At 51.6% G+C, this 47,896-nt stretch carries 51 protein-coding genes, 3 pseudogenes and 1 riboswitch; of the genes and pseudogenes, 30 read left to right on the top strand and 24 right to left on the bottom strand.

From position 1 onward, the window contains the following. Positions 1 to 79 precede the first annotated feature (79 nt). Positions 80 to 1,321 (bottom strand): glycosyltransferase family 2 protein, encoded by a 1,242-nt coding sequence (locus PBA01S_RS14660; RefSeq protein ID WP_127576257.1) that lies wholly within the window; start codon positions 1,319 to 1,321, stop codon positions 80 to 82. 620 nt (positions 1,322 to 1,941) lie between these two features. Between PBA01S_RS14660 and PBA01S_RS14665 the strand changes: the two genes are divergently transcribed. Together PBA01S_RS14665 and PBA01S_RS14670 are read left to right on the top strand one after the other, a co-directional pair. Continuing rightward, entirely contained in the window at positions 1,942 to 2,469 is a 528-nt protein-coding gene (locus PBA01S_RS14665; protein WP_016312994.1) for a phosphatase PAP2 family protein, read from the top strand. A 50-nt stretch (positions 2,470 to 2,519) separates the two neighbouring features. Further along, entirely contained in the window at positions 2,520 to 3,659 is a 1,140-nt protein-coding gene (locus tag PBA01S_RS14670) for an MGDG synthase family glycosyltransferase (protein WP_127576258.1), read from the top strand. A 347-nt stretch (positions 3,660 to 4,006) separates the two neighbouring features. Here PBA01S_RS14670 and trmB read toward each other — a convergent pair whose 3' ends face one another. Then, a complete protein-coding gene (gene trmB / locus PBA01S_RS14675) occupies positions 4,007 to 4,717 on the bottom strand; it encodes a tRNA (guanosine(46)-N7)-methyltransferase TrmB (RefSeq protein ID WP_028538510.1) in 711 nt (236 codons plus the stop codon). 334 nt (positions 4,718 to 5,051) lie between these two features. Between trmB and mnmL the strand changes: the two genes are divergently transcribed. Genes mnmL through PBA01S_RS14695 form a run of 4 tightly spaced genes read left to right on the top strand, consistent with a single transcriptional unit; the run spans position 5,052 to position 8,007 of the window. Further along, positions 5,052 to 6,005: a tRNA modification radical SAM protein MnmL/YtqA gene (gene mnmL / locus PBA01S_RS14680; protein ID WP_028538511.1), complete on the top strand. Its 954-nt coding sequence runs from the start codon at positions 5,052 to 5,054 to the stop codon at positions 6,003 to 6,005. Between the two features lie 6 nt (positions 6,006 to 6,011). Further along, positions 6,012 to 6,608: a tRNA 5-(aminomethyl)-2-thiouridylate-methyltransferase MnmM gene (mnmM, locus tag PBA01S_RS14685; protein ID WP_028538512.1), complete on the top strand. Its 597-nt coding sequence runs from the start codon at positions 6,012 to 6,014 to the stop codon at positions 6,606 to 6,608. Positions 6,609 to 6,624: 16 nt separating this feature from the next. Further along, positions 6,625 to 7,023 carry a VOC family protein gene (locus tag PBA01S_RS14690; protein WP_009226111.1) on the top strand — a complete coding sequence of 133 codons (399 nt, stop codon included), beginning with the start codon at positions 6,625 to 6,627 and terminating at the stop codon, positions 7,021 to 7,023. Positions 7,024 to 7,059: 36 nt separating this feature from the next. Beyond that, positions 7,060 to 8,007, top strand: coding sequence for an alpha/beta hydrolase (locus PBA01S_RS14695; RefSeq protein ID WP_127576259.1), 948 nt, complete (start codon positions 7,060 to 7,062; stop codon positions 8,005 to 8,007). A 269-nt stretch (positions 8,008 to 8,276) separates the two neighbouring features. On the opposite strand, the gene PBA01S_RS14700 is transcribed toward PBA01S_RS14695, so the two are convergent. Together PBA01S_RS14700 and recQ are read right to left on the bottom strand one after the other, a co-directional pair. Continuing rightward, positions 8,277 to 10,088 (bottom strand): B12-binding domain-containing radical SAM protein, encoded by a 1,812-nt coding sequence (locus PBA01S_RS14700; protein WP_127576260.1) that lies wholly within the window; start codon positions 10,086 to 10,088, stop codon positions 8,277 to 8,279. 12 nt (positions 10,089 to 10,100) lie between these two features. Further along, positions 10,101 to 11,933: a DNA helicase RecQ gene (gene recQ, locus PBA01S_RS14705; protein WP_127576261.1), complete on the bottom strand. Its 1,833-nt coding sequence runs from the start codon at positions 11,931 to 11,933 to the stop codon at positions 10,101 to 10,103. A 185-nt stretch (positions 11,934 to 12,118) separates the two neighbouring features. On the opposite strand from recQ, the gene PBA01S_RS14710 reads away from it, so the two are divergent. The 9 genes from PBA01S_RS14710 to PBA01S_RS22810 all read left to right on the top strand — a co-directional run bounded on the left by PBA01S_RS14710 (position 12,119) and on the right by PBA01S_RS22810 (position 21,007). Beyond that, entirely contained in the window at positions 12,119 to 13,801 is a 1,683-nt protein-coding gene (locus PBA01S_RS14710; RefSeq protein ID WP_255315366.1) for a spore germination protein, read from the top strand. Further along, positions 13,749 to 14,846 carry a GerAB/ArcD/ProY family transporter gene (locus tag PBA01S_RS14715; RefSeq protein ID WP_164744166.1) on the top strand — a complete coding sequence of 366 codons (1,098 nt, stop codon included), beginning with the start codon at positions 13,749 to 13,751 and terminating at the stop codon, positions 14,844 to 14,846. Before PBA01S_RS14710 ends, PBA01S_RS14715 begins: the two co-directional genes overlap by 53 nt. Further along, positions 14,839 to 16,065 carry a Ger(x)C family spore germination protein gene (locus tag PBA01S_RS14720; protein WP_255315367.1) on the top strand — a complete coding sequence of 409 codons (1,227 nt, stop codon included), beginning with the start codon at positions 14,839 to 14,841 and terminating at the stop codon, positions 16,063 to 16,065. The genes PBA01S_RS14715 and PBA01S_RS14720 overlap by 8 nt, the downstream gene beginning before the upstream one ends. A 12-nt stretch (positions 16,066 to 16,077) precedes the next feature. After that, positions 16,078 to 16,287 (top strand): CLC_0170 family protein, encoded by a 210-nt coding sequence (locus PBA01S_RS14725; RefSeq protein WP_016313012.1) that lies wholly within the window; start codon positions 16,078 to 16,080, stop codon positions 16,285 to 16,287. Positions 16,288 to 16,376: 89 nt separating this feature from the next. Then, positions 16,377 to 17,828 carry a 23S rRNA (uracil(1939)-C(5))-methyltransferase RlmD gene (gene rlmD, locus PBA01S_RS14730; protein ID WP_127576263.1) on the top strand — a complete coding sequence of 484 codons (1,452 nt, stop codon included), beginning with the start codon at positions 16,377 to 16,379 and terminating at the stop codon, positions 17,826 to 17,828. Between the two features lie 238 nt (positions 17,829 to 18,066). After that, on the top strand, positions 18,067 to 18,951 hold the full coding sequence (locus PBA01S_RS14735; protein WP_127576264.1) for a fructosamine kinase family protein: 885 nt from the start codon (positions 18,067 to 18,069) through the stop codon (positions 18,949 to 18,951). Positions 18,952 to 19,193: 242 nt separating this feature from the next. Next, positions 19,194 to 19,973: an arginase family protein gene (locus PBA01S_RS14740; protein ID WP_016313015.1), complete on the top strand. Its 780-nt coding sequence runs from the start codon at positions 19,194 to 19,196 to the stop codon at positions 19,971 to 19,973. Positions 19,974 to 20,198: 225 nt separating this feature from the next. Then, on the top strand, positions 20,199 to 20,819 hold the full coding sequence (locus PBA01S_RS14745; RefSeq protein ID WP_127576265.1) for a DUF6273 domain-containing protein: 621 nt from the start codon (positions 20,199 to 20,201) through the stop codon (positions 20,817 to 20,819). 26 nt (positions 20,820 to 20,845) lie between these two features. Next, positions 20,846 to 21,007, top strand: a complete 162-nt coding sequence (locus tag PBA01S_RS22810; RefSeq protein WP_164744167.1) for a hypothetical protein — start codon at positions 20,846 to 20,848, stop codon at positions 21,005 to 21,007. A gap of 370 nt (positions 21,008 to 21,377) precedes the next feature. On the opposite strand, the gene PBA01S_RS14755 is transcribed toward PBA01S_RS22810, so the two are convergent. From PBA01S_RS14755 to PBA01S_RS14770, 4 genes and pseudogenes are all read right to left on the bottom strand, one after another. Beyond that, on the bottom strand, positions 21,378 to 21,878 hold the full coding sequence (locus PBA01S_RS14755) for a sensor histidine kinase (protein WP_255315368.1): 501 nt from the start codon (positions 21,876 to 21,878) through the stop codon (positions 21,378 to 21,380). A 16-nt stretch (positions 21,879 to 21,894) separates the two neighbouring features. Continuing rightward, a pseudogene (locus tag PBA01S_RS23350) lies at positions 21,895 to 22,038 on the bottom strand (histidine kinase dimerization/phospho-acceptor domain-containing protein); the annotation flags it as partial. Positions 22,039 to 22,067: 29 nt separating this feature from the next. Then, complete coding sequence (locus tag PBA01S_RS14765; RefSeq protein WP_127576268.1) at positions 22,068 to 22,412, bottom strand: HAMP domain-containing protein; 345 nt, start codon at positions 22,410 to 22,412, stop codon at positions 22,068 to 22,070. Further along, entirely contained in the window at positions 22,409 to 23,128 is a 720-nt protein-coding gene (locus PBA01S_RS14770; protein WP_127576269.1) for a response regulator transcription factor, read from the bottom strand. Before PBA01S_RS14770 ends, PBA01S_RS14765 begins: the two co-directional genes overlap by 4 nt. 185 nt (positions 23,129 to 23,313) lie before the next feature. Here PBA01S_RS14770 and PBA01S_RS14775 point away from each other — a divergent pair, with 185 nt between their 5' ends. The 5 genes from PBA01S_RS14775 to PBA01S_RS14795 all read left to right on the top strand — a co-directional run bounded on the left by PBA01S_RS14775 (position 23,314) and on the right by PBA01S_RS14795 (position 27,067). Then, positions 23,314 to 23,598 (top strand): thioredoxin family protein, encoded by a 285-nt coding sequence (locus PBA01S_RS14775; protein ID WP_085279254.1) that lies wholly within the window; start codon positions 23,314 to 23,316, stop codon positions 23,596 to 23,598. Beyond that, a complete protein-coding gene (locus tag PBA01S_RS14780) occupies positions 23,598 to 24,290 on the top strand; it encodes a cytochrome c biogenesis CcdA family protein (protein WP_127576270.1) in 693 nt (230 codons plus the stop codon). Before PBA01S_RS14775 ends, PBA01S_RS14780 begins: the two co-directional genes overlap by 1 nt. 135 nt (positions 24,291 to 24,425) lie before the next feature. After that, a complete protein-coding gene (locus tag PBA01S_RS14785; RefSeq protein ID WP_016313017.1) occupies positions 24,426 to 25,595 on the top strand; it encodes a DUF4317 domain-containing protein in 1,170 nt (389 codons plus the stop codon). Positions 25,596 to 25,631: 36 nt separating this feature from the next. Further along, the gene (locus PBA01S_RS14790; RefSeq protein WP_127576271.1) at positions 25,632 to 26,198 is read left to right on the top strand and encodes a DUF4256 domain-containing protein; all 567 of its coding nucleotides are present in this window, start codon (positions 25,632 to 25,634) and stop codon (positions 26,196 to 26,198) included. Between the two features lie 2 nt (positions 26,199 to 26,200). Beyond that, entirely contained in the window at positions 26,201 to 27,067 is an 867-nt protein-coding gene (locus PBA01S_RS14795; protein ID WP_127576272.1) for a polyamine aminopropyltransferase, read from the top strand. Between the two features lie 67 nt (positions 27,068 to 27,134). On the opposite strand, the gene PBA01S_RS14800 is transcribed toward PBA01S_RS14795, so the two are convergent. Next, positions 27,135 to 27,635 carry a CarD family transcriptional regulator gene (locus PBA01S_RS14800; protein WP_127576273.1) on the bottom strand — a complete coding sequence of 167 codons (501 nt, stop codon included), beginning with the start codon at positions 27,633 to 27,635 and terminating at the stop codon, positions 27,135 to 27,137. A 151-nt stretch (positions 27,636 to 27,786) separates the two neighbouring features. Between PBA01S_RS14800 and PBA01S_RS14805 the strand changes: the two genes are divergently transcribed. Further along, positions 27,787 to 28,257 (top strand): MarR family winged helix-turn-helix transcriptional regulator, encoded by a 471-nt coding sequence (locus PBA01S_RS14805; RefSeq protein WP_016313021.1) that lies wholly within the window; start codon positions 27,787 to 27,789, stop codon positions 28,255 to 28,257. 122 nt (positions 28,258 to 28,379) lie between these two features. Here the strand turns inward: PBA01S_RS14805 and PBA01S_RS14810 are convergent, their stop codons facing one another. Beyond that, complete coding sequence (locus PBA01S_RS14810) at positions 28,380 to 29,261, bottom strand: LysR family transcriptional regulator (RefSeq protein WP_127576274.1); 882 nt, start codon at positions 29,259 to 29,261, stop codon at positions 28,380 to 28,382. 190 nt (positions 29,262 to 29,451) lie between these two features. On the opposite strand from PBA01S_RS14810, the gene zwf reads away from it, so the two are divergent. From zwf to PBA01S_RS14830, 4 genes are all read left to right on the top strand, one after another. Continuing rightward, complete coding sequence (gene zwf / locus PBA01S_RS14815; RefSeq protein WP_085279892.1) at positions 29,452 to 30,984, top strand: glucose-6-phosphate dehydrogenase; 1,533 nt, start codon at positions 29,452 to 29,454, stop codon at positions 30,982 to 30,984. A gap of 67 nt (positions 30,985 to 31,051) precedes the next feature. Continuing rightward, positions 31,052 to 31,717 carry a fructose-6-phosphate aldolase gene (gene fsa / locus PBA01S_RS14820; protein WP_028538526.1) on the top strand — a complete coding sequence of 222 codons (666 nt, stop codon included), beginning with the start codon at positions 31,052 to 31,054 and terminating at the stop codon, positions 31,715 to 31,717. A 48-nt stretch (positions 31,718 to 31,765) separates the two neighbouring features. Further along, positions 31,766 to 33,178 carry an NADP-dependent phosphogluconate dehydrogenase gene (gene gnd / locus PBA01S_RS14825; RefSeq protein ID WP_085279562.1) on the top strand — a complete coding sequence of 471 codons (1,413 nt, stop codon included), beginning with the start codon at positions 31,766 to 31,768 and terminating at the stop codon, positions 33,176 to 33,178. A 174-nt stretch (positions 33,179 to 33,352) separates the two neighbouring features. Then, positions 33,353 to 34,027, top strand: coding sequence for a uracil-DNA glycosylase (locus tag PBA01S_RS14830; protein ID WP_016313026.1), 675 nt, complete (start codon positions 33,353 to 33,355; stop codon positions 34,025 to 34,027). Between the two features lie 6 nt (positions 34,028 to 34,033). On the opposite strand, the pseudogene PBA01S_RS23155 reads toward PBA01S_RS14830, so the two are convergent. Next, positions 34,034 to 34,111: pseudogene (locus PBA01S_RS23155) on the bottom strand (hypothetical protein); the annotation flags it as partial. A gap of 109 nt (positions 34,112 to 34,220) precedes the next feature. Here PBA01S_RS23155 and PBA01S_RS14835 point away from each other — a divergent pair. Then, positions 34,221 to 34,898, top strand: a complete 678-nt coding sequence (locus tag PBA01S_RS14835; protein ID WP_127576275.1) for a LysM peptidoglycan-binding domain-containing protein — start codon at positions 34,221 to 34,223, stop codon at positions 34,896 to 34,898. Between the two features lie 79 nt (positions 34,899 to 34,977). Here PBA01S_RS14835 and PBA01S_RS14840 read toward each other — a convergent pair whose 3' ends face one another. From PBA01S_RS14840 to PBA01S_RS14850, 3 genes are all read right to left on the bottom strand, one after another. Further along, positions 34,978 to 35,721: an amino acid ABC transporter ATP-binding protein gene (locus PBA01S_RS14840; protein ID WP_009226089.1), complete on the bottom strand. Its 744-nt coding sequence runs from the start codon at positions 35,719 to 35,721 to the stop codon at positions 34,978 to 34,980. An 18-nt stretch (positions 35,722 to 35,739) separates the two neighbouring features. Continuing rightward, positions 35,740 to 36,453, bottom strand: coding sequence for an amino acid ABC transporter permease (locus PBA01S_RS14845; RefSeq protein ID WP_028538529.1), 714 nt, complete (start codon positions 36,451 to 36,453; stop codon positions 35,740 to 35,742). A gap of 70 nt (positions 36,454 to 36,523) precedes the next feature. Beyond that, complete coding sequence (locus PBA01S_RS14850) at positions 36,524 to 37,345, bottom strand: transporter substrate-binding domain-containing protein (protein WP_028538530.1); 822 nt, start codon at positions 37,343 to 37,345, stop codon at positions 36,524 to 36,526. A 120-nt stretch (positions 37,346 to 37,465) separates the two neighbouring features. Further along, positions 37,466 to 37,649: riboswitch (Lysine riboswitch) on the bottom strand. 238 nt (positions 37,650 to 37,887) lie between these two features. On the opposite strand from PBA01S_RS14850, the gene speD reads away from it, so the two are divergent. Then, complete coding sequence (gene speD, locus PBA01S_RS14855) at positions 37,888 to 38,694, top strand: adenosylmethionine decarboxylase (RefSeq protein WP_016313030.1); 807 nt, start codon at positions 37,888 to 37,890, stop codon at positions 38,692 to 38,694. A 69-nt stretch (positions 38,695 to 38,763) separates the two neighbouring features. Here speD and PBA01S_RS14860 read toward each other — a convergent pair whose 3' ends face one another. The 5 genes from PBA01S_RS14860 to PBA01S_RS14880 form a co-directional block, all read right to left on the bottom strand. Further along, the gene (locus PBA01S_RS14860; protein ID WP_127576276.1) at positions 38,764 to 39,894 is read right to left on the bottom strand and encodes a metal ABC transporter substrate-binding protein; all 1,131 of its coding nucleotides are present in this window, start codon (positions 39,892 to 39,894) and stop codon (positions 38,764 to 38,766) included. A gap of 13 nt (positions 39,895 to 39,907) precedes the next feature. Then, positions 39,908 to 40,810, bottom strand: a complete 903-nt coding sequence (locus PBA01S_RS14865) for a metal ABC transporter permease (protein ID WP_127576277.1) — start codon at positions 40,808 to 40,810, stop codon at positions 39,908 to 39,910. Further along, positions 40,756 to 41,463: a metal ABC transporter ATP-binding protein gene (locus PBA01S_RS14870; RefSeq protein WP_127576278.1), complete on the bottom strand. Its 708-nt coding sequence runs from the start codon at positions 41,461 to 41,463 to the stop codon at positions 40,756 to 40,758. Before PBA01S_RS14870 ends, PBA01S_RS14865 begins: the two co-directional genes overlap by 55 nt. 86 nt (positions 41,464 to 41,549) lie before the next feature. Continuing rightward, positions 41,550 to 41,699 (bottom strand): 50S ribosomal protein L33, encoded by a 150-nt coding sequence (gene rpmG, locus PBA01S_RS14875; RefSeq protein WP_085170495.1) that lies wholly within the window; start codon positions 41,697 to 41,699, stop codon positions 41,550 to 41,552. Positions 41,700 to 41,724: 25 nt separating this feature from the next. Continuing rightward, entirely contained in the window at positions 41,725 to 42,945 is a 1,221-nt protein-coding gene (locus tag PBA01S_RS14880; RefSeq protein WP_127576279.1) for a GTP-binding protein, read from the bottom strand. A 216-nt stretch (positions 42,946 to 43,161) separates the two neighbouring features. On the opposite strand from PBA01S_RS14880, the gene PBA01S_RS14885 reads away from it, so the two are divergent. Further along, positions 43,162 to 43,389, top strand: a complete 228-nt coding sequence (locus tag PBA01S_RS14885; protein ID WP_009226080.1) for a hypothetical protein — start codon at positions 43,162 to 43,164, stop codon at positions 43,387 to 43,389. A gap of 176 nt (positions 43,390 to 43,565) precedes the next feature. On the opposite strand, the gene PBA01S_RS14890 is transcribed toward PBA01S_RS14885, so the two are convergent. The 4 genes from PBA01S_RS14890 to PBA01S_RS23165 all read right to left on the bottom strand — a co-directional run bounded on the left by PBA01S_RS14890 (position 43,566) and on the right by PBA01S_RS23165 (position 46,519). Next, entirely contained in the window at positions 43,566 to 43,973 is a 408-nt protein-coding gene (locus PBA01S_RS14890; protein WP_009226078.1) for a NusG domain II-containing protein, read from the bottom strand. A 262-nt stretch (positions 43,974 to 44,235) separates the two neighbouring features. Next, positions 44,236 to 45,267, bottom strand: a complete 1,032-nt coding sequence (locus tag PBA01S_RS14895) for an ABC transporter substrate-binding protein (RefSeq protein WP_009226077.1) — start codon at positions 45,265 to 45,267, stop codon at positions 44,236 to 44,238. 153 nt (positions 45,268 to 45,420) lie between these two features. Continuing rightward, a complete protein-coding gene (locus tag PBA01S_RS23160) occupies positions 45,421 to 45,774 on the bottom strand; it encodes a copper amine oxidase N-terminal domain-containing protein (protein ID WP_050769795.1) in 354 nt (117 codons plus the stop codon). 1 nt (position 45,775) lies between these two features. Beyond that, positions 45,776 to 46,519 carry a hypothetical protein gene (locus PBA01S_RS23165; protein WP_255315369.1) on the bottom strand — a complete coding sequence of 248 codons (744 nt, stop codon included), beginning with the start codon at positions 46,517 to 46,519 and terminating at the stop codon, positions 45,776 to 45,778. A 59-nt stretch (positions 46,520 to 46,578) separates the two neighbouring features. On the opposite strand from PBA01S_RS23165, the gene PBA01S_RS14905 reads away from it, so the two are divergent. Together PBA01S_RS14905 and PBA01S_RS14910 are read left to right on the top strand one after the other, a co-directional pair. Further along, positions 46,579 to 46,863 (top strand): hypothetical protein, encoded by a 285-nt coding sequence (locus PBA01S_RS14905; protein WP_174844490.1) that lies wholly within the window; start codon positions 46,579 to 46,581, stop codon positions 46,861 to 46,863. 238 nt (positions 46,864 to 47,101) lie between these two features. After that, on the top strand, positions 47,102 to 47,575 hold the full coding sequence (locus tag PBA01S_RS14910; protein WP_009226073.1) for a DinB family protein: 474 nt from the start codon (positions 47,102 to 47,104) through the stop codon (positions 47,573 to 47,575). Positions 47,576 to 47,698: 123 nt separating this feature from the next. Here PBA01S_RS14910 and PBA01S_RS22965 read toward each other — a convergent pair. Then, positions 47,699 to 47,896 (bottom strand): annotated as a pseudogene (locus PBA01S_RS22965) (hypothetical protein); the annotation flags it as partial.

Raw genomic sequence — 47,896 nt, forward strand, 5'->3', positions numbered from 1 at the left:
CTGGGTAACAAAATTACGTGAGTGAACCATTATCCTTCGGTAACATTTTTATATGAGTTGACACGGATCCGTTCGCAAATTAACTCACCTTGTTGCTTTGGACTTCTTCGAGGCGAACCACCCGCGTATGCTGCGTATGGCTCCATTGCTTGTTGTTCTGGGTGAAGAACGCATAGAACGTGATTGGCCACCAGGAAATCAGGTAAATCGGGAACAGAACCAAGTAAGCGTAGACCTTCTTCGATTTAACCTTCTCCAGGAACATCGCCATCAAGAAAATAAACACGTTCGCGACAATCGCCACATACGACACCCACATCGGCAGGTAGCCATACAACGTTTTAACATGCGGTTCTTGCATTAACGATTGGTCAACCCAAATAAACGCCGTAAGCAGGAACGTCAATAACACGATGTACACGTTGGCCCCGTAAAGCGCCATGTCCAGCTTCACCATGTTCCGCTCCTTGATACTCTTCCACAACAGCGGGAAGAAATAGCGGCGAGCGACAGTGAAGTGACCTTGCATCCAACGCAGACGTTGGCGTGCCGACGCTTTGAACGTCAATGGCTTCTCATCGAACAGCTTCGCGTCGTAGTTAAACACCGGATACACTCCGCGTTCAACGCAACGCATCGTAAATTCAAGGTCTTCTACCAAGCTTGTAGCGCCCCAGCCGATTTCTTTCAACAGCTCGGTTTCAAAGCACATTCCTGTGCCGCCAAGGAAGTTCGCCATCTTCAGGTTCGTCCGGGACAACTGCCACAGGCGGTTACAATACCAGTACGAAATCCCGTAAGAAGCGGTAATCCAGGAATCCTCCGGATTCTTCGTATCGATATAGCCTTGGATGACCCGCGCGCCGGCGCATAGATCGTTGTTCATTTCCCGCAGGAAATCCGGATGCACCAAATTGTCGGCATCGAACATCACAACGGCGTCGTATTGACGCGGCATCTTCCACAGCTGTTTCAGCATCCATTCGATCGCATAACCTTTCCCTCGCAAGTTCGGGTTGGTCCGAACGCAAGCGTTCATCCCGTGGCTGCGAACGATATTTGCGGTATTATCGCTGCAGTTATCACAAATGACAAACACGTCGTATAATTCTTTCGGATAGTTGAGCTGCTTCAAATTCTCCATCAAAGCCCCAACGACTTTTTCCTCGTTATGCGCTGCGACCAGCACCGCAAAGGATTTGTTCGGTTCGTATTGCACTTTGTTCTTCTTTCTGTACATGCCAAATAAAGCCAAACCAAATTGATACACCCCAACCACTGCCAGGACGACCTGCAGTGAAATCAAGATGACATCCAACATGATTTCTTGCCCCCTTTTTACCCCGATGTCTTTTTTTATCTTTCGGAGCTTTTGATTGTAATGACCCTTTCTTTCTTGTCTTGCTCTTTCTTTCTAGATCTTTCTTTGAATTTGTCGCCGGCTCTTTTTTCAAACCAAATACGATTTTCCACAACTTGACGTCGTTTGTCAAAGTAACTGTAGCCCCCATGCTGCGCAAAAAACTGGAAGACTGGTGGATTTTGGCATACAGGGGCCCCCGCAACCTGCTTTCAGGTACGGTTACATCCTATTTTCATCACTTTTGGCAATTTTTATTTCTTTTTTTATTTTTTTTATTGCACGGCTGGACAACTTATTGGCGTTACATTTACATAAACGAACTTGCTTGGCAAAAAGTTAACAAATCTGCACCCTTTTTTTAAACAGATCTGTTATGATTTGAATCATTGTAAAAGTGCGAAGAACGAAATGTCAAAAAAAGAGCACGGCTACAGCGCAAAAAAACGTCCTTGAAAAGGCCATGGATTAAAAATATGATAAGTCTAACTTCAAAATGCCATGCTATTTGAAAAGAGCAGCCACGGGACAGGCAGTTTCCGAGGGCTAGAACGCGGCCAACCATCATGCGGAGGGATATTATGACTCGTTTATTCCATAAGCTTCAACAACTCGACCGACAGCTCTTTGTAGGAATCAACGGCCGCCTGCACCGCAGTTTTCTGAATTTTTGGCTGTATCATTTAACTCATTTAGGGGGAGCTTGGTTCACCATCCTTTCGTCCTTGTTCATCTGGCTTGCGGCTCCGCAGCCATGGAGCAAAATCGGCTTGCAATCCTGCGTCGCGCTCGCGATCAGTCATCTTCCCGTCGCACTCGTCAAAAAAACCTACCCGCGTCTTCGGCCCTACTTAACGCTGCCGGGAACCAATACGTTCCGGAATCCGCTGACGGACCACTCGTTTCCGTCCGGGCATACGACGGCCATTTTTTCCATTACGGTTCCGTTTATGGCCGCGGTTCCAAGCTTGATTCTGGTGCTGCTCCCCATCGCGTTGATCGTGGCAGTTTCGCGTATTTATTTAGGCCTGCATTACCCTTCAGACACTCTTGCCGGAGCGGTCATCGGCTCCTCAGTAGCGCTTGGAACGGTTGCATTATGGGCTTAAAGGGGATATTGTAGACAATAGGAAAACCTTGCAGGAATAAGGTGAAACCAGTGCAAAAACAGAGAGTCTTACTTTTATCCGAGGGGTTTGGAGCCGGTCACACGCAAGCGGCCTACGCGCTCTCCAGCAGTTTACGAAAGATTGCGCCAAACATACAGACGAAAGTCCTAGAGCTGGGCAGTTTTTTGAACCCTAGGGTGGCGCCGATCATCATCACCGCTTACAAGAAAACGGTGTCCTCGCAGCCTCGGCTTGTCCGTATGATGTATCGCAGCAACTACAAGAAATCTTTAAACCGATTGACGACGATGGCTCTTCATCGGATTTTTTATACGCGTACAATTCAAATTATCCGTCAGCTTCATCCCGACGTGATCGTCTGCACCCATCCGATCCCCAGCGCGGTGATTTCCCGCCTGAAACGGCTGGGTATGTTGGACGTGCCGCTCTGTACCGTCATTACCGATTATGATGTGCACGGAGCTTGGGTGAGCCGGGAAGTGAATTGTTATCTCGTGTCCACCGACCAGGTGCAGAAGAAACTGATGGAACGGGGCGTAGACAAAAGCAAAATCCTGATTACCGGCATCCCGATCCATCCGAATTTCTGGGAGCGCCATCGGAAGGAAGATATCCGCCTGCAATTCCATCTGAAGGATATGCCTACCGTACTGGTCATGGGCGGAGGTTGGGGCTTCATGAAGGACGAGGCGGTCAATGCCCTGCTCGCCTCTTATCGCGAGAAAATTCAAGTCATTTTCTGTCTGGGCAGCAACGAGAAGTCGTTGGAGAAAATGCAAAAGGATCCCCGATTCATTCATCCCAACATCCATCTGCTCGGGTTCACGAAGGAAATTGACAAGCTGATGGAAGTGTCCGATTTGCTGATCACCAAGCCGGGCGGCATGACCTGCTCGGAGGGGCTGGCCAAAGGCATCCCGATGCTGTTCCACCAGCCGCTTCCCGGCCAGGAGGAGGAAAATTCGCATTATTTTGCCCAGCAAGGTTGGGGAACCCCGATGAAATCGCTGGACGATATTACCGATTGGATCAAACGGTTGACCGAGCAATACGACGAAGTCGTGCGGAAACGGGAAGAGGTCTTGAACCATATCGCCAAATTCCGGCCGATGCAAAGTGCTCAAGCTATCATTGATTTACTTGGGAATACGAATTTCATCCGAAAATAAACCGAAACCTAGGTGGCTCGACAACAAGATCCCCCTAGGTTTCTTTTTGATTTTTTGTTTTTACTTATTTTTCCTTGTGTGTTAATATTAACTCGTTCAACTCATTTCCCCCACCGGATGGGTTTGGATAAAGACTACTATCCCCCCCTGGCAGTGCTTTTATTTCTGATCATGCCTTTGGTCCCCAGTTAGAAGGGAAATGGTCCCTTAAATTTGATACGGATGACGGGTCACCCGCTTCCTTGGAGATTAGCGTACTGGTCAAGCCGTAAAGAAACGTCTATCCATCTAAAAAAACAGCCAACTCTCGATTCGAGCTGGCTGTTTTTGAACTTCATAAGCAACGGTTATTTAAACATATCCATCTTCCGCTCATGATAACGCTGCAAGGCCGCTTCGCCAACCATCACCTCGCAGCGGTAGATCGGCATGCCTTGTCCCACAAATTTGCTTTCGTATTCGGTCATGACATGAGCTTCATTAATCCCGCCTTCATGCAGGCTCAGCGAAATGTCGCTCATCTGCAGTCCAACCGCGGCAAAGGCATTCAGCGAAAATTCAAACAGTACGCGGGAGTCGGTCTTGAAGTGAATCTCGCCATTTTCGTTCAGGAGCTGACGATATTTCTCCAAAAACCGCGGGTGCGTCAAGCGCCGGCGCCAATGCTTCTTCTTCGGCCACGGATCGCTGAAATTCAAATAAATGCGCTCCACTTCCCCCGGTGCAAAAAAGTCCTCGATCATTTCAATGTTACCCAGCGCCAGACGAACGGTTTTCGGCTGCAGTCCACCCTGTTCGTCCCATTTCGCGCGAACCTTCTCGCTCGCCCGGCGAATCAACTCATCATACATGTCCATGCCGATGAAGTTTACGTCCGGATATTTTACACTCATGCCGCTAATAAACTGCCCCTTGCCCATGCCTAGCTCGATGTGGATCGGACGGCCGTTGCCGAACACCTCCGCCCAACGTCCTTTATATTCCCGGGGATTCAGCACAACCAGATCCTGCTGCTGTTCCAAATGCTCCCGTATTCCTTTTCTGCCGCGTAAACGCATGTTATTCCTCCGCTTTCTTGGTATCCATTCCTTGCAATATTGTGCCGAAGTTTGTTGCAAATGTAAAGCATGCAATGAAAAAGGAACCAACCGTTCGCCGGGGAGACGAGACGAGTGATTCCCTTTTCGATATATTTTGGAATTGGGGTCCAACGAAATTGATATTCTCAAAATAACATATTTCACTACTCTGCCGCAAGGAAACAGGCAAGCAGCATTCCCCTTTTCGCGTGAAATTTGATACAATAAATCCAGTGGAAGCGGCGTACGGACGGGGCTTTCGCCGTTGTATAAATATGCAAAAAATTTTTTGTGACAAAATGAAGGAGCCGCAATGAGTACACTGATGACGGACACCCCTGCTTTGTGGGGAGACAAAAGATTTCATACCTGGAATTTCGAGATGCGCCAAGAGTTTGGGGACAAGGTTTTTAAAGTGATGCTGGATGCCGGATTCACTTGCCCCAACCGCGATGGCACGATTGCCAAGGGCGGTTGCACGTTCTGCAGCGCCCGGGGATCGGGCGATTTTGCCGGAAGCCGCCGGGACGATCTGGTGACGCAATTTGCCACGATCCGCGACCGGCAGCATCTGAAGTGGCCGCATGCGAAATATATTGGATATTTTCAGGCTTATACGAATACTTATGCGCCGGTGGAGGTGCTTCGTGAATATTACGAGGCGATCCTGGAGCAGCCGGGCGTCGTCGGGTTATCTATCGCCACGAGACCGGATTGCCTGCCAGACGATGTCGTGGATTATTTGGGTGAGCTCAATGAGCGTACCTACCTCTGGGTTGAAATGGGATTGCAAACGATCCATGAGTCGACGTCCACGCTGATCAACCGGGCGCACGATACGCAATGCTACCTCGATGCGGTAGAGAAGCTGCGCGCACGCGGCATCCGGGTGTGCACGCATATTATTTACGGCCTGCCGCAGGAAACGCATGAAATGATGCTGGAGACCGGCCGCGCTGTAGCCAACATGGATGTGCAGGGCATCAAGATCCACCTGCTCCATCTGATGCGCAAGACGCCGATGGTGAAGCAGTACGAGGCAGGGTTGCTGCGTTTCCTGGAACAGGACGAATACGTCAAACTGATCGTGGACACGCTGGAATTTCTGCCTCCAGAGATGATCGTGCATCGGCTGACCGGCGACGCGCCGCGCGACCTGCTGATCGGACCGATGTGGAGCCTCAAAAAATGGGAAGTGCTTAATGCCATCGACGCGGAGCTGAAGCGCCGCGATTCCTGGCAGGGCAAATACTGGAGAGGACGTTGAGAACGTATGGGCTTCCTCTCTGTATTAAGCTTCGCGCATAAACTCGCCGGTGAACGGCTGAGGCTTGGCGACGCGGCCGTCGATGCCACTGCGGGGACCGGCGCGGACACGCTGTTTCTGGCCAAGGCCTGCGGTCCGAAGGGGCGAGTGTTCGCCTTCGATATCCAGCCGCAGGCGCTGGCGCTCACGCAGGCTCGACTGGACAAGGAGTCAGCGGATACCCTCGCCGACGTTACCCTGCTCCAGGCGAGCCACGCGGACATGGCGGCCGTGCTGCCAACGGACGTGCACGGGCGGCTCGGCGCCGTGATGTTCAACCTCGGCTATTTACCAGCCGAGGGCGCCGACCCGGCGCTGATCACACAGCCGGACAGCACGCTGCCCGCCTTGGCGGCCGCACTGGGCCTGCTGCGGCCTCGCGGGATCTTGACGGCTGTCCTCTACCCCGGCCATCCCGGCGGCGACGCCGAAGCGGCGGCGGTAGAAGCCTGGGCGGCCGCACTGCCCGCCTCTGCCGGGCAAGCGATCCTGTACCGGCAGCCGCAAAGGCCGGCTGCTCCGTATTTGATCGCTATTGAGAAGAAATCAACCAATTCCATTTAAACTGGGGGTCATCGGTATGGGCATTCGCAAAATCGAGCATGTCGGAATTCGCGTCTCGGCGCTGGAGGATTCCATCGAGTTTTATGAACGGGTCATCGGCATGAAGCTGTTATCTACGATCGGTGAGGTGGGAGATCCGCTGCGCCTGGCTTTCCTCACCTTCCCGGGTCAGGAATCCGTTGAGGTCGAGTTGATTAATCTCCCTGAAGGAGAAGAGCTGCCAAATGAGGGCAAAGTACATCATATCGCCTTTACCGCTAGTGATATCGAAGAGGAATATAGCCGGATTTCCAAATTAGGCTTGTCCGGCCTTGATCCGGAAATCCGCAGTCTGCCAAACGGCAGTCGTTTCTTCTTCTTTAACGGACCGGACGGCGAACGGATCGAATTTTTCCAGCCTGCGTTTCTCGCTTGAGGTCTTCCCATAAATTCATGGAAAGAAGGGCTGCGCTTGAAAGAGCATACGTTTACGTTCGACAATGACACAGGTCACGGCGTCTTCGTGTATCGCTGGACCGCCAAAGATACCGCTGCTCCGCCGCGCGGGGTGTTGCAAATCGCCCATGGAATGGCAGAAACGGCCAAGCGCTATGAGCGCCTGGCCCGATTGCTGACTGCCCACGGCTTTGTTGTCTACGCGAACGATCACCGCGGGCACGGGCGCACGGCTGGAAGTCCCGAGGAATTAGGCTGGCCGGGCAAACAGGGGTTTACCGGCATGGCAGAAGATATGATCCAGCTTACGAAGATCATCCGTCAGGAGCATCCCGAACTCCCCTTGTTTCTGCTCGGCCATAGCATGGGCTCCTTTCTAACGCAGAAGGTTATGTACCTAGCCCCGGAGCCTTACACCGGATTTATTCTCTCAGGAACAAATGGCCCCCGGGGACTGCTGGGCTTGGGACGAAGCCTCGCACGCCTGCAAAGCCTGCTGCAAGGCGAGATGCATCCCAGCCTGCTGATGAACGCCGTGACCTTCGGGAGCTTTAACCGTAACTTCCTCCCGGCGCGGACGCCCTTTGACTGGCTTTCCCGGGACGAGGCCGAGGTGGACAAATACATCGCTGACCCGCACTGCGGCTTCTTGTGCAGTGCCGGCTTCTTTTACGGATTCTTTGGCCTGCTGCAGGAGATTCATCGCCCGGAGAAGATGCGTTCCATCCCGAAGGATAAGCCGGTTTATATCTTCGGCGGCGATCTCGATCCGGTCGGCCTCAACGGCGCTGGTGTCCGACGTCTCGCCGGACTGTACCATCAGCTGGGCCTCGAAGACGTTGAGGTGCGGCTGTATCCCGGCGGCCGTCATGAAATGCTGAATGAAATCAACCGCGACGAAGTAATGTCGCATCTGTTGAATTGGATCGAAAGGCATATGCCGCCCGTATCAGCGGATGCCTAGTAATAAATGAAGCGAGCCTGCGGAATCGGCACTTTCAGAAGAAGGGGCTGGTTAGCAGGCTCGCCTTTTTCGTAATGGACTTAGACCATCACGCGCTTTAACTGTACGACATAACGTGAACGCACAATCGCAAAATAGAGCAGTTGTGCCGCCAAGAAGGCACCAGAGGCGGTCAGCACCGGGACGGTGATGTCTACTAACAGGAGCCTTCCTCCATTTTGGCATCATCCTCGACGATCAGGATCGTAAACATCCTTAAAGTCAGCTCCTCACTTGAGCAGGGTGCGATGCTCCGGGGACCAAGCGCTTAAATTGGCGTAAAAATACACCGGACGCTCGTCCGCTTCTTGCTGGTACACAACAACGAGCAGCGTCCCTTGCGACGCATCGCCTGCGCTTGCTGATGCCGCAGGTGATTCCGCTCCTTCCGCTGGCAACACATCACCCAGCGCAAACGGCAATTCTTCGAGGCAAGCATACTTCTGCAGCTCGCGTTCGTCCAGGCCGTATGCCGCAAATTGCTCCGACAAGGCGGACGGCTGTTCAGCCAGCGCCCGGAAATACGCGCTGCGCCGGTCTTTGTCTACCCGGTCTTCCCACCAGATTTTCCGCGGCTTATATTTGTGTCCAAGCAGATAGTCGAGCTTCATCAACCCCAGCACAACCTCCGGCTCTTTCAACGTACGGCCGCTAAGGAACGCATGAAGCCGAGTGAACAGGTCCTCTAACTGATGGCCGATCCGCTGCCACCCTTGTTCTTCCCAATAGTCGCCAAACTCTTGGAAGAAGTCAAACGGCGAATCGAACTCGTGAGTCACCAGATACTCCACGGTGTGATCCATGCGATGCGCATTCCAATACTTCTCCAGCACGTCCTCCAGCCGCTTCAACCGAATGACGTCCTCAAACGGCAGCACGTTATTGCTCAGGATTTCATAAGGCGCATGATCCATGAACACGTAGTTGTATTTCTCCGCGTCGTTCCGCAGCCCGGTTCCGCGCAGCATCTTCAGGAAGCCAAGCTGCAGCTCCTCGGGGCGCAACGCGAACACGTCATTAAACGTTTTGCGGAACGTGGCATAATCCTCTTCCGGCAGTCCGGCGATCAAATCCAGATGCTGGGCGATTTTGCCGCTTTCCTTGATTTTGGTGACGGTCCGAGTCAGCTTCGTAAAGTTCTGGCGGCGTTTCACCAGTTCATTAGTTGGATCGTTTGTGGACTGCACGCCAATCTCGAAGCGGAAGATTCCTGGCGGCGCGTTCTCCGCCAAATAGTCCAGCACCTCTGGCCGCATGATGTCCGCCGTAATTTCGAACTGGAAGACACAACCTTGATGGTTGTTGATCAGAAATTCGAACATTTCCATCGCGTAATTACGGTTAATGTTAAACGTACGGTCCAGAAATTTAATGATCTTCGCGCCGTTCTCGATCAGGTACAGAATGTCAGACTTCACCCGTTCGATATCGTAGTACCGCACGCCCACCTCAATACTTGAGAGGCAAAACTGGCAGCTGAACGGACAACCGCGGCTGGTCTCGAAATAGACGATCCGTTTGCCGAGATTCGGAATATCCTCGGGAAAACGATGCGGCGACGGCAGCGTGTTCAGATCGGATTTGGGCCGAGGCGGATTTAGCACAACCTCTTCCCCTTTGCGGTAAGCTGCGCCAAACACGAAGTGGAACTTCTGCTCCCCGGACAGCTCCTGCAGCAAATGGTGGAACGTTTCCTCTCCGTCCCCCATGACGATAAAATCCACCTCCGGGATCCGCTCCATCCAGTATTTCGTATCGTAGCTGACCTCGGGGCCGCCCAGTACAACCTTCACTTCCGGCAGCACTTTCTTCAGCAAGGCCACCACTCGAATCGTCTCTTCGATATTCCAGATATAACAAGAGAATCCGATGACATCCGGCTTCCGCTTAAACAGATCCGATACGATGTTCATCACCGGGTCCTTGATCGTATATTCGGCCAGATCAATGTCAAACTCGTTGCCGCTGTAGGCTTTGAGCAGCCGGATCGCCAGCGAGGTATGAATAAATTTTGCGTTCAGCGTTGCCAATATGACTTTCACATGCTCACAACCCTACTCCATATTTTGAAAAAACTCCAGAAACGGCTTTCCGTATTTACGGTACTTCACTTCGCCGACGCCCTTGATTCTCAGCATATCCGCTTCACTGGTCGGACAGACCACACTCATCTCGCGCAGCGTCGCATCGTTGAAAATAATATAGGAAGGAACCCGCTCCTTCTCGGCCAAATCGCGGCGGATCAAACGCAGCTGCTCAAACACCGTCTCATTGACAGCAGACGGCCCTTCATCGTACTTCCGGCGCCGCGAGCTAGACGACGATGAGGACGCAGTCACAGGCTCCGGCGCACGCAGCATCACCTGATGGCGGCTCTTCAGCACCTCAACCGCCAGCGGTTGCAGCCTTACGACCGGATATTGCCCTTCAGACAAGGCTAAATACCCTTCCGCTATAAACACATTGATCAGTTCAGAAATTTCCTTCTCAGTACGAGTCCGCAGCATACCGTAAGTAGGCAACTGGTCAAAGCCGTATTGCAGCACCTTTTTGTTCTGCGAGCCCTTGAGCACCGAAGCGACGAGCGAGACGCCAAACCGCTCCCGCATCCGATGGATGCAGGAGAAGACGATTTGCGCATCCCGCGTCATGTCGACGAGCTCCCGTTCGTCTCGACAGGAGCTGCAAATGCCGCAAGGTGTGCGGTCATGAGCTTCGCCGAAATAATCCAGCATCGCCCAGCGCAAGCAGCTGGTCTGGTAGCAATATTCAACCATCTGCTGCAGCTTACGATATTCGTTACGTTTGCGCTCCCCATCCTGCGGGTTTTGCTCAATCAGGAATTTCTGCGTCATAATGTCCTGCGGACTAAACAGCAGGATGCATTCGCTGGGCTCGCCGTCCCGTCCGGCCCGGCCTGCTTCCTGAACATAAGCCTCCATATTCTTCGGCATATTGTAGTGGATGACATACCGGACATTCGATTTGTCGATCCCCATCCCAAAGGCATTGGTCGCGACCATCACGCGAATGTCGTCATAGAGAAAAGCCTCCTGGCTCTCCTCCCGCTCCTTGTCGGACAAGCCGGCATGGTAGCGGCCGGCAGGGATGCCGGCACGGCACAGGCGATCGTACAGGTCGTCAACCTCCTTGCGAGTGGCGGCGTAGACGATGCCGGGCTGATGCGCATGGGTCGTCGCGTAATTCAGGACGAATTCGCGCTTGTTCTCCCCACGCAGCACCGACATCGCCAGGTTGTCCCGGCCCAAGCCGGTGACGAACACCGCCGGATTCGCTAGACGCAGCAAACGGACCATGTCGTCCATGACCTCCGGCGTTGCTGTGGCTGTAAAGGCTGCCAGGATCGGCCGTTGCGGCAGCGACTCCACAAACGGGGAGACCGCCAGATAGCTCGTCCGGAAGTCGTGTCCCCACTGGGACACGCAGTGTGCTTCGTCGACGGCGACACAGGAGATAGCGAGCTCACTCATTTCCTCGCGGAACCAGTCCAGCTCCAGCCGCTCCGGCGCCACGTAGAGCAACTTCAGTTCACCGCGGCGTGCTGCCCGAATGCGGTCGTTGACTTCCTTGCCCGACAGCGTGCTGTTGATGTAGGCAGCGGAGATGCCCATCGCGGTGAGCGCATCCACCTGGTCCTTCATCAACGAGATCAACGGGGACACCACCAGCGTCAGACCCGGCAGCATTAGAGCCGGAATCTGATAACAGATCGATTTCCCACCGCCTGTCGGCATAATGCCCAGTGTATCCGCACCGGACAATACACTCTCGACGATCCTCCGCTGGCCTTCGCGGAAATCGGGGTATCCGTAATATTTCTGCAGCAGTTGCTGCGCATGTTCCATCGTAAGTGCTTCCGTGCTCATTCGCTTGATTTCACCTAACTTCCCATCAGGCCGTTGCCTTCCCGAGTTCCGGGACAGACCGGCTTTATGCACTTTTTTAGTTTACCGGGGTTTGAACAATTGGGCAACCGCTGCTAATGCTACATAAACTTTACCAAAAAGACCAACACTCTCTAATTACTGAAATTCGTCCGGAGGCGGCAGTTATGATGGAGTGGAAATCCAAATACGAAGCGTATATGAAAAAGATTCATTCATCATCTTCCTCGAACAATTCCTCCCTCGAAGGAAACCAGCCAAGGCAGCTTGAGGCGAGTCTGGAAAATAACTTGAACATGATTCATCAACATATGAATCATTACGCAGATCTGGTTGTTCGCCAGGTGAGGTTGGACAAACGAGACGCGGCTTTGCTCTTCCTCACCTCCATCACGGATCAAAAGTTGATTCAGGAGGGGATCGTAGCCCCGATGCAGTCTCCTTTCCTTTCCCATGAGTTGGATCTGGAGATGGGAAAGGATTCGTCAAAGAACTTGGATCCGTTTGAACAGGTGTACCGGGAGCGAGTGCATGCGAACTTCGGTCAGCGAAGCTCCGATTGGAGCGTCCTGCTGGACCTGATGATGAAGGGACATACTGTGCTGCTCATCGACGGTTACGCCGAAGGGGTGACCTTCAATACACGGAGTATTGAGAAGCGATCGATCGAACAACCTCAGACCGAGCAGGTCATCCGTGGCTCACGGGACGGGTTTATTGAGCAGTTGGAGACGAACCTGTCGCTGATCCGTTACCGGCTGCAAACAGCCGATTTGGTTGTAGAAACCGCCGATCTAGGTACCCGCTCCAAATCGAAAACCGCGGTCTGCTACATCAGCGGAATCGCCAATCCCGACTTGGTTAGCGAGGTGATGCGGCGGTTGTCCAAAATTGACATCGACGGCATCATTGACGCCGGGTACATCGAACAGTTCATTGAAGACCAGCCGATCTCACCGTTTCCACAGATTCAGAACACGGAACGGGCAGATAAAACCGCTGCCGCTTTGCTGGAAGGCCGAATAGCGATTCTGGTGGAAGGCTCCTCCTTTGCTTTGATCGTCCCGGCACTGTTTGACCAGTTTTTTCAAACGATTGACGACTATTCCGAACGCTTCCTGATCGCCAGCATGTTGCGATTTGTCCGGCTGATGGCCTTGATATTCTCCGTATTCTTTCCATCGCTATATGTATCTGTCATCTCCTATAACCCGGAGCTGATGCCTACCGATTTTGCGGTGGCGATCGCCGGGGGGCGCGCCGGAGTTCCCTTCCCCGCCATGCTGGAGGTGCTGATTATGGAGGCTTCGATGGAGGTGCTGAGGGAAGCCACGATCCGGTTGCCGCAAATGATTGGCGGTGCGCTGTCGATTGTTGGCGTACTGGTCATCGGACAAGCCGCTGTATCCGCTGGCCTGTCGAGCCCGATTACGGTGGTTATCGTCGCCCTGACAACGATTGGCTCCTTTGCCACTCCGGCTTATAATGCAGCCATTGCGATGCGTATGCTCCGCTTTCCGCTGATCGTGTTAGCCGGCTTATTCGGATTGTACGGGGTGATGATCGGGAGCATTTTTATCGTAAATCACTTATTGTATCTGGAGTCGTTTGGCATTCCGTACCTGCAGTCCATCCTGACCAAGAAACGCGCAGGGATTGTGGACACGATCATTCGGGCTCCCTTGTGGTGGATGGGTAAGCGCCCAAGTTATCTGTACACCATCGATGACACACGGCGCGGTGCCAACACGTTCCAAGCCAATTTCAATAAGATTTTTCGACCGGAGGAAACAGCCGATGCAGAAAATAGAGAAACTCAGCACGATTCAGCTGGCCATCGTGATCAGTAGTACCATTTTTGGGCCTTACGTTTTAAGCTTTCCGCAATTGATCGCTCAGACGGCCGATAATGCCGCGCCGCTGATGACAGTAGTTGGCTCTTGCTGCGCCGCCTTCAGCCTTTTTGTGTTCACCCGCCTTAGCCAGCGATTTAGTGATCAGACACTACTGAGTTACAGCCAGACCGTAATTGGAAAACTTCCTGCCCTCTTTACCAATTGTATTGTGTTCGCCTGCTTCTTCATCACAACAGCGCTAATGTTCCGTCAGTTTGGGGAAGTGTTGTCCACCGTCGTCTTCCGGAAAACTCCGATCGAAATGAGTATCCTGATGATGCTCATCCTTGTCGCCTTATCCTGCCGGAGGAATTCCATTCAATTTGCCTATGTTCATTTGTTTTATTGGCCGTTTGTCATTTTCCCTTTCCTGTTTCTCATCTTCATGTCGATGAAATCGGTCCATTTCTTAAATTGGTTGCCCGTGCTCGGGAATGAAGCTCCCAATTGGCCGCTCGCCATTCTATCTACGGCTTCGCTGTACCTGGGCTCCTTCATCATCACGATGCTGCTTCCAATTACAGAGAAGCCGGCTCGTGCCATGAAGTCGGTTATGCTGGGAATCGCGGTCAGCGCCAGTTTGTACCTGTTGCTCGTGCTTTCCACGATTGGGATATACGGAGTTCGGGAAACCCTTCTTCTGATATATCCTACGCTGGAAATGGCGCGATCGATCGCTGTTGGCGGGGATGTCATCGAGCGGATGGATGCGCTTTTCATTATCATGTGGGTGATTAACGTGTACACGACCATGTTTTCCACCTACTACATCACTTCAATCACCTTCAGCAAACTGATTAAGTTCCAGGACCACCGTCTCGTGACGACGTTACTGATCCCATTCCTGTTTGGGGTCTCTTTGCTTCCTCAAGATCAATTTCAATTGTATCGATTTTCTCGGATTGCCGATGAGTCCAGTTATTTGTTCCTGACAGGCTACGCCTTGCTGCTATGGATCGTTTCGGTGATCCGACGCAAGGGAGGGCACTCTCATGGGTAACGCCCTAGAGAAGCGATGGATACAGATTTTGTTATGCTTCGTACTAACGCTTAATTTGACAGGCTGCTGGGATCAGGTGGAAGTCGAAGAACGCGCCCTCGTGCTCGGCTTGGCTATCGATGAGGCACCTCCAGATGCCTTGGAGAAGGAACCGCAAGTCACCCATATGAAAAACATACCGTTACCTAAAAAGATGATTCGAGTGACGGCCCAAATTGCCGTTCCCGGTCGGGTTCCCCTTGGCCCCGGCACCGGCGGTATGGGAGGTGGCGGCGATGGAGAAAGCCCGGTATGGATCGTTCAAGTGTACGGGCATAGTCTGGACGAAGCTTTAAACAATATGCAGCAGGAAATTGCCGATCCTCGTTATCTCATTCATTTACGGGTGATCGTCATCAGTAAGGAAATTGCCCGAGGAGGTCTGGACGAACTAAACGATTATCTCCGCCGAAATCCAGAGGTTCGCCGGCGAACTTGGCTGCTCGTCTCCGAGACAGAAGCCGCCGAGTTGATGAAGGTGGCCCCTCCGCTCGAACGCGTGCCTACCTTGTATCTTCAGGCCATGGTTGAAAAAGCCATCGGCATGGGGAAATTTCCAGCCAATTACTTAGGCACCTTTTGGATCGAGGAATCGAACTGGGGACAGAACGGGTTTCTCCCTTACATCGCCGTTCAAGGTAAGGAACATATTTTGTTGAAAGGCATGGCTTACTTCAGCGACGGTCGCCTGGCCGGAGTCACCTCTGCGGTGGATATCGGAGTCTATATGGGGATTAAGGGGACGGATCCCGGGGGGTATTCCGCCTTATTAGAAGTTCCCGATCTTGGCTATACCATGATTAAAATAACGGAGCGTCGTGCCAAAACGAATGTCCGCATCGAAGAAGGAAAGCCCCATGTATATCTGAATCTCCACCTCGAAGGAGTTCTTGATGAGCATTTCGATGCTGGCCAGGGTGCTGACTCGGAAGCTGCTCTCGAAAAAATTGAAGACGCTTTAGAGCGGAGTGCAACGAAGCTGATGCATAACTTCTGCCGTCGGACACAACAAGATCACTCAGACATTTTTGGATTTGGCGAATATGTGAGGGCGCATCATCCCGGCTTCTGGAAACAGCACATTCACCAAAAAAGCGATTGGGAACAGATGTATGCGAACATCCCAATCTCCATAAAACTCAGCGTGTCGATCCGTCGAACCGGCTTAAAGTCAAAATAGGAGATGTTTGTGATGAATCAGTTACATGTGATGACTAGCGTATTTTCTTATACGGCTTCCCTCTCCCTCTTCTCCGGACTCGTCTTGCTGCTCGTGGATCAGACGGTTTATAAAGTTCAGCAAAAGCAAAAGGAACAGAAATACGCCAAAATCTTTGGATGGGTCAACCTTTCACTGGCAGCTACCGGTTATTTGGTGTTTCTGCTATTGCAGTTGCTGTAGCCCTTCGTTATATCGGGTCATGGTATCCCTTGGATTCCCATGGTATATTGAGTCTAGTACAAACCTAATAGGATGGAGAATCAGGATTCATGAAAGATCGCAACTATGCGGGCAACCGCCCAGGGAACAAAACGCAATCGCGGCCCAAGCCGCCCATCACCAAGCGGGAACAGGCCGATGAGGTACGGACGGGCGACCGGATCGTCGTGACGATCAAGCGGCTGGGGATTAACGGTGAAGGCGTCGGCTATTACCGGCGGAAAGCCGTGTTCGTCGAAGGCGGTATTCCCGGTGAGGTCATTCACGCAGAGGTGACCCGCGTTGAACCTAAATATATCACTGCTTCGATACGAAAGATCGAGAAGCGTTCCCCGCATCGGGTGGATGCGCCGTGCCCGGTGTTTGGCATCTGCGGCGGCTGCCAAATCCAGCATCTGTCCTACGAGGGGCAGTTAGCCGGTAAAGAAGAGATCATTCGCGAAGCGTTGGCGCGTTACGCCGGTCTTGAGGATGTACGGATGAAGCCGATGCTGGGCATGGACCACCCTTGGGGCTACCGCAACAAGGCGCAGCTGCAATTAGGCATGTCCCAAGAAGGAATGATCGTCGGCTTATATGCAGCCGACTCCCATAAGCTGATTGATATTACCGGTTGCCCGATCCAACACCCGAAGGTGAACGAGGTGGTGGACAAGACCCGGAACGTGCTGCAGCGTCTAGGTATTCCGGTATATAAGGAAAAAAGCAATCAAGGGCTGGTTCGTACCATTGTCGTCCGCGTTGGGTTTCAATCCGGTCAAATTCAAGTGACTCTAGTGACGGCTAACGACAAACTGCCAAATCGCCGTGAGCTGATCAAAGAACTGCGGCTGGAAATTCCCGAGTTAACCAGCATTGCGATGAACGTAAACCCCAAGAACACCTCGCTGGTGTTTGGGAACCGCACGGAAATCTTGTGGGGAGCGGACGGGATCGAAGAATCCCTCGGTGATCTGGAATTCACCTTATCCCCCCGCGCCTTCTTCCAGCTGAACCCGCTGCAAACCGTCAAGCTGTATGAATCGGTACGGGCGGCTGCAGGCCTGACGGGCAAAGAAACTGTCGTTGACGCCTACTGCGGCACCGGCACGATTGGCTTGTGGCTAGCGCCTTACGCGAAGGAAGTCCGCGGCATCGAATCGATCCCTGAAGCTGTCGAGGACGCCAAGGCCAATGCGGCCCGCAACGGGCGGGATAACGCTCAGTTTTATGCCGGATACGCCGAGGAGCTGCTCCCTCGCTGGGTCAAGTCCGGGTTCGCCCCGGACGTCATTGTGGCGGACCCGCCGCGCACCGGGCTGGATCCCCGCTTCCTTGAAGCAGTGCTGAAGACGAAACCGAAGCGCTTCGTCTACGTCTCCTGCAATCCGTCCACCCTGGCGAAGGATTGCAAAGCGCTGCTGGACGGTGGTTACAAGCTGGAATGGGTGCAGCCGGTGGATATGTTTCCGCAGACGAGCCATGTGGAGTGTTGCTCACTATTGGTGAGGAAAGATGACTGATTTGAGTCGCACTGTTGAAAATGAAAAAAGAGGGGCAACAGCTCCTCTTTTTAGCTCTACCTGTAAGGCCGGGGATTTTCGTCCCCGGCTTTTCGTTATTACGTGGACATTGTCCACGTTTTGTCCACCTTACTGTAAATAGCCTAACTGTAGTCTTCAATTAATGATATTTTGCCTTCTTAGAGAATGATTTACGTCAAACCAATTCAAAAAATTTAATCGTTGGGATGAGGGATTTATGGAATGGATGAAATCAACGTTGAAACAGATTCTTCCGCTGCATCCGCAGGAAGACATCATTTCGATTAAGGAAGTACGCGGCGGGGATATCGGCCGTTCGTATTCAGTTGAGACCCGGGAGCGCCAGTGGTTCATCAAATACCGGACCGATCTGCCCGGCATCGTATTTGAACGTGAAGCTGAAGGGCTGCAACTTCTCAGAGAAACCTGTGCGGTGGCCGTTCCTGAAGCGTATTATGCTGGCGAGATCCCCGGAAGGGACGGCGGCATGATCGTATTAGAGTGGATCAAGACCGGCCTTCCCCGCCAAACAACAGAAGAAGCGCTCGGAAGAGGTATTGCAGAGCTGCACCGTAAGCAATCCCTTGGCGGACGCTTCGGACTTCATAACGATAATTATATTGGCTTGCTTCCGCAGCCGAATAGCTGGTGCGAAACGTGGAGGGAATTTTATGCAGAGCGGCGCCTCTTCCCTATGATCCAGCTGGCAGAGAAACGCGGGCGGTTGTCTACCGAGCGAAAAAAACAACTGATGCGGCTGACGGAATCGCTGGATCGATGGATTCCAGACAAAACCGAACCGTCCTTGCTTCACGGCGATCTCTGGCATGGGAACTGGATGGCAAGCGAGGATGGACAACCCTACCTCATCGATCCGGCCGTCTTCTATGGCGACCGGGAATACGAAATGGCGTTTACGGAATTGTTCGGCGGGTTTTCCTCTTTGTTTTACGCCGCATATAAAGAAGCGCACCCGCTATCCCCCGATTATGCGGATCGGCGACCTTTGTACCAACTTTATTATTTACTCGTCCACTTGATCCTGTTTGGCGAATCGTATGGCTCATCCGTTGACCGGGTGTTGGTTCGTTATGTTGGATAAGCATTAAGCCTATGTGCATCTACTTGCGAAAAACAATCAAAAGTGCCATTCTATTTTTAGGAGCCATTTTGTGAGATTTCTTGCTTTGATGCCCGGCATCACTGTAACAAATTTCGCACAATGGCTTCGTTGTGTAGCAATGAAACGATTTTTAATAAGAGAACATTCTTGCTGAGACTGACAGAATCATTGTGAAGTTCCTGTACATTAAGCCCTGCTTAAAGAATTAGGAGTGTGAAACAATGGATAGCAGAACGAAAACAAGCGGAATTTCCTTGTTAAACTTCGATGGAACTTTGAAACAACAACCATGGCTTCGGGGATACCCCGGCGAGTGGATCGATTTTTCCGATCTACACAGTTGCCAAGGTTACTGCAGCGATGAATCCTTGCGTCAAATTCAATTTCGGTTAAAATCGCGAAAGTATAAAAACATTACTTTGATCGGGGGCGGGAATTATCACTACGTTACCTATTTGTTGCTGTCCGAAATCCAGCATCCGTTCTCGCTGATCCTGTTCGATCACCATACCGACCTTGCATTTAACGACGATGTTCCGCTTATTTCTTGCGGCTCTTGGGTCAGTATGGCACTGCAAACTTTACCACTGCTAAACCGCGTGGTCATCATCGGTGCGAATACGTTAAATCTCTTCCAAGCCTCTGGCATCCCCGATAAGGTCACCGTCATCTCGGAGCAAGAGGTTCGTCGTTTGTCCCCTGTTGATATTGTCAGGGCCATACGCTCCGTATTACCAGACGGACCGGTTTATATCAGTGTAGACAAAGATGTCCTTGATCCGGATAATGCGGTCACCAATTGGGATCAGGGGAGCATGACATTGCGACAATTGCTGGATGTGATCCGAGAGTTGAAACGACTTCGACCGATCGTCGGAGAGGATATTTGCGGAGAATTGCCTCTATCCCCCGTCGATGTTCTGTGCGACGAGCGGGTGCCGCAGCTAAAGAAGAACGAGATCGCGAACAAGGCGATTGTTGATATTTTGCTAGCTGGCTGACATAAATCGAATGCGCGCGTATTACACATGACTTCGATCGCATACAATCATATTTATACATTAAAGGGTTTCCGGAGACGACGAAGTCAGGAATCCCTATTTTTTTGCGCGTTAACCATTAGTAATGAAATATACAGAAAAATCGTCCTTTGAGTTATACAATGGATCTGATAACAAAGAAAGGTAAATGCCAAGATATACCTTCTGCGGACGAGGAGGAAGAAGATGAGTGAGTTTCATATCGGCTCGGTGGTGACCTTCGGCGGCTATTTCTGGCGCATTCTTGATCTACAGCGGGGTGCGGCCTTGATGATTACAGAACATATCATTGAACAACACTCCTATCATAATTGCGCTGGTGATGTGACTTGGGCGGACTGCTCGCTGAGAAAATATCTGAACGGTGAGTTTTACAACAAATTCACTCCAGCCGAGCAATTAAGAATCGTTCCGGTCTTGAACAATAACCCCGATAATTCGTGGTACGGTTCAAGAGGTGGAGAAGATACTCAGGATTTTATTTTTCTTCTAAGCATTGAGGAAGCCGTGTGTAAATATTTCGGAGACAGCCGCCAGAACCTGGAAAACCGCAGCGCCAAACAACGATACTGGTTTCAAAAGAAAGATGAAAACAACGACAGGCGAAAATCAACGCTGGATGGGCATGGCTGGTGGTGGTGGCTTCGCTCACCTGGGCGTGACAATCGAAGAGCCGTATATATCCATGGCGACGGCAACGTAGGTATTCAGGGAAATGGCACCTTCCGCTATAACAGCATTAACGTTCACCCTTCAACAGGTAATAACAAAGGCGGGGTTCGTCCCGCCCTGTGGCTGAGTTTATAAGCTAGATGAACGGGAGGTGAACGAAGTTGACAAATCAGGAAATTATACGAATTGCCATGGAGCAATCGGCCAGGGATCTCAACTGCACAGTGGATGATTACTTGCTTAGCAATCCGGTCGTGGTTCGCTCCATGCTGGGGCCATCGGCAAAGAAATTCTATAAAGAACCTAATTTTAACAGCATCTGATTTTCAGGATTTATATCAACCCGAATGGAGCAACGCGTTATGTTATGACCGTAAGGCGTTAGACGTCCTAGGAGTTGGAGCGTAACAAGCAAAACAAGATTCGATCGAAAATCAAAGCAGCTTGGAATAGATCAGGGAAAGATCTTTGCGCATTTGTTTGTTTTAAAGGAACTCATTCCTGAACGAGGAAAGTGGTTGGACTTTATTACTCGACTAGAAGCGTTGCTATCTGAGTATAAAGAAGGGATTGAGTTGGATCGGATTGGATTCCCGGAGGACTGGGAGGCTATTCTGATGATGAGGAATTAACCTAGAAGCATCCGCTAACACGGATGCTTCTTTAACATTCTCACGAACTCCCGAGCAATATTCACCCCTTAACCAACCTCACCTTAAACACACTCCCCTTCTCCGAACTTTCCTCCAACTCAACGGTCCCCTGGAAGAAGGAGAGTAGATGACGAACGATGGACAGGCCCAGGCCGGCGCCGCCATGGCGGCGTGCCCGTGAGGAGTCGAGGCGATAAAACCGTTCAAAGATCAGCTCCTTGGACTCAAGAGGGATTCCCTTCCCGGTGTCCGACACCCAAACCACCACTTGTTCGTCTTCTTCCGTGACCTGCAGCGTTACGTTGCCATTGGGTCGATTATAGCGAATGGCATTATCCAGCAGATTGCGAAACACGAGGAATAAGAAGCTTTCCTCTCCCTTTACCTTCACCTTACACGGTTCTTTCAACTGGAGATTCACCCCATGCTTTTCGGCCATTGGTCTCATGAAGGTGATAACCTCGCGGAGAATTTCGCCAAGTTCCACCGCTTCGTGCTCCCGATCCTCCCGCTCGTATGTCCCGTCCGCCAGCAGCAGCAAAACCCTCCGTTAAAGATTCCAAACGCGCAATCGTCCGTTCCGTAGTTTCCCTGTACTCTCTCCATTCCTCCGGATCAATCCCTTGACTGTCGCCGGCCACTTCAAGATTCGTACGCAAAATGGAAAGCGGGGTTCTTAACTCATGCGCGGCTGCCGACACAAACCTCGCTTGCTGGTGAAACGAATGCTCTAACCGTCCAGCATCGTATTAAAAGAAATCCCGAGCTTCTTTAATTCATCATGAAGCTCATCGATGTCCAGCCGCTTGTGCAGAGTGGAAGCGGTAATGCCAGCAGCCGTTTCGCTCATTCGTTTTACAGGCTTCAAAATGATTACGGCGAGCCATTGCGCACTAAGCACCATCCCGATCAGTACGACCAACAGGCTGATCATCCGCCCTTGCATCTCCGGTAAAATTCGATACGCCGAGAAAAACGTCTCCATGGAGACATACAGCGTAATTAAGATGGCTAGAAAAAGAATTTCAATCAGCGTTAGCCTGACGCGCAGCGAAAGCCGGTACTTTTTGCTCATTCCATCTCCTCTTTCTTATCCACTTGATCAGCTGTGCCTGCCCACTTGTACCCATAACCTTGAACGGTCTGAATATACCTCTCCCCGGCCTCCGGATCATGGTGTGAGAGCTTCTTTCGCAGCGAGTTGATATGAACCCGGACCGTAGAAGTCAGCGGATCGGCATGGATATCCCACACATGCTCCAGCAGCCTTTCCGACGAAATGACCTCACCAGGATGCAGCATCAGATATTCGAGCAGGCCAAATTCTTTACGCGTTAGAGTAATCCGTTCTTTCCCCAGCCAGACTTCCTTCTTATTCGTATCGAGGATCAGCTCCTCGGATTGGAGAACCGGGCTCTTCACGGACGAGCTTCGGCGAAGCAACGCCCGGATCCGAGCAAGCAATTCATTAAACACGAACGGTTTCCGGAGATAGTCATCCGCCCCCGAATCCAACCCTTCTTCCACCTCGTCCGGGTGGCTGCGCGCGGTCAGCATAAGAATACGCACATCCGGGTGGTGCGAAGACTGGCGAATTTTCTGGCAAAGCGAGATGCCGTCGAGCTCCGGAAGATTGATATCGAGAATAATCACATCGTACTCATTCGTGTCCGCCAACTCCCAGCCCATCAGCCCATCAGTTGCAATGTCTGCGGCATACCCTTCTCGCTTTAAGCCTTTGGCTAATACACGTGCGAGATCTTCCTCATCTTCAACAATAAGAATCCGCATAACACCGTTCCTTTCTTCATGGACAATACCCTAATCATACCTATTTTCGAGATGCGAGCAAGTCACCGAAGCGGCCGGAACTTCACTTAACAAGGATTTAACAGCCTGGTCTTTATAATCAAAAACAAATCCTCCTGATCGTAAGGAGGATGGTTCACAGCATCGAGTAAAGGAGGAGGTCAATCATGCTAATTGAAGTGGTATCCGCTGGACCGGGTTGTTCCATATGTCAGAGAGCGATTAAGCTCGTCAAGCAAGTCGCAGAGGAAGTTCCGCAGATCGAAGTCCAGGAAATACATGTCGTTGATCATTTTGAACGTCTTCAGGAGCTCAATATTTTTAGCGCCGGAGCGATTCTCATCAATGGAAAAACGGAATTTGTCACCGTGCCCACATTCAATAAACTTCGTGAACGTGTAGACGAACTGCTCCATCACGAAAATCATTCCCAAGACCAAAGGAGTCACTAATGGAAAATTTATATCATTTCACCATCTCAGGAGGCATTTCGGCCTCCACCTATATCTTGGTGTTTATTGTCGGCATCGTAAGCGCGGTGTTGGCGTGCTATCTGCCTGTCCTTGCCATGTTCGGTGGGTATGTTCAAAAAGGGGCCGCAGGCAGCAGAACAAGAGCACTCTCGATTGCATTCAACTTTATCTTAGGGATGGTCGTCACTTCGTTGGCGGCGGGTTTAATCTTCGCATTGCTTGGCCAACAGTTTCTTCCTTTTATCGAGAAATATCACCTACTGACCTGGATCCCGCCGATCTTTGACATCTTGGCTGGCCTGCAGCTCTTGGGCGTTATTTCCTTCGCCATGCCTGCCTTCCAAAAGCCAATGAGCCGCCCGGATCAACAGCCTGGCCTGTTGGGCGCGTTTAAGCTGGGGATTCCCTACGGGCTCGTTATTTCGCCTTGTGCGATTCCGATCTTTTTTGCCCTGATCAGTTATATTGCCCTCCAAGGTAGTCCGGTTCACGGCGCATTGCTCATGACGACCTACTCCTTGGGTAAGGGGGTCATTCTCACCCTGGTTGCCATCTTCTCCATTTCGATTCTGAGCAAGCTGTCCAAATGGGGCGATAAAGTTAAAAAAATCGCCGGCTACATCTCCATCGCGCTTGGGGTCATCTTTCTGATTGTTGGGTTCATGAAATAAAACGCACACATCTACAACTCCCCCGCTTAGGCCCAAACTTGACGGTTTGGGTCTTTTTCATTTTTTACGTATCATGACAGGGGGCGAGCATTATAGTACAATGCAAATATTGAATTTTTGCAAAGGGGAATTATCTTGATCAAGAAGGAAATCGCTTATATCCGCAAGCAATTCAAGCTGGATCATGAAAGACTAAGTATTTACGACATCCTGAACGTCTATATTATGAAGGAAACCAACGAAATCTATCATTTTGAGCGTACGCCATTTGAGCTGTTAGAGAGAGAGAAGCAGGAATTGCACATGGGCAATTTCAAAAGACTGCTGTCCGGTGAATTGGATCAGAAGCTGTTCGAGGTCAAGTTCCAGGAGCATCCGGAAACGGACAAGCCAGCACAGGAACTGCTGCATCAAGCTCTCGTAACCGGAGATGCCGACGAGTGGCATGATTTGATGCTTCTGCTGGTGGAGAAAATGCTGGAGGATACGACGTATGAACGGGATACGGTGATCACCTTCGTACGTGGCCAATACTACAAGCCCACCAAGGAGCGCAATGAAGAAGCCGAGGAGAGCGAAACCGATGAAATGTTTGCCAATCCGTTTATTTTGTGCAGCATCAATTCGACCGAACCCCAACGCAAAACGCTGATGTTCGATTATGTCGAACGCGAGTTTAAGTACAACGTGATCGTTGATCCGATCATCAAGCTGCGCTCGCCGGAGCAAGGCTTCTTCTACCCCAGCATCACCGACGGCTTCTCGGATGTGAATCGGGTGCTCTATTGCGCGGGAAAGGCTAATGATCCCAATCAACATTTTATCGATCAGGTCCTGAACGCTGAGAAGACGGTAACCGCGCTGGAAGAGAGAGCGATCTTCGAGGAAATCGTCAAGGAAGTTGCCGGTGATCAGCTCGACGCCTCCACGATTGCAAGCGTGTATGAGGAAATTCAGCAGGTGATTGAAACCCATGAGGAGGAAGAACCGCCCAAGCTGGATTATCGGGATGTGGAACGTGTGCTAACCGCCAGCGGAGTGGAGAACGTGACGACAGAAAAAGTCGAGCTGGCCTACCAAACGGTAATTGATGACAAGAACTATGAAATCAAAGCAAGCAGCGTTGTTCCGAAGTTTACGTCCAAATCAATCAAGATCGAAACGAAGGTGGCCACGATCTCGGTCAGCCCTCAAGATTTAAAGTACCTGAAGCAAGTCAATTATCATGGAAAACGCTGCATTCTAATCGAAGTGGATGAGGATGCGGTGATTGAAGGGTTTACCCTAAGCACAGAAGAACTATAGTGGTGGAATCGATCACTTTATGAAGGAGGCTTCATGATGAATAACGAACCAAAGGACTTGTTGCCAGAACAACGTGAACAGTTGCTCCAAACTTTGCAAGCCCGCTTTGAGAAAAACATGAATCGCCATCCCGAGTTGACATGGGCCGAGGTCCAAGTGAAGCTGGAGGCACAGCCCGATAAGCTGTGGTCGCTCCACGAAATGGAACGGACCGGCGGCGAGCCGGACGTGATTGGATACGATGAGCAAACCAACCAATTCTTGTTCGTCGATTGTTCGGCGGAATCGCCTAAGGGCCGTAGAAGCGTCTGTTACGACCATGAAGCCCTGGAATCGAGAAAGCAGCATAAGCCCGAAGACAGCGCGATGAATATGGCGGCTGCTATGGGGATTGAGCTGTTAACGGAAGAGCAGTACCGAGAACTGCAGAAGCTGGGGAAATTTGATCTGAAAACCTCCAGTTGGGTGCAAACCCCTGCTTCCATTCGGAAGCTTGGCGGTGCCCTTTTCTGCGACCGTCGTTACGACACCGTCTTTGTGTACCATAATGGGGCAGAATCCTATTATGGCGCCAGAGGGTTCCGCGGGATGCTGAAGGTTTAGAGATGGAACACAACCGCGAGGACAATCACAAGCTTTTTGCTTTACTTAGCAGTTATCTTAACCATGCCCCCGATTTGATCGATGAGGCGGAGATTAACGAGCTCGTGCAGAGCGGCGTCTCGACCGAGTACGCCTTCAAGCTGCTGCTCGCCGCTAAGTTTGGGCTCGATATCCTGGAGACCCCTCAGGATCGGGAGATGTTTCATCAGTATTTTGACCCAATGCTTCATCAGTTGGATCCTGCAGAGTATGAGCATAACCCGTATTATCGGAGCATCCGCCTCCCCGCCGCCCAGATTGGCGACTGCGAATTGAAATACGAAAGCTACAAGCCATTTGAGGGATTCGTATGCAACGATATTGTGCAAACGGCGGATGGACGGCAGATTCCGCAGATCGGGTTCTTCCCGGTTGAATTCAAGTATCCGGCATTGCTGGAACAGGGACGAATCTGGATGACGGTGACGCCAAACGAGATCGCAACGATGAAGGAACCGATCGCGGATGCTTTTGGACGAGTTCTAACCTTTGGACTTGGTCTGGGCTACTACGCGTATATGGTTTCGGAAAAGGACAATGTGGACTGCGTGACGATTGTTGAGATCAACGAAAATGTGATTCGATTGTTCCAGCAACACCTTCTTCCCCAGTTCCCGCATGCTGAGAAGATTCAGATCATCCAGGCGGATGCTTTCGAGTTTGCCCGCACCCGTCTGGCCCAGAAGGCTTATGACTATGTGTTCACTGATCTATGGCATGACGTATCCGATGGGATCGACCAGTATCTTCGAATGAAGCAAATCGAACGACAGCATCCTAAGACTCATTTTTCGTATTGGATTGAAAAGTCGATTCAATGTTATCTATAAAGACATAAAAAAGAGAGGTGCGTCTGCATCTCTCTTCTTCTATATATTAATTAATGAACACTGCTGATCACTGTTTCACAGCAACCTTCTCCTCGACGGCCTGCAAGACATCATCGATGGAGATGTTCAACGAGATGGCCATCTCTTGAAATAAAGTATTCTCTATGCTCAACAACAGCTGGTTGTCTTGGTTGCCGAGCTTCTTATGATTTTCCTCGGACCATTGTTTCTTGCGCATCAACGTATTAGCTACCTTCGCGATTTCCTCTCGTTCTCCTGTCTTCACCATCGCGCTGTATTTGTGATGCCGTTCATGATTGTTATCGATCCATGGAATGCCTTGCTCCATAAACGAGTCAATTAAGGTCATCGCTTCCTCCGGCCCCATCAATTTCTGCAATTGCAAGGGCGCCTTATCAACCGGAATGCTGATCTTCAAGGTCTCATTGCTTAGTGGATGCAATTCATAATAAGTCTTGGAAACCCCGGCCAGCGATTTCACGCAAACCTCGTCGATGCGGCAAACTCCATGCACCGAATAACTGATCAAATCCCCCTCATGAAACATGGTCGTGATCCCGCCTCTCTATTTTGTCAACTAAGTTGACTATCAACAGTATACTCTTTTTTTGCAAAATTGTCAACTAAATTGACAATCTGCAATCGTTTTTTGTATAGTGTAGGAGAACTAGCAACCGGCACGGAAATGGAGGGATCCCATGCATCCCAGATTTGAAACTCTGGATCTCATCGACCTGATCAGCGAACGTCATGTTCAGCTTCGCTCCATTCGCGAACAAGTGTGGAACGAACGGAACGAGATGTATATCTCCAACTCAGAATGGTTTATCATGGCCAGGATTTATCAGCAAAATCCCACGATATCTCAAGTGACCAGGCAAGTCGATATTTCCCGGCAGGCGACACATAAATTCATCAAGAGCTTGGAAGCCAAAGGGCTGGTAGAGGTTATGCCCGCCCAGCATAATAAGAAGGAAAAAAGCTTGAGATTAACGCCTTTGGGCGAAAGCTGTTATGAGAAGAACACCACCATCAAGGCAGCGCTGGAACAGATCATTGCGGAAGCGTTGGGAGCCGAGCAGGTCGAAATGTTAAAGAAGCTGCTAAAGGCGGATTGGGGAAAGTTAAACGATCTTCACGACATGAAAAAAGGAAGGGAATCCTTTTAGAATCCCCTTCCTTTTTTTCAATTACATCCCGACAAATACGTTGTGGCTGAGTGGACCCCAGTTCGAGCCGCCGTATCCATTCATTCCTTGCAGGCTGACGAAACAAGGGAGCACAATATGGGTTAGAGGCTAAATTCCTCCATAAACTTCTGGGCTGCGGTAGTGAGCGGCACGTTCCGCATATTCATAATGCCCACCTGAGACGGCGGCAGCTCTACGTCCAGCTTGATTTCAAACAGCGACCCCTCTTCCAGCTCCTTCGACACGAATTCCCGGGCCACATACGAAATGCCCAGTCCTTTCCGCGCCAATTCGATGAGCAAGTCGACGCTGCCAACCTCGATTTCCGGCTTCAACTCATAGCCGTACTCATGAAACAGCTCCGTGATCGCCATGCGGGCGCGGCTGTTACGGGAAAACAAGATAAGCGGGTGCTCCAGCAGCGTCTCCAGTGAAATCACCTTGTCCTTGAGATTGGCATAGGCACAGCCAGCCACGAAGCAGTCTTGCAGCTGAATGCCCTCCCGCACCTCAATATGCGAATCAACGATGGGCATCCGGGCGACACCTAGGTCGATTTTCCCCTCTTTCAAGTAACCCATAATCTCTGGAGTCGTCCCATGAAGCAACTGAATCCCGACTTCCGGATACCGGCGATGAAAATCCTCCAAATAAGGCAGCAAGTAATGCTTAAACAACGAGTCGCTGCCGCCGATCCGAAGTACGCCGGTCTCAAGGTTTTTGAGCTCGGCCATCTTCTTCTCCGCCAGGGAGATCAAAATTTGCGATTGCTCGATATACGAGTACAAGATCGCCCCTTCCTGCGTCAATGATACTCCCTTGGAGTTGCGGTAAAACAACGTGAGGCCGAAGCTTTCTTCCAGCTGTTTAATCGCATGGCTGACGCTGGGCTGAGTCAGGAATAATGCATTCGCTGCTTGCGTCAAACTGCCGGTTTTGGCTGCCCAATAAAACACTTTGTATAGCTCATAATTGTTTGTCATAAACCTGGTCTATAGCTCCTGTCAAATATATTAATTTCACCTATGGTCATATTCGTATTATATTGGAGTCATTCCAAATAATCCATAGCTTCGAGGTGGGAATGGGCGAAGTCCTATCTTCCACGAACACAGATAACCTGTATTCAACGAATAGATAAATGGAAAGCTATGCTGAGAGGAGAGAAACTGGATGGATGCCAATACGTTTGTATTGTTTGGGGCAACTGGGGATCTGGCAAAACGTAAAATTTACCCTGCCCTGTTTAACTTGTTTTTGGATGGAAAGCTGCCTGAGGTGTTTAGCGTCATCGGCTTGGGCCGCAGAGAATGGTCGGATGAGACCTTTAAGGCAAACATCGAACGATCTCTGCACAGCTTTTCCCGACGGGAAGCTAGCGATGCTGAGGCTGTGACTAAATTTCTCAGCTTCTTCCGCTATCATGTCTTGGACGTCGATCGCAAGGAAGACTACCAAAGCTTGCTGAAGCTCATTGAAGAACGCGAACAGGCCCTAGGGGCGGAGCCCAATCGGTTATTTTATCTGTCGGTTGGTCCAGAGCTGTTTGAGACGATTGCCAATCATATTCAAGACAGCGGACTCGGCGACACGAAAGGCTGGAAACGGCTTGTCATTGAAAAACCGTTTGGCCGCGACCTGCAATCCGCTCGTGATTTCAATGCACAGTTAAGCAAAGCTTTCACTGAAGATGAAATTTTCCGCATCGACCACTACCTCGGCAAACCGATGGTACAGAAGCTTCATCTGCTGCAGCAAACGAATCCGGTGCTCCAGGCTTCCTGGAACAACCGCTATATCGCTAACGTGCAAATTACGGCCAGCGAAACCGTTGGCGTTGAGGAAAGAGCCGGGTATTACGACCATTCCGGTGCACTGCGCGACATGTTCCAAAATCATATGCTACAACTGCTGATGATGCTTGCCGCTCATCTGCCGAAAGGCGACGATTCGGAGCAAGTGCGCTCCAAGAAGAAGCATGTCATGCAATCGCTGGAGCCGCTGCTGCGTCAAGACGTCGCAACCCAAGTGGTTCGCGGTCAATATACAAGCGGGACAATTCAAGGAAAACCGGTGGTTGGTTATAAAGACGAAGCCGGGATCCCGCAGGAATCCCAAAACGATACCTTCATCGCAGCCAAACTGCAAATCGAAGATGACTTCTGGCGCGGGATTCCGATTTACATCCGTACCGGCAAACGCATGAAGGAGAAAGCAACTCGGATCGTCATTGAGTTCCGTGAACCGGTGAAGCAAGTCTCCAACACGAACAACGGCGGCAAACCGAATTTGCTTGTGTTCGAAATCAGTCCAAACGAGGGCATTTACCTGCGCCTGAATACGGAAGGCGAAGCGCAGCAACAAGATCTCACGAAGGTGCTGATCGGCTCCCATAAGAGCGGCAGCGAAGTGCCTGAAGCCTATGAGAACCTGATTTATGACGCGCTCCGCGGCGACTCTTCCTTCTTCGCGCATTGGGATGAAGTCGAGTTGTCCTGGAAATGGGTGCAACCCATCCTGGATGCATATGCCGCAAATGAGGTGCCGTTATACCCATACCCTGCAGGCAGCTTCGGCCCGCAAGCGGCGCACGATCTGCTGGCCAAAGATGGGTTCGAGTGGTGGTTCGACCGTGAAAGCGAAGCGGCAACCTCCGCCAAAAATACCGGCAACACATCGTCTCAAGCGTCCTTATCCATTAAGTAACAGGGAATATGGAATTTCTTGTCCCTGATCGTTTAAATCTAAAAATTATAAATTTGGAGGGATCACGATGAAATTTTTTGTTGACACAGCCAATCTGGAAGACATTCAAAAAGCCTATAAAATCGGCGTCTTATCCGGGGTGACAACCAATCCTTCCCTCGTTGCCAAAGAAGGCGTTAAGTTCGAAGACCGCATCGAGGAAATTTTGAAAGCCGTCCCTGACGTGGAGTCCGTCTCTGCGGAAGTCACGCCGGACGCAGTGACGGCTGAAGAGATGATTGCCCAAGCGGAAGAACTGATCAAAATCAACAACAATGATCCGCGGATCACGATTAAACTGCCAATGACGCTGGCTGGTCTTGAAGCCACCAAATATTTGGCGCAAAAGGGCGTCAAGACCAACGTCACCTTGATCTTTACGGTCAACCAAGCTTTGCTGGCCGCTCGTGCAGGGGCAACTTATGTATCGCCGTTCCTCGGCCGCCTGGATGATATCTCCGAAGACGGCGTGCAGCTGGTATCGAAAGTGGCAGAGCTGTTCCGGGTCCATAACCTGGATACGCAAATCATCGCCGCTTCTGTCCGCCATCCGGACCATGTGACCCGCGTGGCTCTGGCCGGAGCGCATATCGCAACTATTCCGTTCGCTGTCATTGCGCAACTGGCTAAACACCCGCTGACCGATCAAGGGCTGGAGAAGTTTGCAGCTGACTGGAAGAAATCCGTAAAATAAGTGCTTTTCCCTATAGACTAGAGAGGATAGGTTTGGAGGTAAATAGATATGAAAAAACAACAAATCGGCGTGATTGGTCTCGCCGTCATGGGCAAGAATCTCGCGCTGAACATTGAAAGCAAAGGCTTCTCCGTTGCATTGTACAACCGCTCGCCGGAGAAAACCAAAGAACTGCTGGAAGAAGCGCCGGGCAAAAATTTCGTTGGCACCTACAGCATTGAGGAATTTGTGCAATCGCTGGAAACGCCGCGCAAAATTTTGATTATGGTTAAAGCCGGCAAGCCAACCGACGACACGATTAACCAACTGGTTCCTTACCTGGATAAAGGGGACATCCTAATCGACGGCGGGAACGCCCACTTCCCGGACACCCAACGCCGCAACAAGCTGCTGGAAGCGCAAGGTATCCGCTTTATCGGTGCCGGTGTCTCCGGCGGTGAGGAAGGTGCGCTGAAAGGCCCGGCGATCATGCCAGGCGGACAACGGGATGCCTACGAGCTGGTTGAACCGATCTTGACGGCGATTTCGGCCAAAGTGAACGGCGATCCTTGCTCCACCTACATCGGTCCAGATGGTGCCGGTCACTACGTGAAGATGGTTCACAACGGGATTGAATACGGGGATATGCAGCTGATCGGCGAAGCCTACCATCTGTTGAAGGATGTTCTCGGGCTGAGCGTCGATGAACTGCACAAGATTTTTACAGAATGGAACAACGGCGAGCTGGACAGCTACCTGATCGAAATCACCGCCGACATCTTTGGCAAGAAAGATCCAGCTACCGGCAAACCGATGGTAGACGTGATCCTGGACTCCGCCGGTCAGAAAGGCACTGGGAAATGGACGAGCCAAAGCGCCCTCGATCTGGGCGTACCGCTGTCGATCATCACCGAGTCGGTGTTTGCCCGCTTTATCTCTGCGATGAAGAGCGAACGCGTGGCCGCCAGCAAACGGCTGAACGGTCCGGCTACGCAGCCGTATGACGGCGATAAAGAAGCATTCATTGAAGCGGTACGCAAAGCGCTGTATGCCAGCAAGATCGCATCGTACGCCCAAGGCTTCGCGCAAATGCGCCTCGCTTCCGAAGAATATGGCTGGGATTTGAATTATGGCGCCATCGCAATGATTTTCCGCGGCGGTTGTATCATCCGGGCCCGCTTCCTGCAAAATATTAAAGATGCGTACGACCGTGACCCGAATCTGAAAAACCTGTTGCTCGACGATTACTTCAAAAATGTTGTAGAGAACTACCAAGACGCTTGGAGACAAGTCGTTGCCACTGCCGTCACCCGCGGTATTCCGGTACCGGCCTTCTCCTCCGCTCTCGCGTACTACGACAGCTACCGTTCTGAACGGTTGCCAGCGAATCTGCTGCAAGCCCAACGCGATTACTTCGGCGCCCATACGTTCGAACGCGTGGACCAAGAAGGTACCTTCCATTTCCAATGGTTGGATAAATAAAATATACGAAAGCCGCGAGGTTCTTCTCGCGGCTTTTTTACTACGTTTTTGCACGGTCTAGCACAATGTTCCAAATCCAACCAATCGAGCACCTGCGCATGCGTTAAGGAGGAACTGCACCCGCTGATGTCGAAGCCTACATAAGCATTCTAGAACTTGCGAGGTGACGAAAGCTTGACGATTCTTCACAACGATTGGGCCCCCTTCCTGGAGCCCGAATTCAAGAAACCGTACTATCTACAGCTGCGCCAGTTTCTGGCGAATGAATACCGCACTCGTACGATTTATCCCGATATGTATGATATTTTTAACGCGCTTCATTATACGTCCTTCGCCGACACCAAAGTCGTGATTCTTGGCCAGGATCCATATCACGGCCCAGGACAAGCACATGGGCTCAGCTTCTCCGTCAAACCGGGAGTCAAAGCCCCGCCTTCCCTGCAGAACATGTTCAAGGAGCTGCGGGACGATCTGGGCTGCCAAATCCCTAATAACGGCTATTTGGTCCCATGGGCCAAGCAAGGCGTGCTGTTGCTCAACACCGTCCTGACCGTGCGGGCCGACACCCCGAATTCCCATAAGGATATCGGTTGGGAAACGTTCACCGACAAGGTGATTGAAACACTTAATGAGAAGCAGGAGCCGGTCGTGTTCCTGCTGTGGGGCAGCCATGCCCAGAAAAAAGCGGCCCTGATCACAAACCGCGAGCATCATTTGATCAAGTCGCCGCACCCCAGCCCTTTATCGGCCCATCGGGGATTTCTGGGCAGTCGGCCGTTTTCGCGGGCCAATCAATTTTTGCGCTCCAAAGGCTTGGCTGAAATCGATTGGCAGATTCCTGATTTGTAAGGCACTTTAGACGATGCTTCGCACCAAGCCTCCATCGATCCGCAATACCGCCCCATTGATCGCCGATGACAGCGGGCTGCTGAGGGGAAGTGTCGAATCAACGGATTAACGGCTTCCCCGTGAGATTCCAGTAACCGACGCCCAGGCCTCGCATACGGTATAGGAAGAAGCCTAAACGAAAGGGGAAGTTCCATTGTTTAACTATTATTATCGGCAGTGCCCCGCAGTGCACTACCCCTACACCGTACAGCCTGGGGACACGCTGAACATCATCGCATTCCGGCTGGAATCCAGCGTCACGCGCATTTTAGCCGCGAACCCAGGCCTTGATCCAAACAATCTGCAAATCGGCCAGGTGATCTGCATCCCCTCCTGCCCGCCAAATCATGTGTCCCGTATCATCCAGCCCGGCGACACACTGTATCAGATTGCGCAGGAATACGGCGTGACCATCGCCAGCATCCTGGAGGCGAACCCAGGCGTGGATCCGAACTCGCTGCGGGTCGGACAACGACTCTGTATCCCGCAGATTGGCGGCGCTCCCGATGTGTCCGGCCTGCGGGAAACGATTACCGCCATGCAAAGCGACATCAATACGCTCAAAGCGGATAGCAGCGTTCAGCAAACGCATGAGAGCAACTACGGCAACTCCACGCAGACGACCCGCGTGCTGAGCGTAACCCCTCGTGAGATCCGGTTCGAGGCGGTTCCGGTCACGTTCGCCGGCGCATTCCGCGGTCATTTTACCGCCGGCCGCCGTTACCCCTATTATGTGGATGCCTCCATGGGCGGCAGACGTACGCTGAACGTCAAGGATAACTTCGGGGTATGGCATTCCTTGAACTACAGGGAACAAACACCGCAATCCTGATTGATGTCCACACACACGAAAAAAAAGGCGGGACCCAGATCTACATCCAGGTTCCGCCGTATCCTCATTTAACCTCGTCTTACCCTTCCCGGTTTAACGTCCGCTTCAGGAACTCTCTTGTCCGTTCTTGCTTCGGAGCATTAAAGATCTGCTCCGGCGTTCCCTCTTCGGCGATGACCCCTTGGTCCATAAATACGACCCGGTCCGATACCTCCCGAGCGAACTCCATCTCATGGGTCACGACGATCATCGTGAGCCCTGAGTAGGCCAGCTCCTTCATGACCTTCAGCACCTCGCCCACCATCTCGGGATCCAGCGCCGAGGTTGGCTCGTCGAACAGCAGGACGTCCGGGTCCATCGACAAGGCGCGGGCGATGGCGACCCGCTGCTTTTGTCCGCCGGAGAGCTGCTTCGGTTTGGCATGAATATATTGCTCCATCCCGACATCTCGCAAATATTTCATCGCGATTTCCGTCGCTTCTTCCTTGGAGCGCTTCAGCACCTTGACTTGTCCCACGACGCAGTTGCTTAGCGCGTCATGATTGTTGAACAGGTTAAACTGCTGAAACACCATCCCCAAATGCCGGCGGTACAACGAGGCCTTCTGCAAATCCTCCAAAATATTGTTGCCATTGTAGATAATTTCCCCGCCGCTTGGCTTCTCCAACAGATTGATGCAGCGGAGCAATGTGGATTTGCCGGAGCCGGAGGAGCCGATGATGCTGACAACCTCACCTTTGCTGACCGACAGATTGATATCCTTAAGTACCTCGTGGGTACCAAAAAATTTGCTCAAATGCCGAATTTCGATTACCTTGTCCATCCTCACTCCTGCTTTCTGCTAGCGCTGCAGCGTATAGCTTTCGGGGCCGTCCAGCCTTTTTTCGATACGCTGTAATATTTTCGTTACGGTTAACGTCATGATCAAGTACAACACGCTGGCCACAAAGAACGATTCAAAATACCGGAAGTTGTTCCCGGCAATCGACTTGGTCATAAAGTACAGTTCCGATACGGAAATCACGTTCAGCACCGAGGTATCCTTGATGTTAATAATAAATTGATTGCCCGTCGCCGGTAAAATGTGGCGAATGACCTGCGGCAGCACCACATTGCGCATCGTCTGCCAATGGGTCATCCCAATGGCGTGGGCGGCCTCGAATTGTCCTTTGTCCACTGAATAGATGCCCCCGCGCACGATCTCAGCCATATAAGCTCCCGTGTTGATGGAGACGATGAAGATTGCCGCAAATGTCCGGTCCATATCGTAATTGAACAGCAGAGACGATCCGTAAAAAATCGCCATCGCTTGAACGATCATCGGCGTTCCCCGGAAGCATTCAATGTAAACGGTCAGCAGGGCGTTAACGATCTTCAGCAGCCAGCGTTTGAGCCCGCGTTCCGGCACCGGAATGGTTCGGATTACGCCAGCCAGCAGACCAATCGCCGCACCGATGATCGTGCCGATGAGCGAAATATATAACGTTATCCCGGCTCCACGCAAAAACATGGGCCAGTTATCGGTAATGATTTGGATGATCCACTCGTAAGTCATTTTAATTCCTCCCGCACCGTATAAAACCGACTGCAATCCCATTGCAGCCGGCTTATGTCCCGTGCTTTATTTAGTTCGCTGCAGGTTGATTCTTAATCGCATCGTTCATAATCTGGGCCCGTTCGTCTTCGGAAATGCCCGCAAGAATTTCGTTGATTTTCGCCGTCAAGTCGCTGCCCTTCTCAAGACCAACCGCGATGGCGGTATCATCATCGGAGGTGTTGAAGCCGTCCTGGAACTCCACGTAAGCGAAATTCTCATTTGCGGTTGCGGCGCTGACACCTTCCGGAAGCTCAGACACATAACCGTCAATCGTACCGGATTCCAAGGCTACACGCATTGCCGGGAAGTTGTCCATCGCCGGTTGCTTGTTCACCCCGTTGATTTGGTCGATGACAGAGTAGTGGAACGTATTCAGTTGGGCCGTAACTTTCGCGCCGCTGAAATCTTGGATCGAGGTTGCACCTTCATAAGGGCTTCCTTTTTTCACCACCATAATCAGGTTCGATTTATAGTAGTTATCCGAGAAATCAATCGTCTTCTTACGCTCTTCGGTTGGGGACATCCCGGCAATAATCGCATCGATCTTCCCAGAGGTCAACGCCGGAACCAGACCGTCCCATTCCGTCTTGACAATAACAAGCTTCTTGCCGAGGCCGTCGGCAATTTTCTTGGCGATTTCCACATCGTAGCCGCCTGCGAATTCGGAGCTCCCGTCAATCGGAACTGCGCCGTTGGAGTCATCGTTTTGTGTCCAGTTGAACGGGGCATATCCCGCTTCAAGTCCTACTTTAAACGTATTATCGTCTTTGCCGCCGGAGGAGCCGCACCCTGAAAGGACCAGCACGACCGACAATAACATGAGGATGGATAAAGACCAGGTTTTTCTCATTTTTCTTCACTCTCCATACGAATTAATGAATCAATAAAAAACAGAAACAAAAAAACGACTTCGGATATACACCGAGGCCGTTTGATGGGTTCATTTCCGTCCTGACACCCACTTTCCCCTCGACGAGATAGCGCAACTTGATAGATCGGGTTCATCTATCAAGACAGTCCTGCAGCTATTAACTGCAGGCCCAGCAGCATATAGCGAGCCTATATACCGCTTCGGCGACATTTCCTTCTCCTCGGGCTCATCGCCTGCTCAAGCTCCTCCGAAGACTGTTAAATATCGCGCCTCTACCTCACCATTGCTAGAAAGTGAGGTCTAATTCAATTTGTTTGTAGGATACAATATGAACACTATTTCTGTCAAACTAACATAGGGTGGAAATGATAGGGAAAGAAGAGAACGACAGCAGTTTTGATCCATGTGCCTAACCCTAGACCTCGGTTCACCTGATTGGGATGCTGGAGCGGCGGAACGTTTTTTTTCCAGAAGAAAAGGGAATAACCAATAGGGTACACCTATGCTAAGGGGGATCTCTCATGAAGTTGACGCCGGAGCAGCGCATTCAGCTGCATGAGTTCAACAACCTGACCAAAACATTAAGCTTTAATATGTACGATGTCTGTTACACCCGAACCAGACAGGAGCGCGAAGCTTATATCGCCTATATCGACGACCAGTATAATTCCGATCGCCTGACGAAAATCCTCAGCACGGTCTCTGAAATTATCGGTGCTCATATTTTGAATATCGCGAATCAGGACTACGTTCCGCAGGGAGCCAGTGTCACGATGTTGATTTCCGAAGGCCCCGTGGTGGAGGTGCCCACTGAGTCGTTTGACGAATCGCCCGGGCCGCTGCCGGAATCTGTAGTGATGCAGCTCGACAAGAGCCATATCACCGTTCACACGTATCCCGAATACGATCCGAAAGAGAGCATCAGCACGTTCCGCGCCGACATTGACGTATCGACCTGCGGGGAAATCTCGCCGCTGAAGGCGTTAAACTACTTGATCCACTCCTTCGAGGCGGACATCATGACCATCGATTATCGCGTACGCGGCTTCACCCGCGACATTAACGGCCACAAGCTGTTCATCGACCACGATATCAGCTCGATCCAGAACTATATTCCCGACGAAGTGATTGAGAAATATCAGATGATTGATGTGAATGTCTATCCGGAGCATATTTTCCATACGAAATGCAAGCTGAAGCAGTTTGATCTCAACAATTACCTGTTCGGGTATACGAAGGACGAACTGTCTGCCGAAGAGCAAAAGCAGATTACCGAGATGCTGGTCACTGAAATGGATGAAATCTTCTATGGTAAAAACATTCGTTAAACAAAGCAGCCCTTGCCAATTATGGCCTAGGGCTGCTTTGTTGTTGGAGCATATGTCGTATCCAATCAGTTACTCGTTTAATGCTGCTTTTAAAGCTTCGAGGTTTTGACGCATCAGCGACAGGTAATCTCGGCCCGCTGCTTCATCTTCGGCCGTCAGTCCTTCGATCGGGTTCAAGACCGCTGTCTTCGCTCCAATTTCCCGGGCAATCGTCTCGGCTACTTTGGAAGAGACCAATGTCTCGAAGAATATCGTCTTCACCTGATGCTCCTCGGCGAACTTTACGATCTCCGTCATCTGTGCCGCTGACGGCTCCTGGTCAGGAGATAATCCGGCGATCGGTACTTGGATCAGCCCATACTCCTGAGCCAAGTAACCAAAGGCAGCGTGTTGTGTGATAAAGTCCTTACGTTTTGCATTATTCAACGCGCTAGAGAAGTCTTGGTCCAATTGCTCTAACTGGGCAACGTAGGCGTCAGCGTTTTGCTTGTAGTTGGCCGCGTGCTCTGGGTCCGCTTTCGCCAAAGCGGCCTCAATGTTGCGAACCTCTTGGACTGCTAACGCCGGTGACAACCAGACATGCGGGTCCAGTCCGCCGTGATCGTGACCATGGTCATGATCGGAATCGTGCGCCGCTTCCTCAGCGTCGGATTCATGATGGGCGTCGTGGTCTGCATCACGATCGACATCATGCCCATCCCCGTCGGCATGTTCCTCTTCGCCTGCGTGCTCCTCGCCATGCTCGTGCTCCTCTTCTTCTCCGCCTTCCATCAGCGCGATCCCTTCGCTGGCCTCAACAATTTCCGGCTTACCGCCGGATGCGGAAGCCTCCACCTGTTCCAGCCAACTTTCCATCCCGGCGCCGTTCACGATAAGCAGATCGGATTCTGTCAGCTTCCGAATATCCTGGGGACTCGGCTCCCAATCATGAGGTTCTACACCGCCGGGAACGAGCAGCTCAACTGTCGCCAGATCGCCAGCGACTTGCTTCGTAAATTCATACATCGGGTAAAAGCTTGTTTGAATCCGCAGCGGCTGTTTGGCAGCCATCTCTTCATTGCTGCCTGCCGCATTCGTAGCAGCATTCGCCGAATTGGCTGCATTTCCTCCACCCTGTCCGCTTCCGCCGCAACCGGCGATCACCAGCACCAGGCTCAGAATAGCCGTAGTGGCAAAGCTTTTTACATAGCGTAATTTCATTCTCTTCTCTCCCTTATTCCAACGATAATGACTCGCCGTCTTTCGCCGGCATACTTATAAATTCTCCGTTGTCCCGTTCCGGTCGGGTTGCACGGCGGCCGTTCTTCCGGGCCATCCAGCCCCGTACCTTCTGCCCTGAGATGCCGGCTAATAAAAACAAGAGCAAAATTAACGCAATTGTCCCGCCGGGCGGCATATCCAAGTAATACGAGGCGGTCAGTCCGCTGAAGATCCCCGTGAGACCGGAGGCAACGGCGATCATGATCGCTGCCGCAAACCCCCGGGCCAACCGCAGCGCAAGCGAGGCGGGCAGCACGATCAGTGAGGACACCAGAAGCACGCCCACAATCGGGATCGCCGCCGCCACCGCCATGCCGGTAAACACCGCGAAAGAGAACGACAGCCACGTCACCGGGATCCCGCTGATTCGTGCGGTTTCTTCGTCAAAGGTTAAGCTGTATAACGGTCTTCGCAGGACGATGAAATACATGGCGCCCAGCAAAGCCACGCCAGCCATCAACACCAACTGAGTGTCGCTCACCGCAACGATGGAGCCAAACAGGTAGGCGCTGAAGCTTTGGCTCAGGTTGCTGCGTAAGCTCATCAGCACGACGGCGAGCGCCAGGCCTGAAGTCATCACAATCGCAACCGGCATCTCGCTGTATGCCCGGTAGCTGCGGCGCAGTTGCTCAATCAACAACCCGCCAAGGATGGCAGCGACAAAGCCAGCTATTGCCGGGTTCCAGCCCAGCACCGCCCCGAGGGCTACACCTGCCAGCGAGACGTGCGACAACGTATCAGCCATCAACGCTTGGCGCCGCAGCATCAGGAAGACGCCAATGATCGGGGCGATGCTGCCGATCAAAGCGCCGGCCCAAAACGCACGCTGCATGAACGCGTAGTCAAGCATTGCCATTCCTCGCTTTCTTGCTGCTCCAGGGAGATGATGCGGTCCAGATATGTCTCCGCTTCCTCCGGGCCATGGGTGACCATGATCACCGTCAACCCTTGTTGGTCTGTCAGGTGCCGCAGCAACTGGTAAAATCCTTGCCGACTTTGCTGATCCATGCCTGTCGTGGGTTCATCCAGAACCAGTACCCGGGGCTGCCCAGCTAAAGCCCGGGCAATACAGATCCGTTGCTTCTGCCCGCCGGACAATTCACCGATTTTTCGATCACGATGCTCCCACATCCCGACCTGCTTCAGACTGCGTTCGACGATCTGCTGTTCCTCCGCACCAAATCGTCGAAACAGGCCCAGCCGGGGATAGCAGCCTGACTTCACCAGCTCCAGCACTCGACTGGGAAATCCACTGTTAAATGCGGCAACCTGCTGCGGGACATATCCGACGTTCAACCGGCCATCCACCAGCACTTCCTCGTTGATCCTCACGTTTCCGCTCCACGGCTTCAGCAAACCGAGCAGCAGCTTCAGCAGCGTCGTCTTTGCTGCGCCGTTTGGTCCGGTAATGCCAACGAACTCGCCAGCATGGATTTCGAGGGATACCCCGTCAATAACCGGCTTGTCACTATACCCAAACACGACGTTTTCCAACGAGGATAAAATCATGTTACCCCTTCTTTTCTAGAGCGTAATTTTTACGATTAACAAAGGCGACAATTCGCCCTCTACGCTAGCCATCCTCCACTATTCGATTAACGTGTCTCCCGATGAATCGTGTATTTACGCAACCGAGGTGAGTATTTCCGCAGTTCCAGACGCTCGGGATGAGTCTTTTTATTTTTCGTGGTCGTGTAGTTTCGATCCCCGCACTCCGTACAAGCTAATGTGATAACCGCTCGCATGTTCATTCCTCCTTGAGAATAAATCTTAATTGGCGTTCGCCAGCTCTTCCGCTGAAATCCAGGGCAGCGGATTAGGGAAGTCCGCCCAGTTCATCTGCATCTCTTCGTCGGTTAACAGGCATGCATCAAGCTCCCGTTCGATCCCGCTGCGATCCATTCCAATACCGATAAACACCAGCTCAGTGATCCGGTCACCCGTCACATCGTCCCATTTGTGCCGCAATTCAGGCTCTTCCGCAAACATCTCTTCCCGCTCACGTTCTGACAACGAGGTCAGCCAATATCCGGCCGGACCAAATTGAATCGATGGCCCCGCCTGACTTAAATTGGCTGCCAGATCCCAAGCGGTTGCAATCCAGACGAGCCCTTTCGCCCGGACCACTTCCTCCGGCCATTCGCTCATAAACTCAGCCAACCGCTCTGGATGAAACGGACGTCTCCGTCGATAGACGAACGAACCGATGCCATATTCCTCGGTTTCCGGAGTATGGTTTTCCAGTTCCAGCTCCCGAATCCATCCCGCCGATTGACTGGCCTTCTCGAAATCGAACAAGCCCGTGTTCAAAATTTCCTGCGGATCTACACGGCCCATGGTAGAGCGGATAAACTTGGCGGTTGGCTGCAGCTTGCGCAGGACCCCCTCCAGTTCCTTCAGCTCCTCCTCGTCCACGAGATCACATTTGTTCAAAATTAAAATGTCGCAGGTCTCAATTTGATCGATCAGCAAATCCACCACATCGCGGTTGTCGTCTTCCCCTGCTTGTTGCCCGCGTTCCAGAAGCGTCTCGCCGGAGGAGAAATCCTGCCAGAACCGGTAAGCGTCTACCACGGTAACCAGGCAGTCCAACTTGGCGATCCCCGTCAAATCAATCCCTGTCTCAGCGTCCGCATAAGTAAACGTTTGTGCGATCGGCACCGGTTCGCTGATGCCCGTGGACTCGATTAAGATGTAATCGAACCGACCCTCCGCAGCCAGCTTCTGCACCTCTCTGAGCAAATCCTCACGCAGTGTGCAGCAAATGCAGCCGTTCGATAGCTCCACCAGCTTCTCCTCCGTGCGTGACAAACTCCCGCCGGCGCTGATCAGCTCCGCATCGACGTTAATCTCGCTCATATCATTGACGATCACCGCCACCTTCAGCCCCTGGCGATTGCTCAAGACGTGGTTCAGCAGCGTTGTTTTGCCCGAACCCAAATATCCACACAGCACCGTAACGGGAATCGGGCGCGCAATATGTTCATTCATTTCGTTTCATCCCCTTTCGTATGCAAGACCAGATGCCCGCTCTGGTTTATTCGTAATTATTACGATTAACAATCAATACTATATCTTCCTTCCCTGGGCTTTGTCAACTATCGATACGAATCTGCGAACGAATCTATCAACTTCGTTCTGAAACGCCTTGGAAAATAATAGTATAATACTACACTAGATCCTGATTTTGTCTAAAAGGAGTACGCCATGAATAAACAAGCCATCACCCGAATGCTGCCGATTCTTGTGCCGGCCGCTTTCGCGCTCGCCTGCCTGACGGTCCTATACCCGTCGCTGATTCGACAGGTCCCGCTTGACGAGCTGCAAACGTTCAAAACCAGCTTTCTCAGCATCTTGCTGGAAGCGCTGCCTTTCGTGCTGATCGGAGCGCGTTTGGGCTCGTGGTCACCTCCGACCAGCCGCTTGTTGAGCTGACTAAAGACAGCTGGCTTGAGGTGGAAGGAACCATTGAGCCGCAAACGCGGGAGGGCAAGGCGATCCTTACCGTTAACGCGGAGCGCATCCGAGAAATTCCAAGATCACAAACGACCCTACGTCTATCCTAGCGAGGATTCGGTGAAAGCATGGGAGGATCTGTCGGGGATGGAAAACTAGCGGATATAGGCGTCTACGCCGTTATCATCCGGGCCTGGAGCGCCGCTGCGGACGATCTCCACATACACACGGTTGGGCACACAGATGATCGTCTCGCCGGGCCGGGAGATGAAGCCCATCTGCATGGAGATTTTTTTCGGGCAGTCGGCGTACATCATTTGGATCCCCCCGTCAAAGACCTTTAGCGTATTGTTCCCGTATTTCGAGTGGATTTCGATGGTCTCCTCCCCGACGTCCAAGGGGACGCTGCGGTAGGATTCGCCGTCCACCTGGATTTCGGCGCGAAGCGTTGCCGGGTCTACCGTCTCCCGGCTTTCCAGCACCTGGCGCAGGAAGAGCCACGTCGAACCCAACAAGACCAGAACAACGATCAGCAGGACGTCGCCCCGTTTCATTTTTAGCATATCGATCCATCCTATTCTTGGGTATTAAACGTAATCATTACGAATAAACATATCTTAGAAACTAGCGTCTTCTTTGTCAATGATCCACTTATCTCATGTTGATTGGCGATCTCCTTCCCGAGCGCATGATCGCGGAGGAATGGGCGTTGGCCATCCACCGGCAGATCTTGTAAGCTGGCTTGCCGGCTGGCGCTAGACATGAAAAAGCCGTTCTGGCGCATCGGCAAACGACGCGAGGAACGGCCCTCTTGGGTTGGTTGTTTTATTTTTGATTTTGGCTGACGACGAGGTCCACGAGAATATCCAGCTGCTTCTCCAGATTCAGTCCGTCCACCATCCAGAACTCTTTGTAGTTCAGCAAGTACACGTGGTTATTTTTCACGGCAGGGATGTTTTTCCACACCGGTCCATTCATGACTTCCTCTGCGCGTTCCTTCCCGCCGTCCGGTTCATACACCGTCACGAACATATGGTCCGCAGCATATTCCGGAACGACCTCCAAAGAAATATCCGCGCCTGTGGTCGGGAATACCTCTTTCTCGATCTTCTCCTGCGGCTTCAAGCCAAACATTTCGTACAGGTTATAGCCGGCATCCCGAGTTTTTGGCCATACCCAGAAGTTCTTCGCCCAGATCGAATACGTGCCCACGGTTTCGTCGGGTCCGATCACCTCGCTGAGCTTGGCTTTGGCCTCCTCGGCTTTTTGCTTATACCGGGTAATAAATTCCTCCGCCTGTTGCTCACGGCCCAGCATTTCACCCACCGTCTTCACTTCCTCCAGCGGGTCAATTCCCTCCCAGCCTGTGGTGGCCAGGGTGACAACCGGACCAATTTTCTTTAATTGCTCAACGATATCGGCCGGTGTATAGGTCGGGACAATAATCAGATCCGGCTGAAGCTCCAGCACTTTCTCTACTGAGATATCACCGACGCTTTCCACGCCTTCCAGTTCCTTATTCAGCAGAACCGAGTTTTCCAGAGCAAGCGAGCCCGCCCCAACCGGCTTCACGCCGAGAGCCAGCAGATCACCCAGATGCGTAATGGATACAATCCGCTGCGGATTGGTTGGAATCTCAACCTCTTGCCCGGTATAGTCCTTGTAAACCTTCGTTGCCGCTTGTCCTTCGGCGGAATCGTTGGTTCCGTTGCCGGATTGCGCGCTTCCCGCTGCATTATGGTTCGACGCCGCCGCATCGTTTGCCGTATTGCCGCCGTTTTGGCCGCAAGCCGCAAGCACAACTGTCAGCAACAGAACCGTTGCCACCGCAAGAAATCGATGTTTGAACACCTTCATTTGTATTGCTCCCCCATTTTCTACTGATAATGATTATCATTATACACAGGCTAGGACAATTAATCAATCGTCAGCCCAAAATAAAGGACCTTCCCTTTGCCATCATCAGGATAGCTTGGGAAGGTCCCTCCATTATCGTTTTGATTACACCGCTTATTCTCTAACGATAGTGATCCAACCGTCAGCGTCGAAGTCTACGGATGCGCTAAGCGCCTCTGCCAGGAATCGGAGCGGCACGTAAGTCAACCCGTCCTTATGCACAAAGGCTGGCTGGCTCAGCGTTACCACCTTGCCATCCACCGCCGCTTTCTTCGAGCCGACCTTGAGAACGATCTCCTTGCCGGTCAGGTCATCGATCACGACAATCTGGCCAGACCCCGGCGTCCACTTCACTTCGGCGTCTAACTGCTCAGCCAAGTAACGCAACTGTACAAAGGAGATGCCGTTCTTCGTGATCAATCCATAGTAGTCGCTTTGGGTATCGAGCACAAGCTGTCTATGGGTCAAATTAAGGTCTTCTTTGAGCAATTTGTACAGCGGAGCGGAACCCTGGAAATTGCGCAAAATTTGCCCTGGGGTCAACTCCGTTTCCGTCACGTCGATAACACCGACACTCGTATCCACTTGATCCGCGGTTACTGTCCCGCCGATGTTCCACATTTCGCTGTCGCTGCGCGTAATAATCCCCAATCAGGTCTCTGAGCCCTTGCTCATCCTTCACCGCGCTGGCGAGGAACGGCTTAATCAGCCCAAACAGCTCGTCGCCGCGCACTTCCGCATGCAGGTTCGTCAAGCTCAACGTCTCCCCGTTTACCTGCGAGGAAGTTTGCTTCACGGTCAATACCGAAGGGTTCGGGAAATGCTTCAGCACGAATTCCGCCAGTTTGACGGTCAGCTCCTGCGCCCCGGCTTCCAATTCGCTCGTGTCAGGCAGCGTCACGCCCTCAATGGACTGAGGTATGTACAACGGCTGCTTCGCGCCTTCAACCTGCAGCGCAATCCCCTTGTCGTCCATGAAGAAGAGGAACGGAATCTTCTCTCCCTTCAAGCCGACGGAGCCTTTCATCGAAATATGTTTGGTATCCTGCACCTTTGCACTATCGATATTCAGAGAGAAAGAATTCATAAGATCAATTGCTTTTTGGTCCTCCGCAGTCAGCTTGGCCGATTCAGCCGGAACAACTTCGACGGTAACCGTCTGTTTCGACTCACTGCTCGTCGTCTTTGCGCTGTTGGCCAGCGCTTTGGCCACGTCAAACCCGCCGACCGCCTGGCATCCCGTGAGCGCTACCAGCAGGTAAGGAAAGATATTTGCTGGAAGGAAATCAGTTATGGCATGAAGATGAGAACGGAAGGTATGTCGACCGAGCACAGGAAATGGGCATTCAGCAATCGGGATGGGTCTGGGGAGCTCGCTTCTTCGATGCGGATAACAGCGGAAATATGAGCTTGATGGTGACGAACGGTTTTATATCGGCAGATGAGGAGGAGGAGTACTGGTTCGACATGGGGACGCTTGCGACTACGCCAGGTTATATCGTCGAGGATGTTCAACCGCGGTGTCAACGATCTTGTGTTCGCGAATCAGGGTGCTAAAACGAAGGTATACAAGAGTGAGGTCAGCAATGGGCATCATTGGATCAAGCTGGATCTGATCGGTACCTTTCCGAGCAATCGTGACGCAGTTCAGGAGTCCGTTGATTGAATAAAAGAAGCGGAAGGTTCGATAGGCTTAGCGGGGCGCATTTATGGCGCTCCTATTTTTTCGAAATAAAAGGATTTTATATTTTTTCACATAATTATATTAAGATATCAGAATCTGGGAGGTATTTCGATGGAAAGAAGACATGAGGTATTGTTTGAGCAGCTGCATACATACCGCAGAGAGCTGTTGAAGGTGGTTGAAGACGTGTCGGAAGACGAGGCTGACATTGTACCGGATGGTTTCAACAACAATATCAGATGGAATCTGGGGCATGTGGTTCTGGATCAGTATTTATGGATACGCGTGCTTACGAAAGAGGATATGCCGGTCCCGATGAGCTTTAATCAATGGTTCGGTTACGGAACGAACCCATCGCATTTTACGGACGAAACCCCGTCATTGTCAGAATTGATATCACTGCTTCAGGAGCAGCCTCGCTTCATAGAGCAGCAGTACCGGGATCGGCTGGAGGAGGAGTATCCGCCAACGGATATGGGGATGCATACCCTTGAGCAGGTACTTGTGAGAACGATCTTCCATGAAGGACTTCATATGGGCGCCATTCAGGCCATCAAAAGACAGGCTGCAAACCGCTATCGGTGAGTTTCGCTCGTTTGTGAACCAAATTAGCTCAATTTCATTAAAAATAGTACACCCGACCCTCCCTTCCGTGTCAACTCATTTAAAAATGTTACCGAAGGATAGTGGTTCACTCACGTAATTTTGTTACCCAGTGGAGGCAGACGTTACGGGTTGGCAACCCAGCACCTTCACGGCATTATCAAGGATTACAGATTTTTCATTTCGCGATTTCGCTCTCTTGTATTGATCAGCCAAGGTACGGATCACTTCACGTCGTGTTTTCATGCTCAATTTCAACACACATCCTTCGGTAACATTTCGATGTGAGTGAACCGATGCCTC

Origin of the sequence: Paenibacillus barengoltzii NBRC 101215, from assembly GCF_004000745.1 — a bacterium.
GTDB classification, from domain to species: Bacteria; Bacillota; Bacilli; order Paenibacillales; family Paenibacillaceae; genus Fontibacillus; species Fontibacillus barengoltzii.

What these genes read in the sequence shown, in the direction of transcription:
- PBA01S_RS14660 (WP_127576257.1), bottom strand. Translation starts at nt 1,321, where the DNA reads ATGTTGGATGTCATCTTGATTTCACTGCAGGTCGTCCTGGCAGTGGTT.
- PBA01S_RS14665 (WP_016312994.1), top strand. Translation starts at nt 1,942, where the DNA reads ATGACTCGTTTATTCCATAAGCTTCAACAACTCGACCGACAGCTCTTT.
- trmB (WP_028538510.1), bottom strand. Translation starts at nt 4,717, where the DNA reads ATGCGTTTACGCGGCAGAAAAGGAATACGGGAGCATTTGGAACAGCAG.
- mnmL (WP_028538511.1), top strand. Translation starts at nt 5,052, where the DNA reads ATGAGTACACTGATGACGGACACCCCTGCTTTGTGGGGAGACAAAAGA.
- mnmM (WP_028538512.1), top strand. Translation starts at nt 6,012, where the DNA reads ATGGGCTTCCTCTCTGTATTAAGCTTCGCGCATAAACTCGCCGGTGAA.
- PBA01S_RS14690 (WP_009226111.1), top strand. Translation starts at nt 6,625, where the DNA reads ATGGGCATTCGCAAAATCGAGCATGTCGGAATTCGCGTCTCGGCGCTG.
- recQ (WP_127576261.1), bottom strand. Translation starts at nt 11,933, where the DNA reads ATGAGCACGGAAGCACTTACGATGGAACATGCGCAGCAACTGCTGCAG.
- PBA01S_RS14710 (WP_255315366.1), top strand. Translation starts at nt 12,119, where the DNA reads ATGATGGAGTGGAAATCCAAATACGAAGCGTATATGAAAAAGATTCAT.
- PBA01S_RS14715 (WP_164744166.1), top strand. Translation starts at nt 13,749, where the DNA reads ATGCAGAAAATAGAGAAACTCAGCACGATTCAGCTGGCCATCGTGATC.
- PBA01S_RS14720 (WP_255315367.1), top strand. Translation starts at nt 14,839, where the DNA reads ATGGGTAACGCCCTAGAGAAGCGATGGATACAGATTTTGTTATGCTTC.
- PBA01S_RS14725 (WP_016313012.1), top strand. Translation starts at nt 16,078, where the DNA reads ATGAATCAGTTACATGTGATGACTAGCGTATTTTCTTATACGGCTTCC.
- rlmD (WP_127576263.1), top strand. Translation starts at nt 16,377, where the DNA reads ATGAAAGATCGCAACTATGCGGGCAACCGCCCAGGGAACAAAACGCAA.
- PBA01S_RS14735 (WP_127576264.1), top strand. Translation starts at nt 18,067, where the DNA reads ATGGAATGGATGAAATCAACGTTGAAACAGATTCTTCCGCTGCATCCG.
- PBA01S_RS14740 (WP_016313015.1), top strand. Translation starts at nt 19,194, where the DNA reads ATGGATAGCAGAACGAAAACAAGCGGAATTTCCTTGTTAAACTTCGAT.
- PBA01S_RS14745 (WP_127576265.1), top strand. Translation starts at nt 20,199, where the DNA reads ATGAGTGAGTTTCATATCGGCTCGGTGGTGACCTTCGGCGGCTATTTC.
- PBA01S_RS14765 (WP_127576268.1), bottom strand. Translation starts at nt 22,412, where the DNA reads ATGAGCAAAAAGTACCGGCTTTCGCTGCGCGTCAGGCTAACGCTGATT.
- PBA01S_RS14770 (WP_127576269.1), bottom strand. Translation starts at nt 23,128, where the DNA reads ATGCGGATTCTTATTGTTGAAGATGAGGAAGATCTCGCACGTGTATTA.
- PBA01S_RS14775 (WP_085279254.1), top strand. Translation starts at nt 23,314, where the DNA reads ATGCTAATTGAAGTGGTATCCGCTGGACCGGGTTGTTCCATATGTCAG.
- PBA01S_RS14780 (WP_127576270.1), top strand. Translation starts at nt 23,598, where the DNA reads ATGGAAAATTTATATCATTTCACCATCTCAGGAGGCATTTCGGCCTCC.
- PBA01S_RS14790 (WP_127576271.1), top strand. Translation starts at nt 25,632, where the DNA reads ATGAATAACGAACCAAAGGACTTGTTGCCAGAACAACGTGAACAGTTG.
- PBA01S_RS14795 (WP_127576272.1), top strand. Translation starts at nt 26,201, where the DNA reads ATGGAACACAACCGCGAGGACAATCACAAGCTTTTTGCTTTACTTAGC.
- PBA01S_RS14800 (WP_127576273.1), bottom strand. Translation starts at nt 27,635, where the DNA reads ATGTTTCATGAGGGGGATTTGATCAGTTATTCGGTGCATGGAGTTTGC.
- PBA01S_RS14805 (WP_016313021.1), top strand. Translation starts at nt 27,787, where the DNA reads ATGCATCCCAGATTTGAAACTCTGGATCTCATCGACCTGATCAGCGAA.
- PBA01S_RS14810 (WP_127576274.1), bottom strand. Translation starts at nt 29,261, where the DNA reads ATGACAAACAATTATGAGCTATACAAAGTGTTTTATTGGGCAGCCAAA.
- zwf (WP_085279892.1), top strand. Translation starts at nt 29,452, where the DNA reads ATGGATGCCAATACGTTTGTATTGTTTGGGGCAACTGGGGATCTGGCA.
- fsa (WP_028538526.1), top strand. Translation starts at nt 31,052, where the DNA reads ATGAAATTTTTTGTTGACACAGCCAATCTGGAAGACATTCAAAAAGCC.
- gnd (WP_085279562.1), top strand. Translation starts at nt 31,766, where the DNA reads ATGAAAAAACAACAAATCGGCGTGATTGGTCTCGCCGTCATGGGCAAG.
- PBA01S_RS14840 (WP_009226089.1), bottom strand. Translation starts at nt 35,721, where the DNA reads ATGGACAAGGTAATCGAAATTCGGCATTTGAGCAAATTTTTTGGTACC.
- PBA01S_RS14845 (WP_028538529.1), bottom strand. Translation starts at nt 36,453, where the DNA reads ATGACTTACGAGTGGATCATCCAAATCATTACCGATAACTGGCCCATG.
- PBA01S_RS14850 (WP_028538530.1), bottom strand. Translation starts at nt 37,345, where the DNA reads ATGAGAAAAACCTGGTCTTTATCCATCCTCATGTTATTGTCGGTCGTG.
- speD (WP_016313030.1), top strand. Translation starts at nt 37,888, where the DNA reads ATGAAGTTGACGCCGGAGCAGCGCATTCAGCTGCATGAGTTCAACAAC.
- PBA01S_RS14860 (WP_127576276.1), bottom strand. Translation starts at nt 39,894, where the DNA reads ATGAAATTACGCTATGTAAAAAGCTTTGCCACTACGGCTATTCTGAGC.
- PBA01S_RS14865 (WP_127576277.1), bottom strand. Translation starts at nt 40,810, where the DNA reads ATGGCAATGCTTGACTACGCGTTCATGCAGCGTGCGTTTTGGGCCGGC.
- PBA01S_RS14870 (WP_127576278.1), bottom strand. Translation starts at nt 41,463, where the DNA reads ATGATTTTATCCTCGTTGGAAAACGTCGTGTTTGGGTATAGTGACAAG.
- rpmG (WP_085170495.1), bottom strand. Translation starts at nt 41,699, where the DNA reads ATGCGAGCGGTTATCACATTAGCTTGTACGGAGTGCGGGGATCGAAAC.
- PBA01S_RS14880 (WP_127576279.1), bottom strand. Translation starts at nt 42,945, where the DNA reads ATGAATGAACATATTGCGCGCCCGATTCCCGTTACGGTGCTGTGTGGA.
- PBA01S_RS14885 (WP_009226080.1), top strand. Translation starts at nt 43,162, where the DNA reads ATGAATAAACAAGCCATCACCCGAATGCTGCCGATTCTTGTGCCGGCC.
- PBA01S_RS14890 (WP_009226078.1), bottom strand. Translation starts at nt 43,973, where the DNA reads ATGCTAAAAATGAAACGGGGCGACGTCCTGCTGATCGTTGTTCTGGTC.
- PBA01S_RS14895 (WP_009226077.1), bottom strand. Translation starts at nt 45,267, where the DNA reads ATGAAGGTGTTCAAACATCGATTTCTTGCGGTGGCAACGGTTCTGTTG.
- PBA01S_RS14910 (WP_009226073.1), top strand. Translation starts at nt 47,102, where the DNA reads ATGGAAAGAAGACATGAGGTATTGTTTGAGCAGCTGCATACATACCGC.